Here is a 57,671-nt window from a genome sequence, read left to right as displayed (position 1 = left end):
GACCAGGCGGCGCAGGATCGCCCGCTCCGAGACGATGCGCGCGTAGTAAGAGGCGTTGGCTGCGGTCGGCACGCTCTCGATCAGCGTGTGCAGGTAGGGCACGCCGCCGATCCGCTGCAGGTCGCCGGAGTCGGCCAGGGCTGCCGCCACGGTCAGCGCGTCGGCCGGCTCGCCTCGCCCGTACAGATCGAGGATGACGTCGTAGATCGTCGCGTGCACCGGGCGGTAGAAGTCACTGACCTTGAGGATCTCGACCACATCGGCGATCGCGTCCTTGGAGAGCAGCATGCCGCCGAGCACACCCTGCTCGGCCGCGACGTCCTGCGGCGGCGCCTTGTCGAAGCCACCGCCTGATCCACCCCCGGACCCACTCTTGAAATTCGAGCCGCCGTTGCCGCCGGGCTGCGACGGCGGTCGAGACTCCGGCCTTGCGTCATCGGTGATCGACACCCGGAGACTCCTTCCGCTGGCCATGCCCGCTGCCACGATCGAACAGCCTGGGTACGACACTTTCGGTTGAACCTCGGGACGAGTTCAGAAGAACTCTCCGATCAATTTCGGCGGCCGAGGCTGGACCACTGTACGAATCCAGGCACCACCTGCCCAACTACGCCCGGTGGACGAGCCTCGGGACAACCTGTGGACATCTGCCTTCTGCCTGTGCACAGCATGTGGACAACTCCTGGGGACACAGCGCTTACCCCGTACCCGAGCTGGGGTTTTGTCGTCCCCACCTGTGGAAGGCAGAAAAGCTCAGGATCAGGGGAAACAGTGTGCCGGTGAGCAAGCCGTCGCGCTGAGGCGTTGCGGTTCCGTCCTGAGCACGTCACCCTTTGCACGTGGACCAACGGGAGTGGGACTACGGCGCCCGCATGCCGCGCGAGAGGCGCGCTGCGGAGGCTTGGCCCACCCGGGAACCGGATGAAGATCCAGAACCCCGTTGGGCCTCGCTCACCGACACCGGCAGCATGGCACCGAGCGCGGAGGCTCTGACCTGGCAGCGCCGCGCTGACGCGTGGGCTCAGCAGGCAGACGGGCAGGGTCAGACCCAGGGCGAGGTCGAGGTGTACGGCGGCGGTGGTCACGCCGTGGAGCCGGCCGCCAACCGCTGGTCAGACGTCGCGTCCACCGGCCGCACCGCGTTCCCCGCCGACGGCACCGGCTGGCGCACCGAGACCGCCGAGTGGCGGGCCACCGGCGCGCGCTGGCGGCAGACCACCGAGTGGCGCTCGTCCACCGGATCGCACGTGTGGCGGTCCACCACCGAGGCGTGGCAGGCCGACCAGGAACTCGCCGCGGCCGCCGAGAAAACCGCCATCCCCGGCACCGCCTGGTCGACCACCGATGCCGAGGAGACGAGCGACGGCCCGGCGTCCTGGCAGCGCCGTGCCACCACCCCGGTCGAGCAGACGCCGTCCTGGCAGCGCCCGTCCGCACAGACCCCGTCCTGGCAGCAGCCGTCCGCATCCACTCCCTCGTGGCGGCAGCCGGCCGAGACCCCGTCCTGGCAGCAATCGGCCGAGACCCCCTCATGGCAGCAACCGGCCGAGACCCCGTCGTGGCAGCAACCAGCTGAGACGCCGCCGTCCTGGCAGCAGCCGGCCGAGACCCCGTCGTGGCGGCGTTCCAGCGGCGCGTGGAGCAGCCGGGGAGCCGAGCAGGGGCCCGGGGAGAACACCACCGGCCTGGAGCGCTGGGGACGCACCGATGCGCCCGGCTGGCAGACGTCGCCCGCCGAGGACGCTCAGCACCTGGTTCGCGAGGACGACCGGGCTGCCTGGCGACGCGATGCCGCGTACCGGGACCAGCCTCCCCGCCGCGGCCGCCGCCGCGCACCCGAACCGGACCCGGCTCCATCCGGCGGCACCGGCTGGTCAACAGGATCAGATTCGGACAGCTGGGAGCGCCACACCGACACCGGAAACATTTCTCCGTGGGGGGCGCGCGCCGAACCGCCGCCCTACGAAGAGCCCCCGCGGCGCACGCGCAGACGATCATCAGAGCCAATTGGGTACGGGGAAACGCCCGCCGACCCGGGTTTCCGCGAGACGACGGGTCACGAGGCGGCGCAGGCTTCACCGGGTTATCCGTCGTCGGGTTATCCGGCTGCACCGGTCGCCCCGAGTTACCGGGATGATTCGGGTTACCGGGACGAGTCAAGCTACCGGGACCAGCCGGGCTACCGGGGCGAGTCGGGCTACCGGGGCGAACCGGCTTTTCGGGCGACGCCCGTTGACACGGGTCACGACGCGGCACCCGCCGCCGAGCCGGGCGCTGATGCGTCCCGGGCCGGTCGCCCGCGCCGGTACAACCAGGGCACCACCGACTGGCGTGAGGACACCGCGTCCTGGACCGCCGAGCCGGACACCAGCAACTGGACCCGGGACCCGGACACCGGCCAGTGGAGCCGCGCCGAGGACGATCCCCGGGTGCTCGCGTGGCGCGCCGAAGCCGCCCGCCGCGAGGCGGAGAAGGGCGGAGCGGCCCCGGCAGCGGACGACGCCCAGGACACCCGTTCCGGCCGGCGCGCCCGTCGCGGCCCGCGTCTGGACGGCCCGTCCGGTGGCGTGCCGGGTGGCCCACTGCCGAGCAGCGGCGCGCCCGGTCCCGATGCGGCCTGGCCGACCAGTTCCGTACCCGACGATCCGGAACCTCCCACCCCCCGCGGCACCGCCATGCTCCCGGCCCCACGCAGCGGCATGCCCAGCCGGCGCGCCCTGCCGGGCCCGACCAGCGCCGCTCCCAGCAGCGCCGGCCCTACCGGAGCCGCGCCTCGCGGTGGCATTTCCGGCAGCGCCGCGCCTCGCAGCGGCATACCCGGCAGCGCCGGGGCTCGCGGTGCCGTGCCGGGCGGCCCCTTTGCCGACAGCTCAGAGCCCCGTGGCACCGGTTTCGGCAGCACTCCGTGGAGCGGTGCCGCAGCTCCCGGCCCGGACCCGAACGCCGGCTACAGCACCGGCCAGTTCCGTGCCGCCGGCCCAGGCGAGCCGCGTCCAGCCGCAGGTGAGCCCCGCCCACCCGGCTCCGGCCGCGTCCGCCCCGGCGACACCGGCGCCATCCGCCGCGACGAGTCCGGCCGTCTCCGCCCCGGCGACACGGGCGCGATCCGCCGTGGCGACACCGGCGGGATCCGCCGCGGCGACACCGGCCCGATCAGTCGTGGCGACACGGGCGCGATCCGTCCTGGCGAGGGCGGCCAGTTCGGCCGTGGCGGCGAGTTCGGCCGTGGCGGCGAGTTCGGCCGTGGCGGCGAGTTCAGCCCCGGCGAATCCGGCTCGTTCCGTTCCGGCGGCTTCCCGCCGGCCGAGCAGACCGGTCGCCGCTACCGCGAGGACAGCCCCGCAGACGGCTACGCCGCGACTCCACCCCCCGGCGGCCGCCGTCGTGCCGCCGAGCCCGAGCCCGCCGCCGAGCCCTGGCAGCCGCGTGCCCTGCCGGGCGGATCCGACTGGTCCCCCGAGCCCGCCCGCCCGGACCGCCACTGGGACACCCCCGGCGACACCCCGTCTCCGAATCGTCCCTGGCCCGGCACGACCCGTCCGGAGCAGCGCAGGCCCGACTCCTGGCGCGATTCCCAGGGCTACAGCGGCGGCTCCCAGGGGTACAGCGGCGGCTCCCAGAGGTACAGCGGCGATTCCCCGGGGTACAGCGGCGGCGCGCCCCGCGAGCTGCCCGCAGGCGACTCCTCCTGGACCGGCGGAGCCACCCCGCGGCGGGACCCCGCAAGCAGTACCGAGCCGTGGCAGGACACCGCCCGCAACACCCCGTCCTGGCAGGACCCCTCACGCGGCACCCCGTCCTGGCAGACCGGCTCCCGCGGCCCGGCTCCGCGCGACGAATCCGGCCGCCCGCCCGCCAGCGCCTGGCAAGATCCCCGACCCGACGACCGCAGCCCCGGCGGCACCCCGAGCTGGCAAGACCAGCCCCGCGACGCCCGCAACCCCAGCGGCACTCCCAGCTGGCAGGACCAACCCCGCAACCCCGCCTGGCCGGACCCACCGCGTGAGCAAACCGGCCGCCCCACCTACGGCACCGCGCGCGCCCTGCCGCCCGGCCGCGAGCTCCCCTCCGGCAACGACCGCAACCTCCCGGCCGGCAACGACCGCGACCTCCCGGCCCGCAACGGCTGGGACGACGACCCCCGCCGGCCCACCGGTTCGGGCCTGGCGCTGCCGGCCGGCGGTACCTCCTGGCCGGATCCGCTGAGCGATCCACCGCGCCGGGCAAGCGTCCCGCCCTACGGCTCCACCGACCCGTGGAACCCGCGCGGCCCGCAGAACGACCCGCCGCCCGGCAACGGGTACGGCGAACCCCGTGAACCCACCGACTGGCTCGCTGCCGAGCGTGCCACGGGTGTCCGGGGTGCTGACTACCGCGACGGCGCCGGGCAGGGTGGTGAGACCGACTGGCGCCAGTCGCTAGCGCAGCAGAGCGACCTCGCCGAGGGAGAATCCCGCCGGTACGACACGTCGGACTTTCCCCCCTTTCGGCCAAGTGGCTCCGCGTCGGTCACCGGAACGGCGAACCTGGCACTGAGCACCACGTCCGTCATCTCGACGGATCCGGACAGCACCACCGGCGCGGCCCGTCCGACCGCGCGGGTCACGGCCCCGGGCCGGCCACGAACGGCTCCCGGCCAGCCCCGAACGGCTCCCGGTCAGCCCAGAACGGCTCCCGGCCAGCCCGGAGCAGGCGCGGCCGCCCCGGCGACCACAGGGCTGCCCGGTGCGGCTCCGGCCGGCGCAAACGGACTGACCGGGGACGACGCCGACCTGGACACCTCCTGGCCGCCGCGCCGCAGCACCGGCGCGTTCCAGGGAACCGGCTCCTACGAGCGGCGCCCGGTGACGAGCGGTCTCGTGGCGGGCCGTCCCGCCGACCTGCTGGACCCGGACGACGAAGAAGACGAGGAGACCTCCGGCGGCCCACTCGCGGCGGTCGGTTACACGGTCGTCTGGTACGGCGTACCCGTGATCCTCTTCGTCGGCGGCATGTTCCTGCTCAACAGTGGACAGCGCACTCACGCCCTGCAGACGCTGGCCGACGCGGCGCCCGAGTTCGCCATCAGCCTCGCGCTGAGCATGCTGGTGGCGCTGGCCCTGCGCCGCGCCACCACAGCCTGGAAAGCCGCGAGCGTAGGCCTCGCCGCAGCAGTGGTGGGCGGCGGACTGGCAACGGTCCTGAGCTCCGCGATCACCGGCAACAGCCTGAGCTAGACAAAGCCCCGATCACTGAGCTGGACAAAGCCCCGATCACTGAGCTGGACAAAGCCCCGATACGCGGCGGCGCGGGGCTCCAGGAAAGCAAAAGGCGCGCCGGGCAATCTGCCCAGCGCGCCTTTCGTGCAGCTGAATTACTTGGCGGCGACGACGTTCACCGGGAACGTCGCGGTCACCTCGGGGTGCAGCTTGACCGACACGTTGTACGAGCCCGTGGTCTTGATGTGACCGGGGAGCTCGAGACGACGACGGTCGAGAGCCGGGCCGCCGGCGGCCTTGACCGCGTCGACGATCTCGGCCGGGGTGATCGAGCCGAACAGGCGGCCGCCGTTGCCGGAGCGCGCGCTCAGCGTGACCTTGAGGCCGGCCAGCTGGCCCTTGACCTCGTTGGCCTGACCGAGGTCACGGATCTCGCGGGCCTCACGGGCCCGCTTGATGACCACGACCTGCTTCTCGGCGCCCTTGGTCCACTGGATCGCGAAACCCTGGGGCAGCAGGTAGTTACGGCCGTAGCCGTTCTTGACCTCGACGATGTCGCCGGGGGTGCCGAGGCCGGAAACCTCCTGCGTGAGGATGATCTTCATCGCGGTGCCCCCTCTCAGCGAGCCGTGGCCGTGTACGGCAGGAGCGCCATCTCACGGGCGTTCTTGACCGCGCGGGCGATCTGCCGCTGCTGCTGGGAGGTCACACCGGTGACGCGGCGGGCACGGATCTTGCCGCGGTCGGAGATGAACTTCCGCAGGAGAGCGGTGTCCTTGTAATCGATGTAGGTGATCCCGTCCTTGTCGAGCGGGTTCACCTTCTTCTTCGGCTTGCGAAGCGCAGCAGCCTTAGCCATTGCTCTTAACTCCTGACCTGAACTCAAGAAAGCCCGAAGGCTTAGAAGGGAGGCTCGTCGTCGAACGAGGAGTTGCCGCCGCCGCCGGAGCGGGGGGCGCCACCACTGGAGGCGGGCGCAGCGGTGGCCCAGGGGTCGTCGAAGTCGCGGTTTCCGCCGCCGCCTCCGCCGTTGCCACCGGGCTGCCGGTTGCCACCACCGGAGGCGCCGAAGCCACCTCCGCCGCCACCGGACCGGTTCATCTTCTGCACCTTCGCCGTGGCGTAGCGCAGGGACGGGCCGATCTCGTCGACCTCGAGCTCGTAAACGGTGCGCTTCTCGCCCTCGCGCGTCTCGTAAGACCTCTGACGCAGACGGCCCTGCACGATCACCCGAGCGCCGCGCTGCAGCGACTCGGCGACGTGCTCGGCGGCGTCACGCCAGATGTTGCACGCGAGGAATAGTGGCTCGCCGTCTTTCCACTCGCCCGACTGCCGGTCCAAGGTCCGCGGCGTGGAAGCGATGCGGAACTTGGCGACCGCCGCACCCGAAGGGGTGAAGCGCAGCTCAGGGTCATCGGTGAGGTTACCGACGACCGTGATGGTGGTTTCTCCTGCCATGACTTCTCCTCGCCGCTTCAATCGTTGTGGCAAAGGGTCTCAGGACCCTCTGACAAAAACGTCTCAGCGGGTCTCGGGACGGATGACCTTGGTACGCAGGATGGACTCGTTGAGGCGGAGCTGACGGTCCAGCTCGGCCACGGCCTCAGGCGTCGCCTGCAGGTCGACGACCGCGTAGATGCCCTCGGCCTTCTTGTTGATCTCGAACGAGAGCCGGCGACGGCCCCAGACGTCGAGCTTCTCCACCGAGCCACCCGCGGTCCTGATGACGTTCAGGTACTGGTCGAGCGACGGAGCAACGGTGCGCTCCTCGAGCGAAGGATCGAGGATCACCATGAGTTCGTAATGACGCAAGACATTCACCTCCTGTGGGCTAAGCGGCCACGGTCTCTCCGTGGCAGGAGGTCTTGTGTCGCACGCAGAAGAAAGCCGTGGGGTCAGATGCCCACGGCGAACACACTGCGAACCGAGCCAGCATACCCAGGGAAGGCGCTGGACCCAAAAGCGACGACCCCGTCCGGGGACGGGGTCGTCGCTGAGGGAGAGCCGCGGGGCGTCCGGTCCGATTCGTTGGGTGGGACCTGGGGAGGAACGACCACACCGATGAGGTTGGACGCGTCCGCCCCGCGGAGCTTTCAGGGAAGAGCTTACGCCATATTCGTACGAGATGCACGTTGTGACACGATTGCCCGAATAGTGGCGATTGAAACGCCCAGGACGCAGACCATGGCGATCAGCCCGAGAAGCCCGATCGGCCTGCCCTCACGAATCGTGCCGACCGCGACCGGCTCGGTCCCGGCCACGCCCGACGGCTCCGCGGTCTCCGGCGCCGGCACCGCCGCGCTCTCCGAGGCGGGCGGAACGGAATTGCTCAGCGGCGCTTCGGCGGCCGCCGTCGTGGACTTCGACAGAGGCTTGCCGGGCGGCATTCCGACGAACGCCGGCGCGCCGACTGCCCCCGTACCCGCAAGCGGTTTTGGCCGGAGACGCTGGCCGGCGGCGCCCTGCGGCATGGCGCCCGGCGCTTCGGCCGCGTTGCTCGCCGCAGCCTGCGGCCGAGCGGCGGACAACTTGCGCACCCCGGGACGCGAGGGTTGCGGTCCGCCGCGGACCGGACGCTTCGCGGACGAGACCTGACCGGTTTTGGCAGAGCCGGCCCTGGTACGCGTCGGCGAGCCCGCCCCCGGCGGCTGGGAAAGCGTGGCAGCCCCGCCACCGGGCGCCGCCGCCCCCGGATCAGGCTTGGTGTAGCCCGGCGAGGGCGTGGCCGTGATGGTCATCGGCACCACGTCGTTCCCGTGGTCGCATTCCGGCGTGAGCATCACCGACGTGGTGCCGCGCCGGAACAGGACCTCGGCCGAGCCGTTCTCCGGGATCATCCCCTTCGGCGCGCCACCGAGCCTGAGCTGCGCGTCGTGGCCGGTCCGGTTCCGCACCTGGACGACGCTGTCCGCGGGAACCGTCATCGACTCGACGCTCGGCTTGGACTCACAGGTCAGCCCGAGGACTCCGGAGTTGGTGAAACTCACCCGGCGGTCGTTCGGGTCGAGCTGCTCGGCGCTCGCCGTGCCGTTGGCCAGCAGTGGCGCGCCGAAGATCAGCCCGCTCAGAACCACTGCCGCCACCCGGTATCGGACCTGCCGCGACATGCACCATCTCCCAAATTCGCCACCGGACACGCCAGTATCAGTCAAACCGTGACCAATCCAGACAACGAGGGCAACCCGACGCTAGTGACGCGTGCGGACAGCGTCGTACCCGCGTCGTAGGCTCGTCCCATGCGCATCGGAGCCCACGTCGATTCCGCCGAACCGCTGGTCGAGGCCGCCGCCCGCGGCGCCGACGCGGTGCAGTTCTTCCTCACCGACCCACAGGGTTACAAATCGCCCGTTCCGCGCGACGACGCGGAGCAGCTGCGGGCGTCCGAGGTGGACATCTACATCCACGCGCCCTACATCGTGAACGTCGCCTCGCCGAACAACCGGATCCGGATCCCCAGCCGCAAGCTGCTGATGGCGCACGCCAAGGCCGCCGCCGAGCTGGGCGCGAAAGGGTTGATCGTGCACGGCGGGCACGTCGGCTCCGGCGCCGATCTCGCTGACGGTTTCCTCAATTGGCGAAAGGCCTTTGAGTACGCGGAGAAGGACGGCGGCCTGCCGCTGCCGGTTCTGATCGAGAACACGGCCGGCGGCGACAACGCCTGTGCCCGGCGTTTCGACGACCTCGCCCGGCTCTGGGAGGTCGTCGGCGAGTTCGGGGCGGGCTTCTGCCTGGACACCTGTCACGCCTTCGCCGGCGGGGAGGACCTGACCGGCATCGTGGACCGAGTCAAGTCCATCACTGGCCGCATCGACCTGATCCACGCCAACGATTCGAAGGGCGGGTTCGACTCGGGCCAGGACCGGCACGACAACCTGGGTAATGGGAAGATCGACCCCGAATTGGTGGTGGCCGCGATCCGGGCCGCCGGGGCCCCCGCCATCGTGGAGACCCCCGGCGGGGCCGACGGGCAGTCCGCCGACATCGCCCTTCTGCGCGAGCGCGCGGGCGGCTGACGGTAACGGCACGGGAGGGTCATGTCCGAGCAGCAGCAGCCGACCTCGCCGGCCGGCGAGGTCGCGCCCGCCGGCAAGACCACGGCCACCACGAAGCCGGCCGGTGAGACGCCGAGCGCCGAGAACCCGGCCGGGAAGGCCACGCTCGTCGAGAAGCCGGACGGAAAAGCGACGGAAAAGCCCGCCGCGAAGCCGGCCGAGAAGGCCGTGGTCAAGCCACGACGCCGATTCGCACTCTTCGGCGGCAAAGGCAGCAAACCCGTCGCCGTGCCGGCCATCCCCGCCCCCCGCAAAGGCCAGCCCGACAAGCCGGCCACGAAAGCCGACAAGCCAGCCACGAAAGCCGAGAAGCCGGCCACGAAAGCGGACGAGCCGGCCACGAAAGTCGACACACCAGCCACCAAGACGAACAAACCGGCCACAAAGGACGAGAAGTCACCAGCGCCGAAACCCGGTCAGCGCCCGCCCGGCGCCCCGCCCGACCCGTGGACGGTCTTCGCCGCGATCCCCGAGCAGCCTCCCGGCCGGATCCGCCGTGGCCTGCGTGCGACCGGCCGCGCCCTCATCCACGAGTACGCGCTGGCCACGTACGCAAGCGTCGTGCTCGCCGTCGTGATGACCTGGCCGACCCTGCGCTACCCGCTGAACACCCTGCCGCAGGACCTCGCCGATCCGGCCCGGCAAGCCTGGCAGATCGCCTGGGGTGGACAGGGCCTGCTCGACCCGATCCGGCTGTGGCAGTCCAATGCGTACTTCCCGCTGGTCAACACGTACGCCTGGGGCGACAGCCTGCTGGGGTACGCGCCGTTCGCGCTGCTCGGAACCGGCCCGGTCACCGCCGTGCTGCGCTACAACCTGCTCTTCGTCGCCGCTCACGCGCTGCTCGCCCTCGGCGCCTACGCGCTGGTCCGCCAGCTCGGCGCCCGGCCGACCGGCGCGGCGGTCGCGGCCGTCGCGTTCGCCTACGCCCCGTGGCGGCTCGCGCAGGAGGGCCATCTCGACATCGTCTCGGCCGGTGCCATTCCGCTCGCGCTCGCGATGCTGGCCCGCGGACACGGCTGGTCGCTGCGGTACGGGATGCGCCCGAAACGCCGCAGTCCCGGCTGGGCGGCCGCCGGTTGGATGGTGGCGACGTGGCAGATCACCCTCGGTTTCGCACTGGGCATCCCGTTCGCGTACGTCCTGGGCCTGATTCTGGTGACCCTGGAGATCGCCGGGTTCGTCCATCGCATCCGGCGGCCCGAGCACAACCTGCTGGACAGGTTCCTGCGCGCGCCGGTCAAGCCACTGCTCGGCTGGCAGCTGATGGCCACCAACACGATCGGCGCCTCGCTCTTCCTCGCCGTCGGCATGGTCATCGCGGTGCCGTACGTGCGGGCGCCGGACAGCCCGACCCGGCTGCAGCAGATCGAGTTCTTCTCGCCGCCGCTGCACAGCCTGCTGATCGGGCCGGCCGAGTCCGGCATCTGGGGCGCCGCGCACGAGACGCCGCGCGCCGCACTGGGCTGGCCCGCCGAGATGTCCCTGCTCCCCGGCTTCGCGCTCTACGCGCTGGCCCTGGCCGGGCTCGTGTTCTCGATCTGGAACCTGCGGCACCGGATGATGCTGATGGTCGCCGTCACGTTCGCCGTGGTGCTCACTCTCGGGACCAACTACCTCGGCGGGCACTACACCTACCTGCCGCTCTTCGGCCATTTCCCGGCCGCGTTCGACCAGCGCATCCCCGGCCGGCTGATGCTCTGGGTGACGCTGCTGCTGGCGATCCTCGCGGCCGGCGCGGTCGACGAATTCGTCCGGCGCGCCCGTCACTTCGCCGCGCAGCGGGTTCCGCCGTGGCCCGGTCCGTGGCTGCGGCTCGCCATGCTCACTCCACTGCTCCTGGTCGCCGTGGAGGGCTGGAACAACACCGCCCACCCGACCGTCCCGCAGCAGCCGGCCGCGATGCGTACCGTGGCCGGCCCGATGCTCGTGCTGCCGACGGCCGAGCTCAGCGACCAGACCGTGCAGCTCTGGTCGACCTCGAAGTTCCAGCAGCTCGCCAACGGGGGCGGCACGTTCGCCGCGGCCCGGCAGACCGAGCTGCGCAGCAAGGTGGCCTCGTTCCCGGACGCCGGAAGCATCGAGTACCTGCGGTCGATCGGGGTGGGCACGGTGCTGCTGCTGCGGGACCAGGTCGCGGGCACGTCGTGGGAGCGGGCCGGTGACATCCCGGTCGACGCCCTCAACATCCAGCGCGAGGACCTACCCGACGCGGTCGTGTTCCGGCTCGGATAGGACCGGCGCGGAGGGCACCGGCTGGGACGGAGCCTCCTCCGACGGCCCGAAACCGAAGAACCGCCGGAAACGGGTGACCCAGGGGGCCTCGGGGCCGTCCAGCGGCCCCGCCTCCGGGTCGGTCCCGTCGTAGGACTGCCGGACCACATCCAGCTCCGGGCGCCAGATCTCGCGCGCCACCAGGGCGAACATCAGGCCGACGGTGACGATCCGGGCGGTGGAGGCGAGCACGAACGTACCCTCCGGGATGACCGTCTTGCCGCCGGCGCCGATCAGCTCGGCGTAGAAGGCGGCGAGGTAACCCACCTCGGCGATGGTCCACGCGATGACCACGCCCCACTTCGGGCGGGCCAGCACGATCAGCGGCAGCAGCCAGAGCACGTACTGCTGCGACCACACCTTGCTGGTGATCAGGAACGCGGCGACGACCAGGAACACCAGCTGGGACAGCCGCGGCCGCCGGGGTGCGAGCATGCCGAGGATCAGGATGCCGAGGCAGGCGAGGCCGAAGAGCGCGTAGGAGACGTAGTTCAGCGTCGGGATGTGGTTGCTCAGCCACTGGAACGGACCCTGGTCGCCGGCGCTGCCGCTGGCCCATTTGCCGTCCAGGTACCGCCCGATGTACCAGAACGTGCCCCAGTCGATCGGCCGTTCCGAGTTGAGCCGGAAGAACCGCAGCCAGCTCTCGTGATGCCAGTAGAAGACCGGGAAGTTGACCACGGCCCAGGTGACGCCGGTGGCGAGGAACGAGCTGACGAACGGGCGCAGCCGGCCGGTGCGCAGCGCGAGGATCAGGATCGGGCCGAGGATGAAGAGCGGCCATAGTTTCGCCGCGGTGCCGAGGCCGAGGAAGATGCCCGCCCAGACCGGCTTGTGCTTCACCCAGAGCCAGAGACCGAAGGCGGCCATGCCGATCGCCAGGAAGTCCCAGTTGATCGACGCGGTGAGCAGCAGGATCGGTGAGAGCGCGAAGATGGCCGCGTCCCATGGCCGGCGTCGCCGCAGCGCCAGGAGGATCGCCGCGGTGGCGACCGCGAAGAGCGAGAGCACCAGCGCGTTGGCGTTGTAGAACCAGCTGCCCTGGTTGATGTCGGGGTGGTCCTTGCCGTACCAGTGCACCGGCAGTCCGAGCGCGCCCATGAAGTAACCGGTGACGACCGGGTACTCCACCGGGTGGTCGACGTACGGGACCTTGCCCTCGTTCAGCCCCTCGGCGTAGTAGAGCGCCAGCACGTCGGTGTAGCAGTACCGGGTGTACTGGACGTTCTTCTGCCAGTTCCCGTCCATGCACGGCGATTTCTGCACCCAGGAGAGCGCCAGCACCAGACAGGTGAGGGCCAGCACCAGCCGTGGCGCGGTCCAGAACCGGCCGGGCCGCGAGTCCGGCCGGACCGCGTGCGATCCGAGCGGACCACCGATGAACTGGGACAGTCCCCGTACGAACCCGTCCGAGGTCGGTGCGGAGACGTCCGGCTGGTCGGTGGGCGGTTGCGCGCTCATGGTTTGGCATCATGCCGCATCCGGCGCTCGTCGCGGGGACGGGCCGCTGGACACACACCGATCTTCACGGCCGACGCCGCTAAAAAAGCGGCGCCCACCCCGGTCCAGGGGTGGGCGCCGCTCACAGATTGGGAACGTCAATCGTCGCCGTTGCCGTTTCCGTTGTTGTTCCCATTGCCGTTGCCGGCGGTCCCACCCGTGTTCTGGCCCGGGTTGGCGTTCTGGCCCGGGTTGGTGTTCTGGCCCGGGTTGGTGTTCTGGCCACCGGGGCACAGGGTCGGGAACAGCTGACAGGTCTGGCTCTGGTTCGGGTCCTCGACCGGCGCCTGGACGACCGGCGGCGGCTCCTGGCCGTTCGCGTACTCGCTGTCGGCGTTACCCGTCTCGATCCGGTTCGGGAACTCTTCCTTCTTCCAGTCGAGTTCCTTGGTCACCGTCTCGATGAACTCTTCCCAGATCGCGGCCGGGGTGCCGGAACCGAACATCTTGCCGCCGTCGGATTCCTTGAGCTGGACCTTGTCCTTCGCGCCACCGACCCAGACGGTCACTGCCATCTGCGGGATGCCGCCGACGAACCAGGTGTCGCCGTTGCCCTTCTTGTACTCCCAGGTACCGGACTTGGCGACCGACTGACGACCGTCCGAGATCCGGTTCTTCGCGGCCTTCGGGATCTCCGACATGACACCGAGCAGGTTGGACATCTGCGCGGCGTCGAAGACCTGCTTGCCCTTGAGGTTCTCGCTCTTGATCGTCGTCTGCTTGCCGGTGTTCGAGTCGCGCTTCTTCACCGTCTTGATGAAGTGCGCGTCGTGCCGGACACCGCCGTTGACGATGGTGGCGACGCCCTGGGCGTGGTCCAGCGGGACGACGCGGTACTGGCCGAAGGCGACCTCGTTGTCGAAGTATCCGCTGCTCTTCCAGGTGGCGGCCTTGGTCTTGGTCAGGTCGACCATCTTGCCCTGGTCGGTCCACATGTAGCGGATGCCGGCGTCGCGGGCGGCCGCGATGACCTTCTCGCGGCCGATGCTGTCGGCGATCCAGTAGAACGGGAAGTTGTACGACTTGATCGTCGCCGTCTCCAGATCGCAGTACTTGATCTTTCCGCCACAGAGCGAGGACTCTTCGGCGCCGGCGTTACTGATCTTGGAGCCGTTCGAGCGCTTGAGCGTGCCGTCCCAGGTCGTCTTGAACGAGATGTCTTCCTTGAGACCCGCGGCCAAGGTGTAGATCTTGAACGTCGAGCCCGGCGACTGGCCGCCGTACTCAAGAACGCCGCTGCCGTCGCCGGCCATGTAGCCGCCGTAGTCGGTGCCGTTCGGGTCGTCACCCGCGTAGTAGCCGAGCACCTGGCCGCTGTCCGGGTCGATGCCGATCACCGCGGACTGGTAGCTCTTCGGGCGCTTGTACAGCGGCGACGTCTTGCTCAGACGCGAGCCGGCCGCCTCGGCCGCGGCCTGGATCTTCGGGTTGATCGTCGTGGTGACCTGGTAGCCACCCTTTTTGTACTCGTCCTCGCTGATGCCCATCTCGGTCAGCTCGTACTTCACGTGCCGCATGATCATGCCGACCGGCTTGCCGTCGGCACAGGTCTTGCACGTGCTGCCCTTGCTGATCGGGTTGACCTTGGGGTACTGCCGCTTGTCGTACTGCTCCTGGGTCATCCAACCCATCTCGAGCATGTTCTTGAGCGTGTACTCCCAGCGGTCCTTGGCGTCCTCGGGGTTGTAGTTCGGGTCGTAACCCTTGTGCGTGTCGGTCGGGTAGGGCTGCTTGATGATCGAAGCGATGACCGCCGCCTGGTAGACGTTGATCTCGTTCTTCGCGCCCTTCTGGACCGAGGCGTTGAAGTAACCCTGGGCCGCGGCCTCCGCGCCGTACCGTCCCTCACCGAGGTCGATGTAGTTCAGGTACATGCCCATGATCTGGTGCTTGTCGTACTTCGACTCGAGCTTGCGGGCGATCACGGCCTCGCGCAGTTTCCGGCTGTAGCTGATCTCCTTGAGCTCAGCGACGTGCCGGGCGTACTGCTGGGTGATCGTCGAGGCGCCCTGCTTGTCGCCGCCGGTGAAGTTGTTCCACGCGGCGCGGGCGATGCCCTTCATGTCGATGCCGTTGTGCTTGTAGTAGTTCTTGTCCTCAGCGGCGGCGACGGCATTCTGCATCACTTCGCTGATGTTCTGGTAGGGGACGTTGATGCGTGGCGAACCGTCTTTCGCCAGCACGTTCCCCTTCACGTCGTAGATGACGTTCATCTGCGCCTCAGCCTCGGGCGTGGGCAGCTCGACGTCGTCGAAGAAGTAGGTGCCACCGACGATGCCGACACCGAGCATGATCACCAGCACGGCTGCCGCGGCGGTCAGGATGTTGGCGCGGCGGTGCTTCTTGTCCGCCTTGCTCCGGCCACCGCGCCCGGGACCACCCGGGCCGCCGGGACCACCGGGGCCACCCGGTCCGCCAGGCCCACCCGGACCGCCGGGGCCGCCGGTCGCGGGGACCGGCCGGACCGCGGCCCGGGCCACCGAGGCGCGGCCACCGGCCGGCGGCACGGCAGCCGCGGCACGGGCCGGGCCCACCGAAGCGGCGCCGACGGAGGCACGCCCCGCTGGACCGCCGACCGAAGCCGAGCCGACCGAGGCCGACCCCACTGAGGCCGACCCCACTGAAGCCGAACCGACCGAGGCCGATCCCACCGACGCCCGGCCTGCTGAAGCGCCGCCCACTGACGCACGCCCGGCCGGACCACCCACCGCGGCGGATCCCGAAGGACGCCCTGCTGGCTCGTCGTCAGGCGTGGAAGCAGCGGACGGCCCGGGCACTCGGGCCCGGGCTCGTGCGGACTGCGGATCGCCGTACGCGTTCATTTCTTCACACCTACCGGTCGCGGGGGCGCGGCCGACCGGCCCGGCGGGGCCGTTCTTCCGTTGCGCCTCGAGCGGACGTTCTCGGAGTTAAAAGCTGTAATCAGAACTTCGGTCCCAAACCTGTACACGGTAACGAGATCGAACCGGTTCACCGACGCCCCTCCCCGCTCTGCGAGGCGCGTGGCGCGTCCTCGTCGAGTTCGGAGAGGCCGTCCCGGCCGAGCACGTAGCGTTCGATCAGGTGGTTCCACGAGCAGGAGCGGCACACCTCGACCACGAAGACCTGGAACTCACGGAGCGTCATTGCCAGAACCGGCAACTCGGCGAGTTTCCGTGCCTGCCCCGCGGACTGCTTGAGCTCTTCGCCATAGACGTAGCGCACAAGTGTCAGGTTGTCGCGACGGCAGATCGGGCATCGCTCGTCGGTCGGCTCGCCATGGTATGTAGCCGCGTTTCTCAAGTAAGGAGACGCGTCACACACCTCAAGAGCCGCGACTCGGCCGCTCCGCACGTCACGCAGGACTGCTCGCCTCTGTAGCGAGTAGTCGATGACCTGCCGCTGCGTGCGCATGGCGAAGAGAGTACGCGGTCGTCGCATCCCCGGCGACCGCCATGACACAGCGTGGCGGCACAACTCCGGAGCATGTCCGAGTTGCGCACCTGACGGCGCCGATCTACGGTTGCGATGTATCGGGCCGATACATCGGGGCGGACTTCAGGGAGGGTCGAGTTGCTGGAACTGGCGATCCTCGGTCTCCTGCAGGAGGCGCCGATGCACGGTTACGAGCTCCGCAAGGAGCTCGCCACCAAACTCGGCACGCTTCGCGCCGCGATCAGTTACGGCACGCTGTACCCGACACTGAAGCGGCTCAAGCTGGCCGGCTGGATCAGTGAAGCCGAGACGAACAGCGACATCATTCCCCCGATGACCAGCAAAAGGGGGCGCGTTGTCTACAAGATCACGGCCGAGGGCAAGGAACGTTTCGCGGATCTGCTGACCCAGACCGGCCCGGAGACGTACGACGACACGGGCTTCGGTGTTCACTTCACGTTCTTCTCGCGTACCGACCGGGCCACCCGGCTGCGGATCCTGGAAGGCCGCCGGCGCCGTGTCGAGGAGCGGCGCGAGGGTTTACGTGAAGTCCTCGCCCGGGCTGCCGATCGTCTGGACGCATACACCCTCGAACTTCAACGCCACGGGCTCGACGCGTGCGAACGCGAGGTCCGCTGGCTGGAAGAGCTGATCACCAACGAACGCTCGGGCAGAGCACCCAGCCACAGCCGTCTCGGCTCGGCCGGAGCGTCAAGCAGTGAGCCGACCGCCAAACCGGCGGCCGGCATGGATACACCCCCGGAACCACCGCGTCCGCACCTGGACCGGCCGTGATGAACAACAAGGAGGCAAACGCGATGGGCTCCGTCCGCGTCGCCATCGTCGGTGTGGGTAACTGCGCCTCGTCCCTCGTGCAGGGCGTGGAGTACTACAAGAACGCCGACCCCAACGACCGCGTCCCGGGTCTCATGCACGTGACCTTCGGCGACTACCACGTCTCCGACGTGAAGTTCGTCGCGGCGTTCGATGTGGACGCCAAGAAGGTCGGCATGGACCTGAGCGAAGCGATCGTCGCCAGCGAGAACAACACGATCAAGCTGACCGACGTCCCGCCGGCCGGCGTGACCGTGCAGCGTGGTCCGACCTTCGACGGTCTGGGCACGTACTACCGCGAGATCATCGAGGAGTCCTCGGCCGAGGTCGTCGACGTGGCGCAGGCTCTGCGTGACGCCGAGGTCGACGTGGTCGTCTCCTACCTCCCGGTGGGTTCCGAGGAGGCCGACAAGTTCTACGCGCAGGCCGCGATCGACGCCGGCTGCGCGTTCGTGAACGCCCTGCCGGTCTTCATCGCCTCCGACCCGGTCTGGGCGCAGAAGTTCACCGACGCCGGTCTGCCGATCGTCGGTGACGACATCAAGAGCCAGGTCGGCGCGACGATCGTGCACCGCGCGCTGGCGAAGCTCTTCGAAGACCGCGGCGTCGAGCTGCTGCGCACGTACCAGCTCAACTTCGGCGGCAACATGGACTTCATGAACATGCTGGAGCGCAACCGCCTGGTCTCCAAGAAGATCTCGAAGACCCAGTCGGTGACCTCGCAGATCCCGCACGAGATGATCAAGAGCGACGTCCACATCGGCCCGTCGGACCACGTGCCGTGGCTGGACGACCGCAAGTGGGCGTACATCCGCCTCGAGGGCCGCTCCTTCGGCGACACCCCGCTCAACGCCGAGCTCAAGCTCGAGGTGTGGGACTCCCCGAACTCGGCCGGCGTGATCATCGACGCGGTCCGCGCCGCGAAGATCGCCAAGGACCGCGGCATCGGTGGCCCGATCCTCTCCGCGTCGTCCTACTTCATGAAGTCCCCGCCGGTGCAGTACAGCGACCACGACGCCCACGCGGCCGTCGAGGCCTTCATCAAGGGTGACATCGAGCGCTGACCAGCCCGATGTGAGCGAGGCGCAAGCTGAGCGATGAGGCCGGCCCACGACGTGGGCCGGCCTTTTTCACAACCCCGATCGGGTACGAACCGAGCACGCACCCGGTTCACCCGGATCGACTGCGTCCGTTCCCCCGGCGCGCTCCGCCGCCGGCCCCGGCGTCCCCTCGCGCTCCACCCCCGGCCCCGGCGTCCCTCGCCCTGATCCCAGGCCCCCGGCGTCCCCTCGCGCTAACCCCAGGCCCTGGTCAACGCTATTCGCGCCTCCAGCTCCAGCAGCTTCCGTTTCCGGTCGAGGCCGCCGCCGAAGCCGACCATCTTGCCGCCGGCGCCGACCACCCGATGGCACGGCACGATCACCGGGATCGGGTTGTGGTTGCAGGCCGTGCCGACCGCCCGGGCCGCCCCCGGATCACCGAGCGCCGTGGCGATCGCCCCATAGGTGATCATCTCGCCGTAGGGGATCTTGGCGATCTCGCCCCAGACCGCCCGCTCGAACTCCGAGCCGCCGCGCATCTCGACCGGCACCGTGAAGTCGGTCAGCTCGCCGGCGAAATAGGCCCGGAGCTCCCGCGCCGCCCTGTGCTCGGCATCGGGGCCGGGCCGCGCGCCGAACCGCACCCCCACCACGAGATCGCCCTCGGCGACGACGCCGAGCGGCCCGATCGGTGAATCGACGACGAACATGCCCCGATTCTCCCTCGGCGGTCCGACAGTTTCACCGGCCCGGGCATGCAAAGCCACGCGGCCGATCGGCGTACTCCTCACCGGGAGGTGACCGTGACTCAGTCGATCGAGGCGGAATTCACCGCGTTCGTCGTCGCGCGGGGGCCGGCACTGGTTCGGATCGCGTACGCGCTGACCGGCGACCAGCAGAACGCTGAGGATCTGGTGCAGGTGGCGCTGGCGAAGGCGTTCGCCCGGTGGACCCGGATCAGCGGTGATCCCGAGCCGTACGTGCGCCGGATCATCTACAACGACCGCGTCTCGTTCTGGCGCCGTCAGAGCCGCCGGCCGGAACTGCTGATGGCCGACCTCCCCGAGTCCGGTCTCCCCGGCGCGCACGACCACGACACGACCCTGCGCCTGGCACTGCGGCAGGCCCTGCTCTCCCTGCCGCCCCGGCAGCGCGCCGTGCTGGTGCTGCGCTATCTGGAGGACCGCTCGGTCGAGGAGACCGCCGAGGTTCTCGGCTGCCGTCCGGGCACGGTGGCGAGCCAGGCCGCCCGCGCGCTGGCCAAGTTGCGCGCGATCGTGCCCGAGTTGAACGACATGACCGCCGCGGAGGTGCTGCGATGATCGACGACCTGTTGCGTTCCGCCGTCCGCGACCTGGCCGACGAGTCGTACACCCCATCGGGCATAGCGTCCCGGGCGATGGCGCAGGGCCACCGGATTCGCCGCAACCGGCGCACCGCCGCGGTGGCCGGTGCGCTCGCCGCGGTGCTGGCCGTGACCGTCCCGTTCGTGGTGCTCCGCGATCCCGCGGTCCGCCCGGAACCCCTGCCGGCCGCCACTCCGATGATCGTCCGTCCCACCTTCGACCGGGGGGAGGTGTTCCGCGGACCCGGTGGCGCCCGGCTGCTCGGCTTCAGCGAGGGCGTCGAGAACTTCGTGCTGGACCCGGAGAACGGTTACCGGCGGCTGCCCACGGCGGACACTCCCTTCGACCCGTCGCCGGACGGGCGGCACGTCGCGGTCGGGCGGGCGGGCCAGGAGTCGCTCCAGATCCTCGACCTGCGGACCGGTGACTACTGGAAGACGCCGGTCGCCGCGACGTCCGATGTGACCTGGTCTTCCGACGGTAGCCGGCTCCTGGTCACCCATGACGACGGTTACTCGATCATCGAGCCGGCGACCCGCTGGTCCGTCACCCACCGGGTCGCCTCCGCCCAACTGCCGTGCCCCATCCTCTGCTCGTTCACCTGGTCCGCCGGGACGACCGAGGTCGCATCGCCGCGGTCCGTGTCCCGCGGCGACGAGAAGACCGAGGTCAGCGGGCTGACGATCTTCGACGCGGACAGCGGCGAGCCGCTCCGCGATCTGCCGATCAAGGGTGCGCCGACCGGCCCGAACCCCTGGTCGGCGGATGGCCGGTGGGTGCTCGTCAACGAGAATCCCCGGTCCTCGGGACAGCTGAGGATCGTCGAGATCGCGTCGCGCCGGGAGACCGCCCGGTTCACCGCGGTCTGGGCCGGTTTCCTCCCCGACGGCACCGTGCTGGCCCAGCACGGCGGCGACCTGACCCGGTACGGCATCGACGGCACCGTGCTGGAGAAAATGGAGCTGCCGGCCGGACTTCGCGGCCGGGGTCTCACGTTCGGTTTCTGAGGCCCATGCAAGCTTTCCGATCCGCGACGCGTCTGATCCGGTGGAGGTGACCGGTGAAGCAGTCGCTCGAAGACGAGTTCACCGCGTTCGTCGCGGAACGAGGGCAGGCTTTGCTCCGGATCGCGCACGCTATGACGGGGGATCGGGAAGCCGCGCAGGACCTGGTGCAGGGCGCGCTGGCGAAGGCGTACTCGCGCTGGCCGCGAATACACGGCGACGCGGAGGCGTACGTCCGAAAGATCTTGTACAACGACCGGGTCTCGGCCTGGCGCAAAGCCGGCAACCGCAACGAGGTGTCCGTCGCCGACGTGCCGGAACGCATGTCCGTCGCCCGTCATGACGACGACGTGGCGGAGCGTCTCGCACTGCGCGAGGCGCTGCTCTCGCTGCCCGCCCGCCAGCGTGCCGTGCTGGTGATGCGCTACCTCGAGGACCGGTCCGTCGAGGAGACCGCCGAGGCGCTTGGCTGCCGGCCCGGAACCGTGGTCAGCCAGGCCTCCCGCGCCCTCGCCAAGCTCCGTGATCTGGTCGGACGCGTGACCCCGCTGGAGGCATCCCGATGAGGAACCTGGAGGACAACCTGCGCGACGCGGTTCTCGACCTGGCCGGCGACGCGCCGCCGCCGCATGATCTGGCCGCTGTCGCCCGTACCCGTGGCCGCCGCCTCCGTCGCCGCCGCCACGCCACCTACGGCGCTCTCGCCATGGCCCTGATCGCGGTCACCGTGACGCCCTACACCGTGCTGCGCAAGGACGCGACAGCGCCACCGCCGGCCACCACCGTGAGCCAGTCACCGCCGCCGGCGCCGACGCCGTTGACCCGGACGCTGGTCTCCACTCTGGACGCCGGGAAGCCGTACCAGTTGCTCGGCGGCGCGGTGCTCACCGCACTGAGCCGCACCGAGAACGCAGAGGTGGCGCCGGGGGAGTTCACCGAAGGCGACACCCACCACGTGCTGCTCGACCGGGAGACCGGGCACTACGAGCAGCTGGTCGGAGACTATCGCGACGTGGTTCCCGGCCCGGGCAAGCTGTTCGCGGTCTCCGGCGGCACGGACGCGGAGAAGCAGGTCCGCATCGTCACCGCTCGGGGCGAGCTCCGACGCCGGATCTCCTACCAACCGGTCGGTGACGAGCCACAGTGGTCGCCGGACGGATCGCGGCTGCTCATCCCGACCATGGGCGGCTTCGAGATCGTCAACGCGACCGGCGCGATCAATCTGACGGGTCAGGACGTCTCCGACTGCCCGGACTACTGCTCCTACTCATGGCTGCCGAACGGTAAGGAGATCGCCGTTCCCCGGCGGAAGGACCTGCCGCGCTCGGAGGCCAAGCCGGACGAGATGCTCGGGCTGCGGGTCTATTCGGCTCAGACCGGCAAGCTGTCGCGGACCCTTCCGCTGACGGAGCGGCCGATCGGCACCCGCGGCTGGTCGCCGGACGAGCGGCTCGTCCTCACCCGGCCCACCGGCGGATCGATCACGCTGACCAGCACCGCGGACGGCTCGCCGATCGCCCAACTCGCCGGCTCGGACGGCATGTTCTTGCCGGACGGACGGATCCTGATGATCGACGACGAGTTCGTCATGCTCTACGACGGGCAGGGCCGGGTCCTGGAGCAGGCGGGCCTGCCTGCGGACTTCACCGGCCTGGCACTGAAGGCGAGCCTGCCCTAGGAGATGTGCCCCTGCTCGCGGGCCCACTTGAAGAGCTCTGCCTCGGCCTCGTCACGATCCAGCGGCCCCCGGTCGAGGCGGAGCTCCTTCAGGAAGCGCCACGCCTGGCCGACGATCGGACCCGGCGGGACACCGAGCAACTCCATGATCGCGTTGCCGTCCAGGTCGGGGCGGACCTTGGCCAGGTCCTCCTCGGCCGCGATCCGGGCGATCCGGTCCTCCAGCGCGTCGTAGTCGGCGGCCAGCTGAGCGGCCTTACGGCGGTTGCGAGTGGTGACGTCCGACCGGGTGAGCTTGTGCAGCCGGGAGAGCAGCGGTCCGGCGTCGGTGACGTAACGGCGCACCGCCGAATCCGTCCACTCGCCCCGCCCGTACCCATAGAAACGCAGGTGAAGGGCGACCAGCCCGACCACCTCGGACGTCACGTCCTTGGGGTACTTCATCGCCTTCATGCGCTGCTTGGTGAGCCGGGCGCCGACCACCTCGTGGTGGTGGAAGCTGACCCGGCCGTCCCGGCCGACGGCCTTGGTGGCCGGCTTGCCGACGTCGTGCATCAGCGCGGCCATCCGGAGCGCGAAGTCGGGGCCGCCGTCACCCTCCAGCCGTATCGCGTTCATCACCACGATCAGCGTGTGCTCGTAGACGTCCTTGTGCTGGGCGTGCTCGTCGATCTCCAGCTTGAGACCGGAGATCTCCGGCAGGAAGCGGTCGGCCAGGCCGGTGTCGACGAGCAGGCGCAGGCCGGTGATCGGGTCGGCGGCGACCATCAGCTTGGTGAACTCGTCCCGGATCCGTTCCGCGGTGATCCGGTCCAGGTCGGCCGCCATGTCCCGCATGGCCGCGACGACCGGCTCGTCCACAGTGAACCCAAGCTTCGCCGCGAACCGGGCGGCACGCAGCATCCGAAGTGGATCATCACCGAACGAGAGCTGCGGCGCGGCCGGCGTCCGGATCAGCCGCGCGGAGAGATCGCGCAGGCCACCGAACGGGTCGGTGAACTCGTGTCCCGGCACCGACACGGCCATCGCGTTGATCGTGAAGTCGCGCCGGGAGAGGTCGTCCAGCAGCGACGTGCCGTAGGAGACCACCGGATTGCGAGTCACCCCGTCGTAGGCCTCGGCCCGGAACGTGGTGATCTCGATCCGCAGACCGTTCTTCTGGATGCCGATCGTGCCGAACTCCCGGCCGGTCTCCCAGATCGCGTCCGCCCAGCCCTGCACGACGGCGAGCGTCTGCTCCGGCCGCGCGTCGGTGCAGAAGTCGAGGTCGTCGCCGAGGGTGCCGAGCAACGCGTCGCGCACCGAGCCCCCGACGAGGTGCAGCTCATGGCCCGCGGCGGCGAAGCGGCGACCGAGCTCGTCGGCGAGGGGGGACACGCGGAGCAGCTCGGCTACCGCTTTCTGCTGGGCGGAATTCAAGACAGACATGGGATGACCAGCCTATCTGCTGTGGCACTCCTGACCTTCGCCGGGCAGGATGGCTGCGTGCCCGTTTCTGAGGCGCTGCTTCCCCTGACCCAGGACCCCGGGTTCTGGACGGGACAGATCAGCGACACCGATGACCTCCCACCACTGCTGCGCGTGTCGTTTCCCGTGGTGGACGGCTATGCGCTGGTGCTGGAGATCGAGCTGCCGTCCGGCGAGCGGACCCTCGGCCTGCGCCGGCCGGCGTCGAGTGAGCCGGTCCAGCTGGGCTGGGCGCCGGCCACCGGGCCGTTCCCGGCGTCGCTGCACTGGTGGGAGCTGGAGTCCTTCGCCCGGGTGATCGCGCTGGACGATCCACTGCTGCCCCATCCGGGTCTGGTGGTGGCCCTGCTGTCGCCGTTCGCCCCGGCGACCGCCGACGACGACCTGGCGACGATCGCCGCGGTGCGCGAGGCGGCGTACCGGTCGCTGCGGCGCGAGGTGCCGGCCGCCGTCGCGTGCGGGCCGGAGCAGGCCCCGCTCCCGCTCTTCGCCGACGAGCGCTGGTGGCCGGCGCCGCCGGCTCTCTCACCCCAGGTGCTCGACGAGGCCGCCGTCGCGGCGCTGAGTGCCCCGGCCTGGGCGACACTCCAGGTCCGTGCCGGGAGTCGCTTCCCGCACGAGGACCTTTTCGACCTGGTACGCCGATCGAGCGCGCGCCTGCGCCGGCTGCCCGAGCAGGAGTGGTACGCGCAGACCCGTCCCCTGGCCCGCCGGATCGTCGACGCCGCCGACCTGTCCGGAGTCCCGGCTCTGCTCGGCGCGCTGACCGAGGCGGGCTGCGACCACCCCGCCGTTCTGGATGCGCTGAGTGAGCCCCTGGTGCCGCTCGAGGCGTGCTGGATGGTGGAGACGCTGGCCGGGGCCGAGCCCGGCACCCTCCTGCGTCACCACGTGTGACCGCTGCCTCTATCGTGACTTCAATATCGGCGCGCGTGAAAGATATCGGCGCGCTTGAAAGATCTCGGCGCGTATGACAGATATCGGCACGTGTTGGAGGAGGAGACTCGGGTGAACGGCGGTCTCTACCGGAGCACGCACGCGACGCCGGATCGGGAGCCGCCGGCGGAGGAGGGCGTCACCGTGATCTCGGTGGACGCCCAGGTCCCCGGCGGAGATCAGGCGCTTCCGCCGGAGAAGGTGCCGCCCACCCAGAACAAGGGTGACGGCGGCACGGCCGGGCAGAGCGCGATCATGGCGATCGGCAGCCTGGTCAGCCGGATCATCGGCTTCGTCCGCAACGCGCTGATCGGCATGGCGCTCGGTGCGGGAGTCGGCGACGCGTACACCAGCGCGCAGTTCCTCCCCGGCCAGATCTACGAGCTGCTGCTCGGCGGCATCCTCTCCAGCGTGCTGATCCCGCTGCTGGTCCGCCGGCGCAAGGCGGACCCGGACGGCGGACAGGAGTTCACCCAGAAGCTGCTCACCTTCGCGATGACCTCGCTCGGCATCGCGACGGTTCTCGTGGTGATCGCCGCACCGGTGATCACGGCGATCCAGGCCAGCGACGGGAACAGCGACGCCTACAAGGAGCTGGTCACCAACTTCGCGTACCTGATCCTGCCGATCATCTTCTTCACCGGTCTCTCCGCGCTGATCGGCGCGGTGCTGAACGTGCGCGGCCACTTCGCCGCCCCGATGTGGGCGCCGATCCTCAACAACATCGTGGTGATCGCGACCTGCGGCGTGTTCCTCGCCGCGTTCAGCAGCGACGGCGAGCTCACCGCGGAGACGGTCACCCCGGCCCAGATCCTGCTGATCGGCGGCGGCACCCTGCTCGGCATGATCGTGCAGGCCGCCGGCCTGTTGCCGGCCCTGCGCAAGGTCGGATTCCGCTGGAAGTTCCGGTGGGACCCGCGCGCGCTCGGCCTGCGCGAGATCGGCAGCCTGGCCGGCTGGATGCTCTGCTACGTCGCGGCGAACCAGGTCGCCGTCTTCGTCGTGGTGCGCATCCTGAACGAGGTGGCCGGCAAGGGCAGCGCCAGCGTGCTGGCCTTCAACAACGTCTACCTGCTGACCATGATGGCGCACGGCATCATCGGCGTGTCGGTGATGACCGCGCTGCTGCCGAAGATGAGCGCCGCCGCGGCCGACGGCCGGTACGCCGAGGTCAGCGCCGACCTGACCCGCGGCATCAAGCTGGTCAGCGCGGCGCTCGCCCCGATCGCGGTGGTCTACGGCGTGCTCGGCGCACCGCTGTCGGTCTTCCTCTTCCAGGGCGGCAACTACAGCAACGACGCGGCGCTGGACACCGGCACCGTGCTGACCGTGGCGGGGTTCGCGGTGCTGCCGCTGTCGATCAGCTACCTCTGCACCTATGCCTTCTACTCCCTGCAGGGCAACAAGACCGTCGCGCTGATCAACCTGCCGGTGGTGGCGGTCCGGATCGGCGCGTACTTCGTGCTCGCCGCCGTGCTCAGCGAGTCGTTCTCGGCAGCCGGCATGACCGCAGCGAACGCCGTCTCCTACGTGATCTCCGCGGTGATCTCGCTGGCCGTGCTGCGGCGCCGGATCGGCCGGCTGAACCTCGGCTCGGTCGCGGTGTCACTGATCAAGGTGGCGGTCGCCGCCGCGGTCGCCGCCGGGCTGGGTGTGCTGGTGGTGAGCCTGCTGCCGGGATCCGGCGAGCCGGACGGCCGGGTCGAGGCCCTGGTGCAGCTGATCGCCGGCGGCGCGGTGATCCTCGTCGCCTACCTGGGCGCGGCACTGGCCCTGCGAGTTTCCGAGGTCAGCCAGGTCGTCGGGATGGTCCGCCGGAAACTCGGTCGTTGATCTCGAGGGCGGGTGTCCTGAACAGGAGTTTCTGGGACGCCCCCGCCCTGAATATCCCGGTTCGGGGGCGTAATTGGCGATGCCGCGCCGGGGGGACGACCTGCCCGCCCCTGGCCCTGTACGGGTATGGTCGGTGTCGGCATGTGCGCGGGAGCACGTCGGCCTGAGCACTCAGTCATGGAACACCGAGGCATGCACCACCGAGGGAGGACTGGTGACCCAGGTCGGCGAAGGCCACGAGACCGCGGCCGACGAGGCCGGACCGGTCTTGACCTTCGGTGCGCCCACCGCCGGTGAGATTCTGGCCGAGCGTTACCAGCTGGAGCAGCACGTCAACAACGACAGTGCGGGCCGGCAGGTCTGGCGCGGCATCGACGTGATCCTCCGGCGTCCGGTCGCCGTCGTCCTGCGACACCCCGGTGGCGCCTCCGCCACCGAGATGCTGCAGGCCGCGGTTGCCGCGAGCCGGGTGATCCACCCCAACCTGGTCGGCGTCTACGACGCGATCGACGAGCAGAGCCGGGCCTACGTGGTTCGCGAGTGGGTCGACGGCGAGTCGCTGCGTGACCTGGTCGCCGCCGAGGGCCCGCTGGACCCGGCTCGCGCCATCGCCATCGCCCACTCGGTGGCCGACGCGCTGACCGCTGTCCACGCCACCGGCATGGTGCACGGCAACGTGCACCCCGGCACCACTCTGATCGCCGACGACGGCCGGGTCGTGCTCGCCGACGCCCGGGCCGACTCGGCCGACAGCGTCGAGTCGGACATCCGCGCGGTGGGTGGCCTTCTCTACTTCGCGCTCACCGGCCACTGGCCGCACACCGAGGTCGGCCGCTCCGCCCTGCCCGATGCGAACCGCGACAGCTCCGGCAATCCGGCGGCGCCGCGGCAGGTCCGCGCGGGCGTCCCGGCGTACCTCGACGACCTGACCATGGACCTGCTGGACCGGCGGGTGACCGCGCCGGCCGCCGACGCGCTCACCGCCGAGCTGGGCCGCCTGGACGCCGCGTCCGAGGACGAGGAGTACGAGGACGTCGGCCCGCTGCGCTTCGTGCAGAGCTCGTCGTCGTCCGCCGAGCCGATCAAGAGCACGCCGAAGATCCTGCTCGGCGTCGGCGTCCTGGTCCTCATCGCGATCGTCGGCCTGGTCTTCGGCATTCGCGAGATCACCGGTTCGAGCGATGCGGACACCGGGGCCAACCCACAGGTCACCGCCGGCAACGGGCAGGGTGAGGCGCCGGCCGGCGACACGCCCACCGCGCCGGCCAATCCGGAGAAGATCGCCCTCACTCCCGACATGGTCCGGATCGTCGACGCCCCCGGTGGCGACCGCGACGACACCGGCGAGGCTCAGTACGTGGTGGACGGCGACCCGAACACCGCGTGGCAGCTCTCCCGCTACAACTCCGCTGACTTCGGCAAGCTGAAGGCCGGTATGGGCGTCCTGATCAATCTGGGCACGCCCCGGGCGCTCGCCGAGGTGCAGGTGTCCACGTCCGCGCCCGGCGTCACCATGGACATCCGGACCGGCACCAGCGACCCGGGCGACTCGTCGGACGGCGACAAGAAACTCCTCAAGGAGTTCAAGCCGCTGGGTGACGGCGAGGCCGAGAAGAGCACCGGTACCAACTCGCGCTACTCCGGCTTCGAGCCCGACCAGAAATACCAGTACGTGCTGGTCTTCCTCTCCAAGCTCCCGCAGAACGAGGACGGCCCCGGCTACAAGGTCAGCGTCAACGAGATCGAGTTGTACGGGTACTGACAGCCCCTCCCGGGTGCCGCGGTGGACTACATTGCTGGCGTGACTTCCCGGGACGTTTCAGCCGATGTGCCCGGTGCGGGGGAAACCGCGCCGGGCGACGCCGAGCTGATCCGTGCGCACGTCGCGGGTGATCCGGACGCTTTCGCCGAGCTGGTCCGCCGGCACCGGGACCGGCTCTGGGCGGTGGCGGTGCGGACCGTCGGCGACCGTGAGGAGGCCGCCGACGCGCTGCAGGACGCTCTGCTGAACGCGCATCGCAACGCGGCCCGGTTCCGCGGCGACTCGGCCGTGACGACGTGGCTGCACCGGATCGTGGTGAACGCGTGCCTGGACCGTCTGCGGCGGCGTCAGGCCCACCCGACGGTTCCGCTGCCCGACGGCAGCCGGGGCGACGACCGTCCGTCCGCACCCGAACCCGCCGCGCCCGCCGCCGACCACGACACCGCGCTCGTGGTCCGAGAGGCTCTGGCCGCCCTGCCGGCCGAGCAGCGGGCCGCGATCGTGCTGGTCGACGTGCAGGGCTACCCGGTGTCCGAGGCGGCCGTGATCCTCGGTGTGGCGGAGGGCACGATCAAGAGCCGGTGCGCTCGGGGCCGCGCCAGAATGGCTGTCGCCCTGGGGTTCCTGCGGGGCGAGGGGAACCGGGCGGCCGGCGGGCACGTCCCATCCGGGTCCGGGTCGGTCACTCCCCTGCCGGCCGGACACGATCGGAGGGATCAGCGGTGACGGGCGCCGGGTTCGACGGGGTCGACCTCGATCTGCTGGCCGACTACATCGGTGGCGCTCTGATCGGCACGCCCGACGACGAGCGGATCGGCGCCCTGGTCGCCGAGGACCCGGTGTGGCGGGAGGCGTACCAGCGTCTCGCCCCGGGGATGGCGACGGTCGGCGCGACGCTGCGGGACCTGCCCGTGGAACCGATGCCGGGTGATCTCGCCGCTCGGCTGGACTCGTTGTTCGTCCCGGCGCCGGTGGCTGTCCCGGATTCCTCGGTGACGGATTCCGATGCGGTCGGGGAGAGCTCGAATTCCGTACCCGCAAAGGTTGTGGATCTTGCTGAGGCGCAGCGGGAGCGCGCCGCCGGAGCCCGGCCACGACGGCGGGTGCGGTGGGTCGCGCCCATCTCGGTGGCCGCCGGCGTGGTGATCGTCGCCGGATTCGGGCTGAGTCAGCTGGCCGGCGACGACGCGACGGACTCCGGGGCGTCGGAGAGCACGGCCGGCGGCGCGGTGCCGATGATCGCGATGGCACCTGAAATCATGCAGAGCGGCTTCGACTACGACGCGACGACGCTGAGCAGCCCGCCGGCGACGATCGGCGGGAGCCGGACGGCGCAGTCCGCCGAGGCCAGTGCACACAATGACGGGCTGAGCGCTCCGGACAGCGGACTGAGCCGGCTGCTCGATCCCGGTCTGCTCGCCGATTGCCTGGAGGCGATCACCCGGGAGAACGCGGGTGGCGAACTCAGCGTGAGCTCGGTCGACTACGCCAGCTACACCGGTGTGCCGGCCCTCATCGTGCGGTTCACGGCGGTCAACGGCGGGTGGGCCTGGGCGGTCGGCGCGGACTGCGGAACACCCGGTGGTGACGCGGACGCGCTGCAGAAAGTGCCGGTACGCTGATCCGAATCCCCGGTGAGGTCCGACACGGGCCGGGCCCGGGGAATGGCGGATGCCTAGCATGACGTTCTAGCGTGCAGTGTCGCCGCCCGTTCTGTGCGGCGAAAAACAGACTGAGGAGTCGGCAGTGGACGAGGTCCGCAATCTGATCATCATCGGTTCGGGGCCGTCCGGCTACACCGCGGCGCTCTATGCGGCCCGCGCGAACCTCAAACCGCTGGTGATCGAGGGCGTCCAGTCCGGCGGCGCTCTGATGACCACCACCGAGGTGGAGAACTTCCCGGGTCACCGCGACGGCATCATGGGCCCCGAGCTCATGGACAACATGCGCGCGCAGGCCGAGAAGTTCGGCGCCGAGTTCATCACCGACGACGTCACCCGCGTCGAGCTGGGCGACCGTCCGACCGAGCCCGGCACCGAGGGCCTCAAGACCGTCTGGGTCGGCGAGAAGGAGTTCTTCGCTCGCGCCGTGATCCTGGCGACCGGTTCCGCGTGGCGTCCGATCGGTGTCCCCGGTGAGCAGGAGCTGCTCGGCCGCGGCGTCTCGTCGTGTGCCACCTGTGACGGGTTCTTCTTCCGCAACCAGCACATCGTGGTGGTCGGCGGCGGCGACTCCGCGATGGAGGAGGCAACCTTCCTCACCCGCTTCGCCGAGACCGTGACCATCGTGCACCGGCGTGACACGTTCCGGGCCAGCAAGGTCATGCAGAAGCGTGCCTTCGACAACGAGAAGATCAAGGTCGAGTGGAACTCGGTGGTCGAGGAGATCCTCGGCGCCGACGGCAAGGTCAGCGGCGCGCGGATCCGCAACGTGCAGACCGGTGAGACGAAGGTTCTCGACGTCACCGGCGTCTTCGTGGCGATCGGCCACGACCCGCGCAGCGAGCTCTTCAAGGGTCAGATCGAGCTGGACGACGAGGGCTACGTGAAGGTCCAGTCGCCCAGCACCCGGACCAACGTCGCCGGCGTGTTCGCCGCCGGCGATCTGGTCGACCACACGTACCGGCAGGCCATCACCGCTTCCGGCACCGGCTGTGCCGCGGCGCTGGACGCCGAGCGCTTCATCGCTTCATTCGTAGAGCTGTAAGACCGGGAGGGTCCCTGTGAAGGTCGTCACCGAACAGACATTCGCCGCCGACGTGCTGCAGTCCGACAAGCCGGTGCTTGTCGATTTCTGGGCCGAGTGGTGCGTGCCGTGCAAGAAGGTCGACCCGCTGCTCGCCGAGATCGCCGATTCGGAGCTGGGCTCGCAGGTGGAGATCGTCAAGGTCAACATCGACGAGAACCCGCAGATCGCCATGCAGTACCAGGTCATGTCGGTGCCGACGCTGACCATCTTCAAGGGTGGCGAGCGAGTCAACTCGGTGGCCGGCGCGAAGCCGAAGAGCTTCCTGGTCAACTTCATCGAGTCGGCTCTCTGACGTTTCGCCTCTGCGCCCCGCGTCCGTTCTCGGACGCGGGGCGTACGCTTCTTCCGGTCGTTCTTCCCCCCGCCCCCTAGGGAGTTCTGAGTGCGGTCCATCCGACGCGGTGACACCGGCCCGGCCGTTTCCGAGATCAGGTCGATCCTGGTCGGTCTGGAGTTGCTCGAGGACGCCGAACCGGACGTCTTCGACGAGGCGCTGGAGGACGCGGTCCGCGCGTTCCAGCAGGGCCGTGGGCTCGGCGTCGACGGCATGGTCGGCGACGAGACGTGGGGCGCCCTCGACGCGGCCCGCTGGCGGCTCGGCTCCCGGACGCTCTTCCACTCCGTGCCCGACGCGCTCGTCGGCGAGGACGTGCGGGCGCTCCAGGAGCGTCTGCTGGAGATGGGTTACGACACCGGGCGCGCCGACGCGATCTACGGCGCCCGGACCGCCCGCGCGGTGGCGCAGTTCCAGCGCGAGGTCGGCCTCTCCCCGGACGGCTCCTGCGGCCCGCAGACCATGAAGGCGTTGCAGCGGCTCGGCCGCAAGGTCGTCGGCGGCCGCCCGCAGTGGCTGCGCGAGGCCGAGGCGTTCCGCCAGTCCGGTCCGAACCTGGTCGGCAAGACCATCGTGATCGACCCGGGCCACGGCGGTGGCGACGACACCGGCGTGCTGGTGCCCGACGGCCCGCTGCGCTGGAACGAGGCGGACCTCGTCTTCGACCTGGCGTCCCGTCTGGAGGGCCGGCTCGCCGCGGCCGGCATGCGCGTGCACCTGACCCGCGGCCCGTCGCCGGCCGCGCCGATGAGCGGCTCCGAGCGGGCCGCGCTCGCCAACAGCCTCGGCGCCGACCTGCTGATCTCGCTGCACCTCGACGGGCACTCGTCGGCGTCCGCCGAGGGCGTGGCGACCTACCACTACGGCACCGGCAACGGGCTGAGCTCCACGGTCGGCGAGCGGCTGGCCAACCTGGTGCAGCGCGAGATCGTGGTGCGCACCGGGATGCACGACTGCCGCACCCACGCGAAGACCTGGGACCTGCTGCGCCTCACCCGGATGCCCACGGTGCGGGTGGACCTCGGTTACCTGACCTCCCCGCGCGACCGGGAGCGCCTGATCGACCCGATGTTCCGGGAGCAGATCGTCGAGGCGCTGCTCGCCGCCGTGCAGCGGATGTACTTCCCGGTCGAGCGGGACGTGCCGACCGGCTCGATCGACGTCCGCCAGCTGCGGCTCGCGCTCGCCGACCGGGGGTAGGCCGTGGGCGGGTCCCGGACTATTCTTGAACGACCGTTCCAGATAGCGTAGGCTGCTCGTCATGGCCAGGGTCCGCGAGTTCGACACCGACGCGGCCGTGGCGCGGGCCATGGAGCTTTTCTGGACGCGCGGCTACGAGGCCACCTCCGTGCGGGACCTGACCGAGCATCTGGGTGTCGGCCAGGGCTCCCTGTATGCGGCCTTCGGCAGCAAAGAGGGTCTCTATCAGGCCTCGCTCGCGCACTACCGCGACACCCTTGCCGCCGCCGCGCTCGCGGACCTGCGGGCGGGCGGCGATGTGCGGGCCGCGATCCGGACGATGCTCGTGGAGCGGATCCGGATCGCGGTCATGCACGGCGGGCGGGGATGCCTGTTCGTCAACGCCGCCGCTGAACGCCTGCCGCAGGACGGCCCGACCCAGCGCGCGATCCGTGACGCGCTCGACGTCAGTCAGGATGCCCTGGCCGACGTGCTGCGGGCCGCAGCGGCCAAGGGCGAGATCGCCGACCGGCACGATCCCCGGACCCTCGCGGCGTTCCTGGTCACGTTCCTCAACGGACTGCTGCTGTCGGCGAAGGTCACACCCGACGCCAAGGCCCTGACTCCCCTCGTGGAGGTCGCCCTGGGCGCCCTCGATTGACTTCTTGCTGCCCTAATTCTGTAACGCTCGATCAAGATAGGTGGACGTCATGCTCGGAGAAGACCGCTGGAACCTGATCAGCGAGCCCACGGCCCTCACCGCCCGCGAGTTCACCGACGTCACAGCGCCGCTGTTGCAGGGCACCATTGACGCTCTGAGCGACGTTGACCGGGACGTGCTGGCCGACCAGATGCGCGCCACGCTCGCGGTGGGCACGCGGGAGAGCACGATGCCGTTGCGGGCCGGCGTCTCCCGGGCCAACGAGGAGCTGCTCACCCAGGCCGAGATCATCGGGCAGAAGATCGCCGGCTGGGCGGTTCAGACCCTCGACCTGCTGCTCGCCGGCCGGACCCGCTTCCCCGCCGGAGCTTTGACGGTCCGCAGCCACTGCTACGGCGAGCTGCTCACCCGGCCGGCCGCCGACCTGCTGCTCGGCCGACGCGGCGGGCCGGTCGCCATCCAGAACTTCAACGAGTGGATCCACCAGACCGTGCTTCTGCGCGATGCCCTGCTCCCCTTCGCCAACTGGCAGCAGGTGCCTCTCCACGTGACGCCGCTGGGTCTGCGGCACATCGAGCCCGCACGGGAGCGGTTCTTCGCCGAGGCCATGTTCCGCAAGATCCGGCACTCGACCGTCGTCGGCTACGCCCGGCAGGTCGTCACCGGCGAGAGCGGCGCCGAAGGCTACGGTTTCGATCACCGCCGGGCGACAGTTCTGCCGGTGGTCGCCACCGGGCCGGTGCACACCGCACCGCGCTACCTGCTCACCTGGCAGCAGGCCCCGGACGCCCTGGAGACTGCCACCTACGTCAGCGAGTTCGAGGACTATTACGCGGCGCCGCGTACGGCCCTGACCGACCTCATCCCCACGTCCCCGTCGACGGATCCGGCTCGCATCGTGAGCGGCCCGGTCCGCGACGGCGTCAAGCCGGCACGGATCAAGACATCCGAGTGGTCGGTCGATCTCGGTCAGGCTCTGCGTGGTCACCGGTACGCCCGGACGAGCGCGACCGTGGCCGGTCAACCATCGGTGAGCGCCGCAGCCGTGTTGGCCGGCCAGGGCCTGATTCACGGACGTGGCGCTGTCGGCACCACTCAGCTGGACGACCTTTCGACCCTGGCGGTGCTGGGCCGCGTGTATCCGGAGAACGTGACACTGCACCCGAACGCCGTGTCGATCGACAACGGCGGCCGCTAGGTCTCAGTTCTCCAGGCTGCTGGTGGCCGGCATCGGCCGCAGCAGCTTCTCCGGGCTCATCGAGCCGAGGAGTTTCTCCAGCGCGTACTCCACGTCGGACTTCCAGGACAGGGCCGTCCGCAGTTCCAGCCGCAGACGCGGGTACCGGAAATGCGGGCGGACCGTCTTGAAGCCCACCGACAGGAAGTAGTCGACGGGCGCGACGCAGGTGCCCTCGCGGTCCTCGTCGGCCTCACCGGCTTTCGCGTCGCCGAACGCTTCGATCGCCTTGATCCCACGTTTCGTCAGGTCGCGGGCGACACCCTGCACCAGCATCCGGCCCAGCCCGCCGCCGGCGAACGCGGGCACCACCTTGGCGGTGGTGAGCAGAGCGGCATCGGCACTCACCGGGGACGTGGGGAACGCCATCGAGCGGGGCACGTAGGCGGGCGGCGCGTACATCACGAAGCCGGCCGGCATGCCGTCCACGTATGCCAGCTTGCCGCAGGAGCCCCACTCGAGCAGGGTCTGCGAGACCCAGGCTTCCTTTTCCAGACCGGGGTCGCCGGTGGCACGGGCTCGCTCGGCGGAGACCGGATCGAGCTCCCAGTAAACGCATTGCCGACAGGGCCGGGGCAGGTCCTCGAGGGTGTCGAGAGTGAGGTTGACCAGGCGCCGCGACATTCGCGAACCCCCCTGTGCAGAGGCGGGACAAATCGGAAACGCCAGCCCGCGCCCCCGGCGAATCCTACGCCGGAATCACCATGAACGGGACCAGGTCGGGCAACGGCGGAATGGGACGGCAGAGTCGCCGGTGCTTTCCCCGTTTAGTATCGATGACGTCTCGACCACCGATTCAACGAGGTGAGAGCAGCATGACCGGCACAACTCAGGACGATTACACCGATCGGTACGCGCGACGGGTCCGCGGGATGACCACATCCGAGATCCGCGCACTGTTCGCCGTCACCAGCCGCCCGGAGGTGGTGTCGCTGGCCGGTGGATCGCCGTACATCGCGGCCCTCCCGCTGGACGCCGTCGGCGAGATGCTCAACCGTCTCGGCGCCGAGCAGGGCGCCACCAGCCTTCAGTACGGCATCGGTCAGGGCACCATCGAGCTGCGGGAGCGCATCTGCGAGGTGATGAGCCTGTCCGGCATCACCGGCGCGTCCCCCGACGACGTGGTGGTCACCGTCGGCGGCCAGCAGGCCCTCGACCTCCTGGCCCGTCTCTTCCTCGACCCGGGCGACGTGGTGCTCGCCGAGGGGCCGACCTACGTCGGCGCACTCGGCGTCTTCCAGGCCGCCCAGGCACAGGTGCAGCACGTGGCAATGGATGCCGAGGGCCTGATTCCGGCAGCTCTCGAGGAAGCCATCGAGGCGACAGCCAGAGCAGGGCGCCGGGCCAAGTTCCTCTACACCATCCCGACCTTCCAGAACCCGGCCGGCGTGACCCTCTCCGAGGAGCGGCGCGAGCAGGTGCTCGACATCTGCGAGCGGGCCGGTCTGCTGGTGATCGAGGACGATCCGTACGGGCTGCTCTCGTTCGAGACCGAGGCGCCGCGTCCGTTGCGCGCCCGCCGCCGCGACGGCGTCTTCTACGTCAGCACGTTCTCCAAGACGTTCGCGCCCGGCCTGCGGGTCGGCTGGATCCTCGCGCCGCACGCCGTCCGGGAGAAACTCGTCATGATGAGCGAGGCCAACGTGCTGTGCCCCAGCGCGTTCGCGCAGGGCGCCGTCACGCAGTACCTGACGGCCATGCCGTGGCAAGAGCAGATCAAGGTGTACCGCGAGATCTACCGCGAACGCCGGGACACCCTCCTCGACGCCCTCGACGACCTGATGCCGGAAGGCACCACGTGGACCCGCCCGACTGGCGGCCTCTTCGTCTGGGCCACCCTCCCCGACGGCCTCGACTCGAAAGCGATGATGCCGCGGGCCATCGCCGCCCGCGTCGCCTACGTGCCGGGAACGGGGTTCTACGCCGACGGGACGGGCCGGGGCAACATGCGGCTCAACTTCTCGTTCTCGTCGCCGGAGCGGCTTCGCGAGGGCGTGCGGCGCCTGTCCGGGGTGATGGAGAAGGAGCTGGAGATGCGTGCCGTCTTCGGCGGTTCCGCGGCGCTGGGGTCCCAGCGCCGTCGTGGTCCGGCCACTGCCGACACCCCCGGCCGCGAGTTGGCATGATCACTGCCATGGGTACGCGTGACGAGTTACGGATTCTGGTGCTGGCCGGTGGGCTCTCCTACGAACGGGACGTGTCCCTGCGATCCGGTCGCCGGGTCCTGGACGCGCTCCGCTCCGTCGGCCTGACCGCCGACCTGCACGACGCCGACGTCTCCCTGCTGCCGGCGTTGCAGGCCGACCCGCCGGACGCCGCGTTCATCGCGCTGCACGGCGCCACCGGTGAGGACGGTTCGCTGCGGGGCGTCCTCGACCTCTGTGGGATTCCCTACGTCGGCGCCGATGCCCGGACCGCCCGGCTCGCCTGGGACAAGCCGTCCGCCAAGTCGATGCTGCGGGAAGCCGGCATCCCCACCCCCGACTGGGTGGCTCTGCCCCACGACCGGTTCTCCGAGCTCGGTGCCGTCGCGGTCCTCGACCGCATCGTCGACCAGCTCGGCCTGCCGCTCATGGTGAAACCGGCGCAGGGCGGCTCCGGTCTGGGCGCCGCGGTGGTGCGCGACGCCGCCGACCTGCCGGCGGCGATGGTGGGCTGCTTCGCGTACGACTCGACGGCGCTCGTCGAGCAGTACGTGACGGGCACCAACGTGGCGGTGTCCATCGTCGACCGAGGCGCCGGCCCGGAATCGCTGCCGATCGTCGAGATCGTCCCGCGCGACGGGGTGTACGACTACGCCGCCCGGTACACGGCCGGCTTGACGACGTGGCACGTGCCGGCTCGGCTGTCGCCCGCGGTGGCCGATCGGATCTCCGAGGTGGCGCTGGCGGCGTACAAGGCCCTGGGCCTGCGTGACCTGTCCCGCATCGACGTGATCGTCGGCGCGGACGGGGAGCCGATGGTTCTGGGGTGCAACGTGTCGCCGGGGATGACGGAGACGTCGTTGCTGCCGCTGGCGGTGCAGGCCGCTGGGGTGGATCTCGGGGAGCTGTTGAGTTCGTTGGTGGAGCAGGCGGTTTCGCGCTCTTCCTGAAGTGGGGTTGTGTGGGGCCCAGCGTCGCGGTCGGCGCTGGGCCTCCGCCGTTTCCGGGCCATGGTGCTTGTTCCCCGGCTTCCGCCGTTCCCAGCCCGCTGCCGCGTTCATCGTCCTTTGCCGTCCTCAGGCTGGCCCTGGCCCCAGCCTTCCCCGTTCAGGACGATCGACTGTTGGTGGAGGCCTCGGCATCGGAGGGGTCGGCCGACGGAGTGTCCGAAGGCTGCCTCGGAGCGGGAGCCGACCGTGGTGTGTTCCGAGCGGCCTCGGTCGCCCGTACATCTGCCGTCGCCCGTACATCTGCCTCAGCCGCCGCCGAAGCGGCCTGGACGTCCCCCAGGGTTTGAGGCCTCGGGCTGTCGTCGGCTAGGCGGTCGGGTGCCCCATCCCTTTCCCCGTCCTTCATCGCGCTGGTCCCCGCGCCCGTTGCCGCGTCCGTTGCCGCTCCGGCCGCCACACCCGTCGCGCCGGTTGCCGTTGCCGCACTTGTCGCTGTGTCGGCCGCCGCGCCCGTCGTTGTTTCTGCCGCCGCGCCCGCTGCCGCTCCTGCGGCCGCGCCCGCCGTCGCGTCCTCCGTCGCGTCCGTGGCGGTGTCCGGGACCGCAGCTTCGTGTGTGGACGTGAAGGTGGGGACCGTCAAAATGGAGGGCGACTCCCACTCGATGTGGGCCGGCTCGGCGTTCGCCTTGCCGCCGAAGTCGGCGAGCCAGGCCGCGACGAGAGCAAGATTCTCCCGCCACTGCGCCTCGGGGATGACCGGCAGGATGTCGTCCCAGAGCGACAGGAACGTGCCGCGAAGTTGCAGCCGCCCATAGGGCCTTGCGAGGAACCATATGTGCAGATGCGCGGAACCGTCACCCCATCGGTTGACGTGCACCCGCGCGACGCCGTCGAGCGAGCGGATCGCACGCTCCAGCCGAACCGTCATGACGCCGAGCTCGGCTGCGAGCAGGTTCGGCAGATCACCGAGATCAAGGTGCGACCGGCACTCCAGGATCAGGACCATCGGCAGGCCCGTCGGACGGTCCATCGCCCGGACCCGCCAACGTTCACTGACCCAGATGTACGCGTCATCGTGCGTGCTGCACGACACACACTCGGATGCGTCCTCGCCGCTGCGCGGGGGTTCAACATCCACAGGCGGCGCAAGCTTCTTGACCCGCATGTCCCCCTCGAAGGGGAACGACGGCCAACGTGTGAAGTCTGGCAGGGGGGCGGTGTTCTCGGACACGACGTGACCTTAGCCCAGCTCAGGAGGGGCTGTCCTGGGTCAATTTCGCACTACGGAGGGACCCCTTTACACCCACCCGAGCAGGGTTGGCACTTTGACGGCCATGACGCCAGCGCTCTACACACATCCATCCCAAAGTTATCCACAGAAGTTATCCACAGGCAGCCGCGTTTCACGTGAAACGCGACGTAGAACGCCTGTGGCCCCTGTGGATAGAGCGGTGGATGAAGGCCGGGACATCGGCAGCGTTTCACGTGAAACGGAGCACGCGGCTTCCTCAACATGCGCCACACACAGGTTGTGGATAGTGGTGTTGGCGTATGTAGGCAGAGGGAAAACCGTCTCTGCGAGGGTTCGCTACGGAGGGTGGTAGCCGAGCGGGTCTCAGATCGCCGGGGAAGCCTCCGGGGGTGGCGATGATCCACCGTTTGGCGGACGCCCTCAGGTGGGAGACGTGTTTCACGTGAAACCGGCGCGGGTAGATCCTTGGCCACTCGTAGCCGTTGCAGGTCAACGAAGGCGGCTCTTGGTACCGGCCGGTGGGCACCTCGGGTATCCCTCCTAGCGGCAACCGCAGGCCTCCTCTCCTTGCGGCAACCGCAGGCCGCCTCTCCTAGCGGCACCTGGGTGGTAGGGAAGGAAGCTCGCCACGGCATGGTGTGAGCGCAGATGAAAATTGCCTCCGAGTCGCCGCCTGATCGGTGGCTACGTGTTTCACGTGAAACCGATCCGCCAGTGCCGTCGGCATCCGTTCGGCAGACCGATTGCACCCAAGCGCGCGGCCATATCCGCTCGTATTGGCGAGTCGCAGCCAGCTCGCGGTGGCAAGAGGTTGCGCACCGCTGCATAGGCTCTCCAACCGAGTTCGGACCGACAGTGGGCACTGCCGTAGAACCGGTGAGCCCCAGTCGCCGATCACACGGCCAACACCGCCATGCGAGTAGGCCACGGCATCAGCCTTGCGTCGCCGTTTCACGTGAAACCGGTGGCGCATTCCTAATAGCCGCCGCCCGGACACAGCGCTCTTGGTTGGGCCTCGGATATCGCCACCGTTACCTTGCCAGCCCCCTCCCCAGCGGACTACGCACACGGCCCGGCTCCTACACGACAATCCTGACCGACAATCCTCGCGCTTTCTGACCTCTGCGCCATCATGCCCGCCTCAGCCCAAACGTAGATTCGAACCCACCGCCCGAGGCTCCCCCTGTGCGGCACTTCGCCATCGACGCATGCCCGGAAGGTCAACCAGCGCCCGAGGCCTATGCCTCACCTCCGACCGCCCGAGTATCCGGAAGTGCCAGCGTCAGCAGCAGCAACAGCGGCACGGCGGCGGCGGCAGCAGCAGCAGCAGCAGCGCAACAGCACCCGTCAAACTCCTCAGAGGAATCCCGGTCGGTTTCACGTGAAACCGCGCGAATGGCCGGCGGCTCCCAAAGGCCACCGAACCTTCGAACCCCGCTCACTACGAGGGCACAGCTACCCGCCCGCCGCGCCGCCGCCACTGCTAACCGCCCACCGCGCCGCCCGCCACTACCGACTGCCCACCGCGCCGCACCCCCGTCGCCGCCATTACCTACCGCCCACCGCACAGCACCCCGCCGCCGAACGCCGAAACTTGCAACGTCGGCCACCGGTCACTCGCCCAAACCACGATTCCCCGCCAGCCACAGCCGACCGCCGATCACTACGCTTGAACCAGGATCTCGCCGCCAGCCACAGCCCTGCCGTCACCGGCCGCCGCCAGCCGCCGCAGCCGCAGCCGCAGCCGCCGGCAGCCTGCCGCTGACCGCGGACCGAATCGCTGACCGCCTACCTAACCGCCGGTCGCCCGCCGAACAGCTGACCGCTTACCGTGCCGCTGACCGCTGACCGCTGACCGTGCCGCTGACCGCCTGCCGAGCCGCTAGCCTCCTGCCGGCTAGTCACCGGCCGCTCGCCGGCTGCCGAGCCGCTGACCGCCGCCTCCCACTGACTGCCGCTGGCGGCTGGCCCCACGCAGACTGCCAGCCAGCCGCCCGCCACTTGCCAGCTGCCACCCGCCACTCGCCAGCTGCCGCCCCCGGCTTGCCAACTGCCGCCCGCCGCCCGCCGCCTCCCGACAAGGCGTAGGCCCATGACCCCCGACCCATCTCCACCGAAGATCAATCCCGACCAAGCAGGACAATAGGCGATCAAAAACGCTATTCGAAACGGCCAACCCCGACACCCTCTCCACCACGAAAACCTCAGGAGAATCGTTCTGAGAGAAGCGCCCCGAACCCCATTCACGTCCCGAAAAAGCACATCGGCGCGTCCCAGAACCGGAACGCGCCGAACACAACAACCCCGAAAGAGCCAAACCCCGGATTACTCCGAGCCCGCGCCATCCCGCCGCGCGCCCTCTTCCTCAACACCGATCATGCCCACTATCCGCTCAAGGTCATCCACGGTAGCGAACTCGATCGTGATCTTCCCTTTGTTGCGACCGATATCGACCTTCACCCGCGTGTCGAACCGGTCCGACAACCGCTCCGCCAGATCGTTCAGTGCCGGGGCGTGCACCTTCGCCCGCCGGGCCGGTGCCGTCTTCTTCACCGGCCCCTCAGCCACGGCGAGCTGAACAAGCTCCTCGGTGGCCCGCACAGAGAGCCCTTCGGCAACGATCCGTAGCGCGAGCTTCTCCTGGGCCTCACTGTCGTCCAGTCCGAGCAGCGCCCGAGCATGCCCCGCCGACAACACTCCCGCAGCAACCCGCCGCTGCACCGGCGCCGGCAGATTCATCAGCCTTATGGTGTTGGAGATCTGCGGCCGGCTACGCCCGATCCGGCGGGCCAGCTCCTCGTGCGTGGCACCGAACTCCTCGAGCAACTGCTGATACGCGGCAGCCTCTTCAAGAGGGTTCAGGTTCGCCCGGTGGATGTTCTCCAGCAGGGCGTCTCGGAGCATCGCGTCATCGGGCGTGTCCCGGACGATCGCGGGGATCGTGTCCTTGCCGACCGCCTGAGCAGCTCGCCACCGCCGCTCACCCATGACCAACTCGTATCGGCCATCGCCGATATCGCGCACCACGATCGGCTGAAGGAAGCCGACCTCCTGAATGGAGGTCTTGAGTTCCTCCAGCGCTTCCTCGTCGAACACGTGGCGCGGCTGTTTCGCGTTCGGCTCGATGGCACCGACCGGCAACTCGGCGAACCGGGCCCCCGGCACCGGCGCCAGTTCGGTCTCCGCGACGGCCGGCGGCGCCGAGACCGGCGCGGGCGGGGTCGCAGTGATCACAGCAGTCGCCGCCGGCGCTGAAGCCGCCGCCGGCTCGGGAACCGCCGCCTCGGTGGAGGCGGGCGCTGCTGCAGGTTCAGCAGCAGGCGCCGTGGGGATCAACGCACCTAGGCCGCGGCCCAGGCCACCCCGCGGACGGTTCTTCATGCCGTGCCTCCCGTGTTGACCCCACGCATAGCGATCTCCAGGGCGGCCTCGAAATAGCTGGTCGCACCCCGTGATCCCGGATCGTAGGTCATCACAGACTGGCCGTAGCTGGGAGCCTCCGAGACTCGCACGTTCCGGGGAATGACAGCGTTCAGAACCTTCGTCCCAAAGTGGTTGCGGACGTCCTGCTCGACGGCGTCGGCCAGCCGGGTCCGGCGGTCGTACATCGTCAGGAGGATCGTCGACACGTCCAGCGTCGGGTTCAGGTGCTGCCGTACCAGGTTGATGTTGTTGATCAGCTGGTTGAGGCCCTCCAGCGCGTAGTACTCACACTGAATCGGGATCAGCACCTCCTGCGCGGCGCACAGGGCGTTGACCGTGAGGAGACCCAGCGACGGCGGGCAGTCGATGAAGACGTAGTCGAACTTCTCCGGGTGCCCGGCGATCGCCCGGGCGAGCCGGGATTCACGAGCCACCACGGAGACGAGCTCGATCTCCGCACCGGCCAGATCGATGGTGGCCGGGACACAGAACAGGTTCGGAATGCCCTCGACCCCCTGTGCCACCTCAGCCAGCGGCACGTTGTCGATCAGGCAGTCGTAGACGTCCGGCACGCCGGCGTGGTGCGGCACGTTCAGACCGGTGGAGGCGTTGCCCTGCGGGTCGAGGTCCACCACCAGGACGCGGTTGCCGTGGAGGGCGAGAGCCACCGCCAGGTTCACCGTCGTGGTCGTCTTCCCGACGCCGCCCTTCTGGTTGGCGACGCAAATCACCCTCGGGTGGTCCGGGCGCGGCATGACGATCTCGCCGCTCGGGTTGAGGATCTGCACAGCTCGCAACGCTTCCATGGCAAGGGGCGGATCGTCCTCAACCCCGCCCGGCGTTTCACGTGAAACATGCTCGTCCGACTGAACGGGGACGCCAGGAATTGGCGCGCCGGGCGGCGGCGCGGCCGCAGTCGGCGGCACCACTGCCCCGGAAGCGGGCGAAATGCCATAGCCGTACTGACCCGGTGGGCCATATCCGCCTGCTCGAGGCAGCGGAACGTTTTGGTCGCCAGCGTGCGGTCCGCCCACGCTCACTCCCGACGGCCTGTCGAGAGGCGACTCGGTTTCACGTGAAACACCGTACTCATGCACCGCTTCATCCCTGTTGGCTAGGAACGGGTTGGCCGGCAGAACGTGGGCCCCGGCAACAGAAATCCGGTCCACACTATCGACGCCCAGCCAGCCTACGGGGGCCGGGCAGGTGTTGCCATGGTCCGAAGTCTGATGAATCGAGCACAAAGTCGTCGCTGCGCTGACCAAAGAACCTTGCGAGGAGCCTTCCCGGAAGACCATCGCCCCCGGCACGAGTCGCAACAACCCCCCGGCATCGCCGCCGGCTCGCTGCAACGCAGGCTTCAATTCCGATTTCGTACGGGGGACCGCCTCCCACAACCGCACCGACCCAGTCCCGCCACCCCCAGAATCATCGTGAGCCCGGAAAACATCAACACCCGCCGTCCGGGCCGACGCCACGACTTCGGGCGCCACAGTGCCGCTCAGACCCCTCAGATCACCGTTCCCGCGACCCGCCCAGCCGGACACGGCACCCTGAACCAAATCAACAACCGCGCCAGAGGACGGTCCCGCCGATTCCCGGAGCACCCCGTCCACCGCAGGCCAAACCAGAAAGCCGGACACAACCCGAGGCCCAGCACTCCATTCAGTTCCGGTCAGAGGCTCACTGTGCGAACCGGGTGACTGCGACCCACGGGTTTCCTCCGCCCCCAGCGGATTGCGCTCGACAGAACGGGACTGTGCGGGGTGCGACTTCCGAACGGCTCGTTTCCGTGCACCCCGCTTGCCCATCTATCGCCTCCGAGCCTTCCTTCGCCCATCACCGCGCGGATCCCCACCGCGCCCGCCACGCTCATCACGGTCCCCAGAAACGCGACCACCACGGTCCCCAGAAACGCGACCATCCCGGCTCCGCGAACCACGACCATCCCCGACCCGAGAACCCCGAACCGGCGCGACCTGACGTTCCTTGACCACGTCCACCACCGTCGCCGGCGGGTCGATCAATCCCTCACCGCAGAGCCGGACCGTCACCTCGCCGCCGCCCAGCGCGGACAGCGCCGCCCCGTGCTCGGCAACCTCCTCAGCCGCCGAGGCACCCTTGAGTGCCAGCAACCGCCCACCGACCTTGGCGAGCGGCAGACACCACCCGGCCAGCTTGTCCAAGGCCGCCACGGCACGGGCCGTGACGATGTCGGCCTCGATCCGGCCGGCCACCTCTTCCGCACGGCCGCGGATCACCGTGACGTTGTCCAGATCGAGAAGCTCGACCACCTCGTCAAGGAACGCGGTGCGCCGGGCCAGCGGCTCGACAAGCGTGATGACGAGATCCGGCCGTGCCACTGCCAGCACGATACCGGGCAAACCGGCACCAGAGCCGACGTCCACGACCGAAGCGCCGGACGGGATTATCTGCGACATAACACCGCAGTTGATGAGATGACGCTCCCAGAGCCGGGGCGTCTCCCGAGGCCCGATCAGGCCCCGGATCACTCCCTCGGTGGCGAGCAGCTCGGCATAGCGCCCCGCCAGCGCCAGACGATCGCCGAAGACCGCGGCGGCCGCCTCAGCGAACTGAGCCGGTGGCGAGGTGACAACTGAGGGCGGGAACGACGACGGCCCGGGCGATTCGAGGCCCGGGCCGAGGTCACCCGCGCCGTGGCGTGGGTCGGTCACGATCAGTCCGCCGCGCGCACCACGATGCGGCGGTTGGGCTCGACGCCCTCGGACTCGCTCTGCACGCCCGGGATCGCGTTGACCACGTCGTGCACGCACTTGCGCTCGAAGGCCGACATCGCTTCGAGTCGCACCGGGTCGCCGTGCTCCTTCACCTTCTCGACGGCGTTGCGGGCGACGGCGGCGAGCTCCTTGCGGCGAGCCGCGCGGTAGCCGCCGATGTCGAGCAGCAGCCGGCTCGGCGAACCGGTCGCCCGGAAGATCGCCAGACGGGTGAGCTCCTGGAGGGCCTCGAGCGTGGCGCCGCGCTGGCCGACGAGCGGCTGCAGCCGGCCACCGACCACCTCGACCATCGGCCGGCCGGCCGAGACCAGCTCGTCGATGTCACCGTCGTAGTCGAGGATGTCCAGCAGACCCTCGACGTAATCCGCAGCGATCTCGCTCTGACGGAACAGGTCGCTGTCCGAGGCGACGCTCTCCGACTTCTTCGTCTCGTCAGCCGCGGTCGGCGAGGCCTCCGCTTCGGTCGACTCGGCGGAAGGGGGAGTGCTGGTGTCGGTCACGGTCTCATCTCCGTTGTGTCCGATATTTCCCGCTGAGCGGGGAGGTCTGTGGCGAGATCAAGGGGAGCGCTCGGGCCCGGAAGCCCGGGCCCGAGCTGCGATCATCCCTTGGGTTTGGTCGCCGGGCGGGTGCCCTTCTTCGGATTCACCGGTTTGGCGCCGGGCTTCGGGGCGAGAGCCTTGGTGTCGACGACCGGGCTGACCGGCTCCGGAGCGGCCTTGCGGCCGAACAGGCCACCGGTACGGGCCGGCTGGACCGGGCTGTTGCTGGTGGAGCGGGAGCCGGAGGCCGCCGGGCGGGCCGTCGACGCGTTCTTGTTCAGCTGGACCGGCGGGAACTTCCGGAGCACCCACTGCTGCTGCGCGAGGGTGAACAGGTTGTTCGTCACCCAGTAGATGACCACACCGATCGGGAACAGCGCACCGGAGATGAGCAGCGAGAACGGGATGCCGTAGAGCATCAGGCGCTGGATCATCTTCTGCTGCGGGTCCTCGGCCCAGCCGGTCTTGAGGATCATCTGACGGCTGGTGAGGAACGTGGTCCCCATCATGATCAGGACCAGGATGCCGGCCAGCACCTTCACGGTGGTGCCGTCGGCGCCCACGGCCGCCAGCTCAGCGGCGCTCGAGCCGAACTTCGCGCTGATCGGGGCGTTGAACAGGTGCGCGTTCGCGGCGCTGTCGAACTGCTCCAGCGACCACCCGTACAGAAGCTTGTATTTCTCGGAGATCGACGGGTCCAGGTGCTGAAGGACGTGGAAGAGCCCGAAGAAGACGGGGATCTGCAGGAACATCGGAAGGCAACCCATCAGCGGGTTGGCCTTCTCCGTCCGGTACAGCTCCATCATTTCTTTCTGGAGCGTTTCCTTGTCGCCCTTGTGCTTGTCCTGCAGAGCCTTGACCTTCGGCTGCAGCGCCTGCATCGCCCGCTGGCTCTTGATCTGCTTGACGAAGACGGGGAACAGGATGATCCGCAGGGTCACGACCAGGAAGATGATCGCCAGGATCCAGGCCCAGTTGGTGCCGAGCACTCGGTCGTCGGGGATGCCGATGGCGTCCCACAGGGCATGCCAGCGCAGAAGGATCCACGAAATGGCGGTGTAGATCCAGTCGAGACTCAATCTAAGCTCCAGTCACATCGGCAGGACGGTGACGGATCCGCTCAGGCACCGGGTCGTACCCGCCAGGGTGGAAAGGGTGGCAGCGCAGGAGCCGCCAGATCGCCAGGCCCGTCCCTCGCACCGCGCCGTGCCGCGCCAGGGCCTCCTGGGCGTAAGCGCTGCACGAGGGGTAGAACCGACAGCGTGCCGGCAGCACCGGACTCAAGTATCGACGGTACGCGACGACCGCTGCGGTCAGGAGCCGGGCAGCGACGCTCATCGCGGCCGCCGGGGTTTGCGGGCTGCCGCGAGCGCCCCCTCCAGGTCCGCGGCGAGAGTGGCGAACGACGCCTCGGCGGCCGGCGGCAACGCCCGGACCACCAGGACCGTGCACTCCGGCAGATCGGCGAGAAGGGGCCGGACGAGGTGACGCAACCGGCGGCGGACCTTGTTACGGGTCACCGCGTTGCCCACTGCTTTGGATACGACGAAGCCGGCGCGCGCCGTAGAGGCGAACGCCGGCTCCTCGATAAGCAGATGAACGACCAGGGTCCCGCGGCCGGCACGACGGCCACCGCGAATCGCTGCGGCGAAGTCCGTGCTACGTCGCAGTCGCTGTGCCGCGGCCAGCACGGGTTACCTGAGCATTCGGGACTGCGTCAAACGGTCGGATCAGGCCGACAGCTTGTCGCGGCCCTTGGTCCGGCGGGACGACAGGATGGCGCGACCGGCACGGGTGCGCATGCGCAGCCGGAAGCCGTGGGTCTTGGCACGCCGGCGGTTGTTCGGCTGGTAGGTGCGCTTGCTCACGTCAGAACTCCGTCTTCGTACTACGTCCAGGGGGCATCGGGCTGCAAGACGCCACTTTAGCAGAACGCGGCGGAGCAACCGCCCAACCCTACGGAGAGGCCATCTCGGGGTCAACCATATCCTTGGTCGGCACGCCGACAGGCTGGGCCTGACAGCAGCCACCAGGTCTTTCCGCGCACAAAGTGAATCTTTTCCTGCAAACGTGCAGGGGCGGGCCCGGTCTGCGGTTGTAGTCCACCTGTCACCGCTGTTAGCGTGCGCGGTTGCTGGTCTCACCGGCCGTTCGCACACCGCGAAGCGGCGGCCAAAACCGGACAAGCAGGTGGATCGTTCGCCACGGTGAGCCTGTTTTCAGCCCGCGCCACTACAGGCTCCGGAAAATCTGCCGACCACTGAAGGCCGGGAGCGGCCACTGGCAACACCACAGGTTGTGGATAACCTGTGGATAGCCGGTGGCGCCGTGCGTGTTCAGCACCTTGACTGGACATGGTTGAGGGCCGAGCGGTGCCTGTACGGGGCGTCGTCAGCGTCCAGGCGGAAAGGCCGGATACAAGGTCCACCGGGGGTCGGTGGCGATGGGGGTGGCGCGGCGGTGGCCGATCAGGTCGACCTTGGTGAGGTGTGGAAGGCAACTCTGGGTGAGTTGTCCGACGAGATCGCCTCACCGCAGCAGCGCGCCTACCTTCAGCTGGTCCGTCTCCGGGCGATCGTCGAGGACACCGCTCTGTTGTCGGTTCCGGACGCGTTCACCCGGGACGTCATCGAGTCCCGGATGCGGGGAGCGATCACCGAGGTGCTGACCCGCCGGCTGAGCCGGCCGATACAGGTCGCGGTCACGGTGCGCCCGCCGGAGGACGGCTCGGGCATCCCCGGCACGGTTTACGGCACCCCGATCGACGCCGCTCCGACACAGCTGGAGCCGCAGCCACGTCATTACGCCGACCCGCCCCGATACGACGAGCCGGCCCGATACGACGATGCCGGCCCGTACCAGCCCGAGCTCCCCGGATATCCGGGGCAGCAACGTGCGCCGGAGCCGTACCCGACCGGGTCCGCGCAGCACTCGCGCAGCGTGCCCAGCGCGCGCGACGGCCAGGAGACGCTTTTCGCCGACCCGATGCCGCCGCAGTTGCCGCAGCCGCCGATGAACCGCCCGCAGGCTCGCCCGGTGGAGAAGGCCGCGGAGTCCCCGTCGCCGGCCGACTCGGGCATGCCGCGCGCCACATCCGACGCGGCGCAACGCCGGTCGGAGATGATGCCGCCGACCCGTGGTGACAACGGCCCCGGCCGGCCGCCGGTCGACCTGCGCGGTCCCGGCGCCTCACCGCGCCCCGGTGGCAACGACGGCAACCGTCTCAATCCGAAGTACATGTTCGAGACGTTCGTCATCGGTTCGTCCAACCGGTTCGCGCACGCCGCGGCGGTCGCCGTCGCGGAGTCGCCCGCGAAGGCGTACAACCCGCTGTTCATCTACGGCAGCTCCGGGCTGGGCAAGACGCATCTCCTGCACGCGATCGGCCACTACGCCACCACACTGGGCCACGCCCGCTCGGTGCGCTACGTGTCGACCGAGGAGTTCACCAACGATTTCATCAACAGCCTGCGGGACGACAAGACCCAGGCGTTCCAGCGGCGCTATCGCGACGTCGACATCCTGCTGATCGACGACATCCAGTTCCTGGAGAACCGCGAGCGGACCCAGGAGGAGTTCTTCCACACCTTCAACACGCTGCACAACGCGAACAAGCAGATCGTGATCAGCTCCGACCGCTCGCCGCGCCAGCTGGCCACGCTGGAGGACCGGATGCGGACCCGCTTCGAATGGGGCCTGCTCGCCGACATCCAGCCGCCGGATCTGGAGACGCGTATCGCGATTCTGCAGAAGAAGGCCGCGCAGGAGCGGATGTACGCCCCGGACGACGTCCTGGAGTTCATCGCCTCGCGCGTCTCTAACTCGATCCGGGAACTCGAGGGCGCCCTCATCCGGGTGACAGCGTTCGCCAGCCTCACCCGCTCGCCGGTTCAGCTTTCCCTGGCCGAGGAAGTCCTCCGCGACTTCATGCCGGACGGCGCCGGCCCGGAGATCACCGCTGACCAGATCATGGTCTCCACCGCGGACTACTTCGGCGTCTCCCTCGAAGACCTCCGCGGACACTCCCGCAGCCGGGTGCTCGTCAACGCCCGCCAGGTGGCCATGTACCTCTGCCGCGAGCTGACCGACCTCTCGCTGCCCCGCATCGGCCAGGCGTTCGGCGGCCGCGACCACACCACCGTCATGCACGCCGACCGCAAGATCCGCCAGCACATGGCCGAGCGCCGCTCGCTCTACAACCAGATCGCCGAGCTGACGAACCGCATCAAACAAAACACCTGACCCATCAGGTACGTGCCGATCCGGCCGGCCAACCGCACCACGGGGGCTGGACGGCCCGTCCGGCAGGGACCTCCGCGTCGGTCCGGCTCTCACCCGCCTTCCGGCGGGCCTGCCCACTCGCCATCCCCGCGGCGCCCGTTTCCCAACGGACCCACCGTCCAGGGCGCTTCCGCGATGCGCGCGAGGGTCGCGATGCGCGCCGGCCCGCTGACGCTGTTCTTCCGCGGCGTGGCTCTGTGCACAACCCACAATTCCCAGCTCAGCGCCCATCCCGCGCGAGTTGTCCACAGGCTGTGGTGCCGATCGTCCCTGTTGATCACCGCGTCTGGGGACAGTCACCGCGGTCGGCAGCGTCCGTACCGGTTACCCACAGGCCCCACGAACCACATTGGCCACATATACACAGGCCCTTGACCAGCGCCTATGGCAAAAGCGGTCGAGTTATCCACCGGTTATGCACCGGGTTCTCCACAAGTTATACCCAGATCATCGCAGCTCAGCGCACATATCGACGCTCATCGCAGTTAGTTTTCAGGGCTACCGAAACACGACTTGTCAACGTCGGAACGGGTCAGTTTCGTGCCAACGTTGTCCACACTAATCCACAGGCGTCCACAGGCTTTGTCCCCAACCGGTGGACGACGGCCGACACCGAAACCCACAGATGTGGACCGACCCTGTGGAAATCGATGTGGACAGACACTGTGCGTCACCAAACTAGTCAACCGTCTGTGGACGCCTGTGGATTTCCTGTTGAAGGTTCTGGGGACAACGTGACGGTTGCGTCCCCGCGTTATCCCCAGGGCAGGGGATAAACCCGGTGGACAACCTGGGGACAACCTGGGGACAGCGGTGGACAACCGCCCCTCAGGTCCACGACTGTGGACACAGACCGGGGTTTGTACCCTGGTTATCCACCTGTGAATCACCGGTGGATAACTCCCTGACCAGGGCGAACTCCGGTTCTCCACAGAATCCACAGCACCGATGAAGACGACTAGTTATCTCTTTAATAGAGAACAAAAAACAATCATCAGCGTTGTGGAAGGTGTGGATGAGCCGGATCCGGCTCTGAAGCCTCATCAGCTCGACTGCTCGGCACCGAGGGTCGGGCGCGCACGAAGACGACCCGAGCCATAGAGTTCAGTGGGGTCTACGCCCCCGTAAGAGGAAGCATCGCGGAGGACAGCATGAAGTTCCGGGTGGAGCGAGACGCGCTTGCCGACGCCGTGGCCTGGACAGCCAAGAGCCTGCCGAGCCGGCCGTCGGTTCCGGTGCTCGCCGGTGTCCTGCTGCGGGTCACGGACGGGCGGCTACAGGTCTCAGGATTCGACTACGAGGTCTCGAGCCAGGTGAGTGTCGAGGTTCAGGCGGACGCCGACGGCGCCGCGCTGGTCTCCGGCCGCCTGCTCGCTGAGATCACCAAGGCGCTGCCCGGCAAGCCGGTGGACATCGCCGCTGTCGGTGCGCATCTCGAGCTGGTCTGCGGCAGCGCCCGATTCACGCTTCCCACCATGCCGGTGGAGGACTACCCGACGCTTCCGGAGATGCCGTCCAGCACCGGCACCGTCGACGCCGCCACGTTCGCCTCAGCGGTCGCCCAGGTGGCCGTCGCGGCCGGCCGGGACGAGACGCTGCCGATGATGACCGGTGTGCGGATCGAGCTGAACGGCACGTCGATGGCGATGCTGGCGACCGACCGCTACCGGCTCGCGATGCGCGAGATCGAGTGGAACCCGGACGACCCGGAGATCAGCCTCAACGCTCTGGTCCCGGCGAAGACCCTCAACGACACCGCCAAGACGCTCGGCCCGCTCGGTGGCGCCGTCACCCTGGCTCTCGCGCAGGGCAGCGCCGGTGAGGGCATGATCGGTTTTGCCGGTGGCACCCGCCGCACCACGAGCCGCCTCCTGGACGGTGCGAACTACCCGCCGGTGCGGTCGCTCTTCCCCGCCTCGCACAACGCCGAGGCCCGGGTGGCCGTCTCCGCGCTGGTCGAGGTCGTCCGCCGCGTCGCGCTGGTCGCCGAGCGCACCACCCCGGTGCTGCTGAGCTTCAGCGAGGACGGTCTGGTGGTCGAGGCCGGTGGCACCGAGGAGGCCCGCGCGAGCGAGGCCATGGAGGCCGCCTTCACCGGTGAACCGCTGACGATCGGGTTCAACCCGCAGTACCTGATCGACGGTCTGCAGAACCTCGGCGCACCGACCGCCGTGCTCTCCTTCGTCGACGCCTTCAAGCCCGCTGTGATCTCCCCCGCTGCCGAAAGCGGCGAAATCATCTCGGGTTACCGCTATCTGATCATGCCGATCCGGGTGACTCGCTGATACTGGGCTTGAAGCAATCGCACATCTAGGGAGAACACCATGCAACTCGGCCTGATCGGTCTCGGCCGAATGGGTGGCAACATGCGGGAACGACTGCGTGCGGCAGGGCACGAAGTCGTCGGATTCGACCACCATCCGGACAAGCGCGACGTCGCCAGCCTGGCCGAGATGGTCGAGAAGCTCGCTGCGCCGCGTGTGATCTGGACCATGGTGCCCGCCGGCCAGATCACCGAAGACACCATCAACGAGCTCTCGGGGCTGCTCTCCGAGGGCGACATCATCATCGACGGTGGAAACTCGAAGTTCACCGACGACGGGCCGCGCGCGGAGCGGCTGAAGGCCAAGGGCATCCACTACCTCGACGTCGGCGTCTCCGGCGGCGTCTGGGGGATCACCAACGGGTACGCGCTGATGGTCGGCGGTGAGGCCGCCCAGGTCGAGCACTGCAAGCCGATCTTCGAGGCGCTCAAGCCGGCCGGTGAGTTCGGCTTCGCGCACGCCGGCACGCACGGTGCCGGCCACTACGCCAAGATGATCCACAACGGCATCGAGTACGGGATGATGCAGGCGTACGGCGAGGGTTACGAGATCCTCCTGGCGTCCGAGCTGGTCGACAACGTGCCGGCGGTCATCAAGAGCTGGCGCGAGGGCAGTGTCGTCAAGTCCTGGCTGCTCGACCTGCTGGACCGTGCGCTCGACGAGGACCCGACGCTGGCCAACCTCAAGGGCTACGTCGAGGACACCGGCGAGGGCCGCTGGACCGTCGACGAGGCCGTCCGCCTCGCCGTTCCCGCCCATGTCCTGGCCGCCTCGATCTTCACGCGTTTTGAGTCGCGCCAGGACGACTCGCCCGCGATGAAGGCCGTCGCCGCGCTGCGTCAGCAGTTCGGCGGCCACGCCGTCAAGCGCTGATCGATGCACGTACGCCGGGTCGAGCTCACCGACTTCCGTTCCTACGAGCGGGTGGCCGTGGATCTCGAACCCGGCGTGTCCGTGCTGGTCGGGCAGAACGGCATGGGCAAGACGAACCTCATCGAGGCTCTCGGCTACGTGGCCACCCTGGACAGCCATCGGGTGGCCACCGACGCGCCGCTCGTCCGGGCCGGCGCGACCTCGGCCGTGATCCGGTGCGCGATCGTCCACGATGGACGTGAGCTCCTCGTCGAGCTGGAGATCGTCCCCGGCAAGGCGAACCGCGCCCGCCTCAACCGCTCACCGGTCCGCCGTCCCCGCGAGGTGCTCGGCGCGCTGCGCATGGTGCTGTTCGCCCCCGAGGACCTGGAGCTGGTCCGCGGTGACCCGTCCGAGCGCCGCCGCTACCTCGACGACCTGCTCGTCGCCCGCCAGCCCCGCTACGCCGGGGTGCGCGCCGACTACGACCGGGTGGTGAAACAGCGCAACGCCCTGCTGCGGACCGCGTACCTGACCCGCAAGGTCGGCGGCTCGCGGGGCCAGGACCTGTCCACGCTCGCCGTCTGGGATCAGCACCTGGCTCATCACGGCGCCGAGCTGCTGGCCGGCCGGCTGGAGCTCGCCGCGGCGCTCGGGCCGCACCTGACCAAGGCCTACGACGCGGTGGCGGCCGGGCGGGCGTCGGCGTCGATCGCGTACGCGTCACGGCTCGGCGAATCACTCACGGCCGACCGGCCCACGCTGCAGCAGGCGCTGCTCGCCTCGCTGGAGGAGCGCCGTACCGCGGAGATCGAGCGGGGCACCACCCTGGTCGGACCGCACCGCGACGACCTCTCGCTGAACCTCGGCGACCTGCCGGCGAAGGGATACGCGAGCCACGGCGAGTCGTGGTCGTTCGCGCTGGCGCTCCGGCTGGCCGCCTACGACCTGCTGCGATCGGACGGGATCGAGCCGGTGCTGGTCCTCGACGACGTCTTCGCCGAGCTCGACTCCGGTCGCCGTGAACGTCTCGCCGCGCTCGTCTCCGACGCCGCGCAGCTGTTGGTGACCTGCGCCGTTCCGGAGGACGTGCCGGCGTCGCTGCGGGGCGCCCGCTACGACGTGACGATCGGGGGGGTGAACCGTGCCGACTGACCAGGAACGGTCATCCTGGCCCGACGAAGAGTGGCCGGAAGAGGAGTGGCCCGAAGAGCCGGACGTGCCCTACGAGCCCCCTCAGCTCTTCGGTGGGGCTCTGGGTGATCTCCGGGGTGGGTCGGGTGCGGGTCCGCGTGCCGCGGGGCGCTCCAGGGCGGCTCAGGGCGATCCGCGGAGCGGCGCGGCTTCCGAGCCACGGATGACTCCGGCCCGGCGGCCCGCTGCGGACCGGCCGGCCTCCGCTCCGCCCGGGAATGCACAGCCTGTGGACAACGCCGGGAGCGACGCCGGAGCCGGGCCGCACGGCACAGGGCCGGGGGCCGGCAGGCCGGACGGGGAGCCGCAGGGCAAGGGGCCGGAGAGCGAAGAGCTGGCCGGACCGGAACTGGCGCGCGCTGTCCTGGACGCGGCGCTGGCCCGGCGGCGGGAGGCGGCGAGCAAACCCCGCAAGCGCCGGACCGGCAGTGGCGAGCGGCGGCTGCGCGGATACTCCGGGCCGGGACCCGATCCGCGCGACCCGCAGCTCTTCGGCGACATGCTGGAACGGCTGATGAAGGCCCGGGGCTGGGAGAAACCGAAGGCCGAGGCCACCGTCTTCGGCTCGTGGGAGAAGGTCGTCGGCCCGGACATCGCCTCGCACAGCCGTCCGGTGAAGCTGGAGAACGGCGTGCTCACCGTCGAGGCGGAGTCCACGGCCTGGGCCACCCAGCTGCGCATGCTCGCCGCGAGGCTGCTGCGCCAGATCGCCGGCGAAGTGGGCAACAACGTCGTCACGAAGCTGAACATCCACGGTCCCGCGGCGCCCTCCTGGAGCCGTGGCCCCCGCCGGGTGCAGGGCCGCGGACCGCGCGACACCTACGGCTGACGCCCGACACGGAACCCGGGACGGGCCGCGTGCGTCGGAGTTGCATGATCTTGCGTCGGATTCTGGTTCTGTTGCTCTTGGTGATCGGGCCCGTGCCGTTCGCGGCGGAGGCGGCTTGGGCGTGTTCGTGTGCCGACGGCGGGCTCGCGGATGCCGAGCTGGCATTCGACGGGGTGGTCCGTTCCGTGCAAAGCCGGGGCGGTGAGGAGCGGGTGAAGTTCGCCGTCGGCACGGTTCTGAAGGGCGCGGCGGGCGCCGAGGTGACACTGACCACTTGGGACAACGAGGCGTCCTGTGGATATCAATTCGACGAGGGCCGGCGGTACCGGGTCTACTCCGTGGCCGGGACCACGTCGCTGTGCAGCGGAAACGAGTTGCTGGCCGGCGCACCCGCCACAGAAGCCGGCGCACCCGCCACAGGAGCCGGCCCAGGCGCGACAGGAGCCGAGCCGGCCGCAACCGGAGCCGGCCTGGCCGCGCCGGAAGCCGGCGAGGACCAGACCGGCACCGATCGGGCCGGGGTGTTCTGGATCGCTCTCGGGATGGTCGCGCTCTTCGTCGGTTTCGGGGTGACGATGCTGGTGCGGTACCCGAGGCGGCTCACCGGGACCGGGGACTGAGCGAAAAGGGAGCCCGGCCGCGATCTCAGTAGTCCGCGAAGACGGCGAAGCCCCGCTCGGCGCACCGGCGGTAGAAACCGGCCAGGATGGCGAGCTCGGTGCGGGCGAAACTCCAGTGCGGGGCGTTCCCGGCGTCGTCGCGCAGGGCGGCGAGACGGTGCTCGAGCCAGCGCAGCTGCTGGTCGGCGAGGCGGCCACCGGCGATCGCGGTGCGCATCACGGCCGCGACGGTGTCGAAGGTGACGAGGTCGCCGAACTGGTCGTGGCCCTCGACGAAGCGCTCCAGACCGCCGGCGATCCAGGCGCACCCGTCCGGGTCGATCACCGGGTCCTCGTCCTCGGCGGCCGCGTCGGTTGCGTAGAGCACGCCTTCGAGGCCCAGGAGCAGGTCGACCAGTTCCGTGTACGCGGTCGCGCGTACCGTGCCGGTCTTGGCGATGTGCAGCGCCAGGGCGCCGGTCGGCGCGGCGATCTCGGGCCGGTCGGCGATGCTGGCGAAGTCGACGAACTCAGCGGGCGCGACCGGGTCGTAGTACTGATTGGTTCGCGGCCAGTGCACGGCGACGTTGTCCAGGCCCTTGTCGTGAGCCATCGGGGCCACCCCTCCTCGGACTGTCATGCGGCTTTCCGGCGTAACCGGCCCGCGCGGGCGAGGTTACGACACCAGCCCCTGCCGCTGTCGAGCAGTGTCGCAGTGAGTGCCGGTCCGGCCCGGCAGCCACGCCCGGCACAGGAGGCAGCCGCAGCACTTGCCATTGCGGTGAGCGGTAGTTCCGTGTAGGGGAACACGTGGGATCGGGCTCAAGTCGCGCTACGGGACTCTCAGGCACCCGGAAGGGGTGCCGCACCCTCGCCAACTCGTGTCGGCGGAGTAGAATCGACGGCGACCGGGAAAACTGTGCTCGACGAAGGTTCGTCACTCTGCGCGGTTTTCTCAGCCGATCACGATCCGCGGGCCGCCCGCGGCGACCGGCGCGCACGGCTCCACCGGTGGTCCGCTTCTTCCCCGCGGGTGTTTTCCCTGGTGTCACGCGTGCGCGCGGCTGCTGCCGGCGCGCCTGCCAACCCCGCTGCGGGGCCGATGGGTCCGCAGCGAGAAAGTGGCCGAGGGTGTCAGAGAACAAGCAGGAGTACGGTGCCGAGTCGATCACCGTTCTCGAGGGCCTCGAGGCAGTCCGCAAGCGTCCCGGTATGTACATCGGTTCCACCGGTGAGCGCGGTCTGCACCACCTCGTCTGGGAGGTTGTGGACAACGCGGTCGACGAGGCACTGGCCGGCTACTGCGACACCATCGACGTGGTCATCTTCCCCGACGGCGGGGTTTCGGTCACCGACAACGGCCGTGGCTTCCCGGTCGACCTGCACCCGCAGCTGAAGAAGCCGGGTGTCGAGGTCGCGCTGACGGTGCTGCACGCGGGTGGCAAGTTCGACAACCAGGCCTACAAGGTCTCCGGCGGTCTGCACGGCGTCGGCGTCTCGGTCGTCAACGCGCTCTCCACCAAGATGGCCGTCGAGATTCACAAGTCCGGCTTCGTGTGGCGGCAGAAGTACGACTATTCCAAGCCCAGTGAGCTGGTCAAGGGCGAGACGACCGAGTCGACCGGCTCGACCGTCCAGTTCTGGCCGGACCCGGAGATCTTCGAGACGGTCGACTTCGACTTCCAGACGATCTACCGCCGGCTCCAGGAGATGGCGTTCCTCAACCGGGGACTGACCATCAGCTTCACCGACCAGCGGCCCAGCTCGGTCGACGAGAACGGTGAGGCCCGTTCGGTCACCTTCATGTACTCGGACGGCATCGCCGACTTCGTGCGGCACCTCAACGCGACGAAGAGCGCCATCCACAAGACCGTGATCCAGTTCGAGGCCGACGCCCCCGAGGAGGGGATGGCGGTCGAGATCGCGATGCAGTGGAACGAGTCGTACGGCGAGTCGGTCTACACCTTCGCGAACCGCATCAACACGCACGAGGGCGGCACCCACGAAGAGGGCTTCCGCGCCGCGC

Annotated in this window: 50 protein-coding genes (2 of these 50 cut by a window edge); 28 read left to right on the top strand and 22 right to left on the bottom strand. The window is 69.4% G+C overall.

Going from position 1 to position 57,671, the window contains the following annotated elements:
- Positions 1-450, bottom strand: the beginning of a protein-coding gene (gene dnaB / locus AB0F72_RS03085) for a replicative DNA helicase (protein WP_360424217.1). Its footprint begins 984 nt before the window's first position; only the first 450 of its 1,434 coding nucleotides appear in the window; it begins with the start codon at positions 448-450; its stop codon lies off the left edge, out of view.
- Positions 451-968: 518 nt separating this feature from the next.
- On the opposite strand from dnaB, the gene AB0F72_RS03080 reads away from it, so the two are divergent.
- Positions 969-5,216 carry a hypothetical protein gene (locus tag AB0F72_RS03080; protein ID WP_360424214.1) on the top strand — a complete coding sequence of 1,416 codons (4,248 nt, stop codon included), beginning with the start codon at positions 969-971 and terminating at the stop codon, positions 5,214-5,216.
- Between the two features lie 137 nt (positions 5,217-5,353).
- On the opposite strand, the gene rplI is transcribed toward AB0F72_RS03080, so the two are convergent.
- From rplI to AB0F72_RS03055, 5 genes are all read right to left on the bottom strand, one after another.
- Complete coding sequence (rplI, locus tag AB0F72_RS03075) at positions 5,354-5,803, bottom strand: 50S ribosomal protein L9 (RefSeq protein WP_014448190.1); 450 nt, start codon at positions 5,801-5,803, stop codon at positions 5,354-5,356.
- A gap of 14 nt (positions 5,804-5,817) precedes the next feature.
- Entirely contained in the window at positions 5,818-6,057 is a 240-nt protein-coding gene (rpsR, locus tag AB0F72_RS03070) for a 30S ribosomal protein S18 (protein ID WP_007073789.1), read from the bottom strand.
- Positions 6,058-6,098: 41 nt separating this feature from the next.
- The gene (locus tag AB0F72_RS03065) at positions 6,099-6,656 is read right to left on the bottom strand and encodes a single-stranded DNA-binding protein (protein ID WP_360424211.1); all 558 of its coding nucleotides are present in this window, start codon (positions 6,654-6,656) and stop codon (positions 6,099-6,101) included.
- Between the two features lie 63 nt (positions 6,657-6,719).
- Positions 6,720-7,010 carry a 30S ribosomal protein S6 gene (rpsF, locus tag AB0F72_RS03060; protein WP_014448192.1) on the bottom strand — a complete coding sequence of 97 codons (291 nt, stop codon included), beginning with the start codon at positions 7,008-7,010 and terminating at the stop codon, positions 6,720-6,722.
- Between the two features lie 293 nt (positions 7,011-7,303).
- Positions 7,304-8,305 carry a hypothetical protein gene (locus AB0F72_RS03055; RefSeq protein ID WP_360424208.1) on the bottom strand — a complete coding sequence of 334 codons (1,002 nt, stop codon included), beginning with the start codon at positions 8,303-8,305 and terminating at the stop codon, positions 7,304-7,306.
- Between the two features lie 129 nt (positions 8,306-8,434).
- Between AB0F72_RS03055 and AB0F72_RS03050 the strand changes: the two genes are divergently transcribed.
- Both AB0F72_RS03050 and AB0F72_RS03045 read left to right on the top strand, forming a co-directional pair.
- Entirely contained in the window at positions 8,435-9,211 is a 777-nt protein-coding gene (locus AB0F72_RS03050; RefSeq protein ID WP_360424205.1) for a deoxyribonuclease IV, read from the top strand.
- Positions 9,212-9,232: 21 nt separating this feature from the next.
- Positions 9,233-11,485: a hypothetical protein gene (locus AB0F72_RS03045; RefSeq protein WP_360424203.1), complete on the top strand. Its 2,253-nt coding sequence runs from the start codon at positions 9,233-9,235 to the stop codon at positions 11,483-11,485.
- Here AB0F72_RS03045 and AB0F72_RS03040 read toward each other — a convergent pair.
- From AB0F72_RS03040 to AB0F72_RS03030, 3 genes are all read right to left on the bottom strand, one after another.
- A complete protein-coding gene (locus AB0F72_RS03040) occupies positions 11,453-12,985 on the bottom strand; it encodes a glycosyltransferase 87 family protein (RefSeq protein WP_360424200.1) in 1,533 nt (510 codons plus the stop codon). The genes AB0F72_RS03045 and AB0F72_RS03040 overlap by 33 nt on opposite strands.
- A gap of 137 nt (positions 12,986-13,122) precedes the next feature.
- Positions 13,123-15,630 (bottom strand): transglycosylase domain-containing protein, encoded by a 2,508-nt coding sequence (locus tag AB0F72_RS03035; RefSeq protein ID WP_360424197.1) that lies wholly within the window; start codon positions 15,628-15,630, stop codon positions 13,123-13,125.
- Positions 15,631-15,994: 364 nt separating this feature from the next.
- A complete protein-coding gene (locus AB0F72_RS03030) occupies positions 15,995-16,417 on the bottom strand; it encodes a DUF5318 domain-containing protein (RefSeq protein WP_360424194.1) in 423 nt (140 codons plus the stop codon).
- A 159-nt stretch (positions 16,418-16,576) separates the two neighbouring features.
- On the opposite strand from AB0F72_RS03030, the gene AB0F72_RS03025 reads away from it, so the two are divergent.
- Together AB0F72_RS03025 and AB0F72_RS03020 are read left to right on the top strand one after the other, a co-directional pair.
- Positions 16,577-17,233, top strand: a complete 657-nt coding sequence (locus AB0F72_RS03025; RefSeq protein ID WP_360424191.1) for a PadR family transcriptional regulator — start codon at positions 16,577-16,579, stop codon at positions 17,231-17,233.
- A 23-nt stretch (positions 17,234-17,256) separates the two neighbouring features.
- Complete coding sequence (locus AB0F72_RS03020; protein ID WP_360424188.1) at positions 17,257-18,336, top strand: inositol-3-phosphate synthase; 1,080 nt, start codon at positions 17,257-17,259, stop codon at positions 18,334-18,336.
- A 230-nt stretch (positions 18,337-18,566) separates the two neighbouring features.
- Here the strand turns inward: AB0F72_RS03020 and AB0F72_RS03015 are convergent, their stop codons facing one another.
- A complete protein-coding gene (locus AB0F72_RS03015) occupies positions 18,567-19,022 on the bottom strand; it encodes a methylated-DNA--[protein]-cysteine S-methyltransferase (RefSeq protein ID WP_360424186.1) in 456 nt (151 codons plus the stop codon).
- Between the two features lie 93 nt (positions 19,023-19,115).
- Between AB0F72_RS03015 and AB0F72_RS03010 the strand changes: the two genes are divergently transcribed.
- The 4 genes from AB0F72_RS03010 to AB0F72_RS02995 are packed head-to-tail and all read left to right on the top strand — an operon-like array spanning position 19,116 to position 22,340.
- Complete coding sequence (locus AB0F72_RS03010; protein WP_360424183.1) at positions 19,116-19,634, top strand: SigE family RNA polymerase sigma factor; 519 nt, start codon at positions 19,116-19,118, stop codon at positions 19,632-19,634.
- Entirely contained in the window at positions 19,631-20,665 is a 1,035-nt protein-coding gene (locus AB0F72_RS03005; protein ID WP_360424180.1) for a hypothetical protein, read from the top strand. Before AB0F72_RS03010 ends, AB0F72_RS03005 begins: the two co-directional genes overlap by 4 nt.
- A gap of 53 nt (positions 20,666-20,718) precedes the next feature.
- A complete protein-coding gene (locus tag AB0F72_RS03000; protein ID WP_360424177.1) occupies positions 20,719-21,228 on the top strand; it encodes a SigE family RNA polymerase sigma factor in 510 nt (169 codons plus the stop codon).
- Entirely contained in the window at positions 21,225-22,340 is a 1,116-nt protein-coding gene (locus AB0F72_RS02995; RefSeq protein ID WP_360424175.1) for a hypothetical protein, read from the top strand. Before AB0F72_RS03000 ends, AB0F72_RS02995 begins: the two co-directional genes overlap by 4 nt.
- Here the strand turns inward: AB0F72_RS02995 and AB0F72_RS02990 are convergent.
- On the bottom strand, positions 22,337-23,767 hold the full coding sequence (locus AB0F72_RS02990) for a CCA tRNA nucleotidyltransferase (protein ID WP_360424172.1): 1,431 nt from the start codon (positions 23,765-23,767) through the stop codon (positions 22,337-22,339). The two genes, AB0F72_RS02995 and AB0F72_RS02990, sit on opposite strands and share 4 nt — an antisense overlap.
- Positions 23,768-23,824: 57 nt before the next feature.
- Here AB0F72_RS02990 and AB0F72_RS02985 point away from each other — a divergent pair, with 57 nt between their 5' ends.
- The 10 genes from AB0F72_RS02985 (at position 23,825) to AB0F72_RS02940 (ending at position 34,457) form a co-directional block, all read left to right on the top strand.
- A complete protein-coding gene (locus tag AB0F72_RS02985; RefSeq protein ID WP_360424169.1) occupies positions 23,825-24,703 on the top strand; it encodes a hypothetical protein in 879 nt (292 codons plus the stop codon).
- Between the two features lie 111 nt (positions 24,704-24,814).
- A complete protein-coding gene (gene murJ, locus AB0F72_RS02980) occupies positions 24,815-26,575 on the top strand; it encodes a murein biosynthesis integral membrane protein MurJ (protein ID WP_360424166.1) in 1,761 nt (586 codons plus the stop codon).
- 214 nt (positions 26,576-26,789) lie between these two features.
- Positions 26,790-28,337, top strand: coding sequence for a protein kinase family protein (locus AB0F72_RS02975; RefSeq protein WP_360424164.1), 1,548 nt, complete (start codon positions 26,790-26,792; stop codon positions 28,335-28,337).
- Positions 28,338-28,403: 66 nt separating this feature from the next.
- Positions 28,404-29,063 (top strand): RNA polymerase sigma factor SigM, encoded by a 660-nt coding sequence (gene sigM / locus AB0F72_RS02970; RefSeq protein ID WP_360425042.1) that lies wholly within the window; start codon positions 28,404-28,406, stop codon positions 29,061-29,063.
- Positions 29,060-29,959 carry a hypothetical protein gene (locus tag AB0F72_RS02965; RefSeq protein ID WP_360424161.1) on the top strand — a complete coding sequence of 300 codons (900 nt, stop codon included), beginning with the start codon at positions 29,060-29,062 and terminating at the stop codon, positions 29,957-29,959. The genes sigM and AB0F72_RS02965 overlap by 4 nt, the downstream gene beginning before the upstream one ends.
- 124 nt (positions 29,960-30,083) lie before the next feature.
- Complete coding sequence (trxB, locus tag AB0F72_RS02960; protein WP_360424158.1) at positions 30,084-31,043, top strand: thioredoxin-disulfide reductase; 960 nt, start codon at positions 30,084-30,086, stop codon at positions 31,041-31,043.
- A gap of 16 nt (positions 31,044-31,059) precedes the next feature.
- Complete coding sequence (gene trxA / locus AB0F72_RS02955; protein ID WP_014448213.1) at positions 31,060-31,377, top strand: thioredoxin; 318 nt, start codon at positions 31,060-31,062, stop codon at positions 31,375-31,377.
- A 90-nt stretch (positions 31,378-31,467) separates the two neighbouring features.
- Positions 31,468-32,619: an N-acetylmuramoyl-L-alanine amidase gene (locus tag AB0F72_RS02950; RefSeq protein WP_360424154.1), complete on the top strand. Its 1,152-nt coding sequence runs from the start codon at positions 31,468-31,470 to the stop codon at positions 32,617-32,619.
- Between the two features lie 61 nt (positions 32,620-32,680).
- On the top strand, positions 32,681-33,259 hold the full coding sequence (locus AB0F72_RS02945) for a TetR family transcriptional regulator (RefSeq protein ID WP_360424151.1): 579 nt from the start codon (positions 32,681-32,683) through the stop codon (positions 33,257-33,259).
- A gap of 49 nt (positions 33,260-33,308) precedes the next feature.
- On the top strand, positions 33,309-34,457 hold the full coding sequence (locus AB0F72_RS02940; protein WP_360424148.1) for a hypothetical protein: 1,149 nt from the start codon (positions 33,309-33,311) through the stop codon (positions 34,455-34,457).
- 3 nt (positions 34,458-34,460) lie between these two features.
- On the opposite strand, the gene AB0F72_RS02935 is transcribed toward AB0F72_RS02940, so the two are convergent.
- Positions 34,461-35,120: a GNAT family N-acetyltransferase gene (locus tag AB0F72_RS02935; protein WP_360424145.1), complete on the bottom strand. Its 660-nt coding sequence runs from the start codon at positions 35,118-35,120 to the stop codon at positions 34,461-34,463.
- A 191-nt stretch (positions 35,121-35,311) separates the two neighbouring features.
- Between AB0F72_RS02935 and AB0F72_RS02930 the strand changes: the two genes are divergently transcribed.
- Both AB0F72_RS02930 and AB0F72_RS02925 read left to right on the top strand, forming a co-directional pair.
- Positions 35,312-36,622 carry a PLP-dependent aminotransferase family protein gene (locus AB0F72_RS02930; RefSeq protein WP_360424142.1) on the top strand — a complete coding sequence of 437 codons (1,311 nt, stop codon included), beginning with the start codon at positions 35,312-35,314 and terminating at the stop codon, positions 36,620-36,622.
- Positions 36,619-37,590, top strand: coding sequence for a D-alanine--D-alanine ligase (locus tag AB0F72_RS02925; RefSeq protein ID WP_360424139.1), 972 nt, complete (start codon positions 36,619-36,621; stop codon positions 37,588-37,590). Before AB0F72_RS02930 ends, AB0F72_RS02925 begins: the two co-directional genes overlap by 4 nt.
- Positions 37,591-37,747: 157 nt before the next feature.
- Here the strand turns inward: AB0F72_RS02925 and AB0F72_RS02920 are convergent, their stop codons facing one another.
- From AB0F72_RS02920 to rpmH, 9 genes are all read right to left on the bottom strand, one after another.
- Entirely contained in the window at positions 37,748-38,800 is a 1,053-nt protein-coding gene (locus tag AB0F72_RS02920; protein WP_360425038.1) for a hypothetical protein, read from the bottom strand.
- A gap of 2,367 nt (positions 38,801-41,167) precedes the next feature.
- Entirely contained in the window at positions 41,168-42,223 is a 1,056-nt protein-coding gene (locus AB0F72_RS02915) for a ParB/RepB/Spo0J family partition protein (RefSeq protein ID WP_360424136.1), read from the bottom strand.
- Positions 42,220-43,629 (bottom strand): ParA family protein, encoded by a 1,410-nt coding sequence (locus tag AB0F72_RS02910; protein WP_360424133.1) that lies wholly within the window; start codon positions 43,627-43,629, stop codon positions 42,220-42,222. Before AB0F72_RS02910 ends, AB0F72_RS02915 begins: the two co-directional genes overlap by 4 nt.
- 447 nt (positions 43,630-44,076) lie before the next feature.
- A complete protein-coding gene (gene rsmG / locus AB0F72_RS02905) occupies positions 44,077-44,823 on the bottom strand; it encodes a 16S rRNA (guanine(527)-N(7))-methyltransferase RsmG (RefSeq protein ID WP_360425036.1) in 747 nt (248 codons plus the stop codon).
- A gap of 140 nt (positions 44,824-44,963) precedes the next feature.
- Positions 44,964-45,524, bottom strand: a complete 561-nt coding sequence (locus AB0F72_RS02900; RefSeq protein ID WP_360424130.1) for a R3H domain-containing nucleic acid-binding protein — start codon at positions 45,522-45,524, stop codon at positions 44,964-44,966.
- Between the two features lie 101 nt (positions 45,525-45,625).
- Positions 45,626-46,645 (bottom strand): membrane protein insertase YidC, encoded by a 1,020-nt coding sequence (gene yidC / locus AB0F72_RS02895; protein WP_360424127.1) that lies wholly within the window; start codon positions 46,643-46,645, stop codon positions 45,626-45,628.
- Between the two features lies 1 nt (position 46,646).
- Complete coding sequence (gene yidD, locus AB0F72_RS02890; RefSeq protein WP_360424123.1) at positions 46,647-46,904, bottom strand: membrane protein insertion efficiency factor YidD; 258 nt, start codon at positions 46,902-46,904, stop codon at positions 46,647-46,649.
- A complete protein-coding gene (gene rnpA / locus AB0F72_RS02885) occupies positions 46,901-47,257 on the bottom strand; it encodes a ribonuclease P protein component (protein WP_360424120.1) in 357 nt (118 codons plus the stop codon). The genes yidD and rnpA overlap by 4 nt, the downstream gene beginning before the upstream one ends.
- A gap of 39 nt (positions 47,258-47,296) precedes the next feature.
- On the bottom strand, positions 47,297-47,434 hold the full coding sequence (rpmH, locus tag AB0F72_RS02880; protein WP_111650962.1) for a 50S ribosomal protein L34: 138 nt from the start codon (positions 47,432-47,434) through the stop codon (positions 47,297-47,299).
- Positions 47,435-48,026: 592 nt separating this feature from the next.
- Between rpmH and dnaA the strand changes: the two genes are divergently transcribed.
- The 6 genes from dnaA (at position 48,027) to AB0F72_RS02850 (ending at position 55,666) form a co-directional block, all read left to right on the top strand.
- Positions 48,027-49,808, top strand: coding sequence for a chromosomal replication initiator protein DnaA (dnaA, locus tag AB0F72_RS02875; RefSeq protein WP_360424117.1), 1,782 nt, complete (start codon positions 48,027-48,029; stop codon positions 49,806-49,808).
- 1,190 nt (positions 49,809-50,998) lie between these two features.
- Positions 50,999-52,132 carry a DNA polymerase III subunit beta gene (gene dnaN, locus AB0F72_RS02870; RefSeq protein WP_360424114.1) on the top strand — a complete coding sequence of 378 codons (1,134 nt, stop codon included), beginning with the start codon at positions 50,999-51,001 and terminating at the stop codon, positions 52,130-52,132.
- 39 nt (positions 52,133-52,171) lie between these two features.
- The gene (gene gnd, locus AB0F72_RS02865) at positions 52,172-53,044 is read left to right on the top strand and encodes a phosphogluconate dehydrogenase (NAD(+)-dependent, decarboxylating) (RefSeq protein ID WP_014440123.1); all 873 of its coding nucleotides are present in this window, start codon (positions 52,172-52,174) and stop codon (positions 53,042-53,044) included.
- Positions 53,045-53,047: 3 nt separating this feature from the next.
- Positions 53,048-54,178 (top strand): DNA replication/repair protein RecF, encoded by a 1,131-nt coding sequence (recF, locus tag AB0F72_RS02860; protein WP_360424109.1) that lies wholly within the window; start codon positions 53,048-53,050, stop codon positions 54,176-54,178.
- Positions 54,179-54,446: 268 nt separating this feature from the next.
- Entirely contained in the window at positions 54,447-55,046 is a 600-nt protein-coding gene (locus AB0F72_RS02855) for a DciA family protein (RefSeq protein ID WP_360424106.1), read from the top strand.
- Between the two features lie 71 nt (positions 55,047-55,117).
- Complete coding sequence (locus AB0F72_RS02850) at positions 55,118-55,666, top strand: hypothetical protein (protein ID WP_360424103.1); 549 nt, start codon at positions 55,118-55,120, stop codon at positions 55,664-55,666.
- A 25-nt stretch (positions 55,667-55,691) separates the two neighbouring features.
- Here AB0F72_RS02850 and AB0F72_RS02845 read toward each other — a convergent pair whose 3' ends face one another.
- Positions 55,692-56,258 carry a hypothetical protein gene (locus AB0F72_RS02845; RefSeq protein WP_360424101.1) on the bottom strand — a complete coding sequence of 189 codons (567 nt, stop codon included), beginning with the start codon at positions 56,256-56,258 and terminating at the stop codon, positions 55,692-55,694.
- 518 nt (positions 56,259-56,776) lie between these two features.
- Here AB0F72_RS02845 and gyrB point away from each other — a divergent pair.
- A protein-coding gene (gyrB, locus tag AB0F72_RS02840) for a DNA topoisomerase (ATP-hydrolyzing) subunit B (protein WP_360424098.1) crosses the window boundary here: on the top strand, positions 56,777-57,671 show its 5' end (the start). 1,058 nt of this gene lie beyond the right edge of the window; 895 of the gene's 1,953 nt are visible here — the first part of the coding sequence; the start codon lies at positions 56,777-56,779; its stop codon lies beyond the right edge, outside the window.

The sequence above is a fragment of the Actinoplanes sp. NPDC023936 genome (assembly GCF_040639325.1).
Lineage (GTDB): Bacteria > Actinomycetota > Actinomycetes > Mycobacteriales > Micromonosporaceae > Actinoplanes.
Note: the sequence above shows the minus strand (reverse complement) of the source record. Positions and strands in the feature narration are given on the sequence as shown.

Coding starts and splice junctions, on each gene's coding strand:
- AB0F72_RS03005 (WP_360424180.1), top strand. CDS start 19,631: ATGATCGACGACCTGTTGCGTTCCGCCGTCCGCGACCTGGCCGACGAG.
- AB0F72_RS02935 (WP_360424145.1), bottom strand. CDS start 35,120: ATGTCGCGGCGCCTGGTCAACCTCACTCTCGACACCCTCGAGGACCTG.
- rpsR (WP_007073789.1), bottom strand. CDS start 6,057: ATGGCTAAGGCTGCTGCGCTTCGCAAGCCGAAGAAGAAGGTGAACCCG.
- gnd (WP_014440123.1), top strand. CDS start 52,172: ATGCAACTCGGCCTGATCGGTCTCGGCCGAATGGGTGGCAACATGCGG.
- AB0F72_RS03050 (WP_360424205.1), top strand. CDS start 8,435: ATGCGCATCGGAGCCCACGTCGATTCCGCCGAACCGCTGGTCGAGGCC.
- AB0F72_RS03015 (WP_360424186.1), bottom strand. CDS start 19,022: ATGTTCGTCGTCGATTCACCGATCGGGCCGCTCGGCGTCGTCGCCGAG.
- dnaN (WP_360424114.1), top strand. CDS start 50,999: ATGAAGTTCCGGGTGGAGCGAGACGCGCTTGCCGACGCCGTGGCCTGG.
- AB0F72_RS03065 (WP_360424211.1), bottom strand. CDS start 6,656: ATGGCAGGAGAAACCACCATCACGGTCGTCGGTAACCTCACCGATGAC.
- AB0F72_RS02945 (WP_360424151.1), top strand. CDS start 32,681: ATGGCCAGGGTCCGCGAGTTCGACACCGACGCGGCCGTGGCGCGGGCC.
- AB0F72_RS02995 (WP_360424175.1), top strand. CDS start 21,225: ATGAGGAACCTGGAGGACAACCTGCGCGACGCGGTTCTCGACCTGGCC.
- AB0F72_RS03080 (WP_360424214.1), top strand. CDS start 969: ATGGCACCGAGCGCGGAGGCTCTGACCTGGCAGCGCCGCGCTGACGCG.
- AB0F72_RS03040 (WP_360424200.1), bottom strand. CDS start 12,985: ATGAGCGCGCAACCGCCCACCGACCAGCCGGACGTCTCCGCACCGACC.
- rplI (WP_014448190.1), bottom strand. CDS start 5,803: ATGAAGATCATCCTCACGCAGGAGGTTTCCGGCCTCGGCACCCCCGGC.
- AB0F72_RS02990 (WP_360424172.1), bottom strand. CDS start 23,767: ATGTCTGTCTTGAATTCCGCCCAGCAGAAAGCGGTAGCCGAGCTGCTC.
- AB0F72_RS03030 (WP_360424194.1), bottom strand. CDS start 16,417: ATGCGCACGCAGCGGCAGGTCATCGACTACTCGCTACAGAGGCGAGCA.
- AB0F72_RS03055 (WP_360424208.1), bottom strand. CDS start 8,305: ATGTCGCGGCAGGTCCGATACCGGGTGGCGGCAGTGGTTCTGAGCGGG.
- AB0F72_RS02940 (WP_360424148.1), top strand. CDS start 33,309: ATGCTCGGAGAAGACCGCTGGAACCTGATCAGCGAGCCCACGGCCCTC.
- AB0F72_RS02845 (WP_360424101.1), bottom strand. CDS start 56,258: ATGGCTCACGACAAGGGCCTGGACAACGTCGCCGTGCACTGGCCGCGA.
- AB0F72_RS03020 (WP_360424188.1), top strand. CDS start 17,257: ATGGGCTCCGTCCGCGTCGCCATCGTCGGTGTGGGTAACTGCGCCTCG.
- AB0F72_RS02930 (WP_360424142.1), top strand. CDS start 35,312: ATGACCGGCACAACTCAGGACGATTACACCGATCGGTACGCGCGACGG.
- yidD (WP_360424123.1), bottom strand. CDS start 46,904: ATGAGCGTCGCTGCCCGGCTCCTGACCGCAGCGGTCGTCGCGTACCGT.
- AB0F72_RS03045 (WP_360424203.1), top strand. CDS start 9,233: ATGTCCGAGCAGCAGCAGCCGACCTCGCCGGCCGGCGAGGTCGCGCCC.
- recF (WP_360424109.1), top strand. CDS start 53,048: ATGCACGTACGCCGGGTCGAGCTCACCGACTTCCGTTCCTACGAGCGG.
- AB0F72_RS02915 (WP_360424136.1), bottom strand. CDS start 42,223: ATGAAGAACCGTCCGCGGGGTGGCCTGGGCCGCGGCCTAGGTGCGTTG.
- AB0F72_RS02925 (WP_360424139.1), top strand. CDS start 36,619: ATGATCACTGCCATGGGTACGCGTGACGAGTTACGGATTCTGGTGCTG.